The sequence below is a fragment of the Sporosarcina obsidiansis genome, assembly GCF_009651005.1.
GTDB classification, from domain to species: Bacteria; Bacillota; Bacilli; order Bacillales_A; family Planococcaceae; genus Sporosarcina; species Sporosarcina obsidiansis.
In genome coordinates, this window is record NZ_WHVW01000002.1 from 346,030 (window position 1) to 401,919 (window position 55,890).

General features: G+C 40.9%; 58 protein-coding genes, 5 tRNA genes and 1 riboswitch (1 of these 64 only partly in view). Of the genes, 13 read left to right on the top strand and 50 right to left on the bottom strand.

The genetic code is table 11. The features are described from left to right. The 7 genes from GD002_RS03220 to GD002_RS03250 all read right to left on the bottom strand — a co-directional run. Nucleotides 1-219 carry the beginning of an SDR family NAD(P)-dependent oxidoreductase gene (locus tag GD002_RS03220; protein ID WP_153730878.1) on the bottom strand. It extends 567 nt beyond the left edge of the window, so 219 of the gene's 786 nt are visible here — the first part of the coding sequence; its start codon is at nucleotides 217-219; its stop codon lies beyond the left edge, outside the window. Between the two features lie 27 nt (nucleotides 220-246). Then, entirely contained in the window at nucleotides 247-1,521 is a 1,275-nt protein-coding gene (locus GD002_RS03225; protein ID WP_194841452.1) for an MFS transporter, read from the bottom strand. A 159-nt stretch (nucleotides 1,522-1,680) separates the two neighbouring features. Next, a complete protein-coding gene (locus tag GD002_RS03230) occupies nucleotides 1,681-2,850 on the bottom strand; it encodes a dihydrolipoamide acetyltransferase family protein (protein ID WP_153730880.1) in 1,170 nt (389 codons plus the stop codon). A gap of 51 nt (nucleotides 2,851-2,901) precedes the next feature. Beyond that, entirely contained in the window at nucleotides 2,902-3,927 is a 1,026-nt protein-coding gene (locus tag GD002_RS03235) for an alpha-ketoacid dehydrogenase subunit beta (RefSeq protein WP_408020072.1), read from the bottom strand. A 27-nt stretch (nucleotides 3,928-3,954) separates the two neighbouring features. Continuing rightward, the gene (locus GD002_RS03240; protein ID WP_153730882.1) at nucleotides 3,955-4,941 is read right to left on the bottom strand and encodes a thiamine pyrophosphate-dependent dehydrogenase E1 component subunit alpha; all 987 of its coding nucleotides are present in this window, start codon (nucleotides 4,939-4,941) and stop codon (nucleotides 3,955-3,957) included. Between the two features lie 32 nt (nucleotides 4,942-4,973). Further along, the gene (gene lpdA, locus GD002_RS03245) at nucleotides 4,974-6,374 is read right to left on the bottom strand and encodes a dihydrolipoyl dehydrogenase (protein WP_153730883.1); all 1,401 of its coding nucleotides are present in this window, start codon (nucleotides 6,372-6,374) and stop codon (nucleotides 4,974-4,976) included. Nucleotides 6,375-6,387: 13 nt separating this feature from the next. Further along, complete coding sequence (locus GD002_RS03250; RefSeq protein WP_153730958.1) at nucleotides 6,388-7,914, bottom strand: long-chain-fatty-acid--CoA ligase; 1,527 nt, start codon at nucleotides 7,912-7,914, stop codon at nucleotides 6,388-6,390. A gap of 144 nt (nucleotides 7,915-8,058) precedes the next feature. On the opposite strand from GD002_RS03250, the gene GD002_RS03255 reads away from it, so the two are divergent. Next, on the top strand, nucleotides 8,059-8,961 hold the full coding sequence (locus tag GD002_RS03255) for a LysR family transcriptional regulator (protein WP_153730884.1): 903 nt from the start codon (nucleotides 8,059-8,061) through the stop codon (nucleotides 8,959-8,961). Nucleotides 8,962-9,209: 248 nt separating this feature from the next. On the opposite strand, the gene GD002_RS03260 is transcribed toward GD002_RS03255, so the two are convergent. Beyond that, nucleotides 9,210-10,091 carry a LysR substrate-binding domain-containing protein gene (locus GD002_RS03260; RefSeq protein ID WP_153730885.1) on the bottom strand — a complete coding sequence of 294 codons (882 nt, stop codon included), beginning with the start codon at nucleotides 10,089-10,091 and terminating at the stop codon, nucleotides 9,210-9,212. A 181-nt stretch (nucleotides 10,092-10,272) separates the two neighbouring features. Here GD002_RS03260 and GD002_RS03265 point away from each other — a divergent pair, with 181 nt between their 5' ends. Together GD002_RS03265 and GD002_RS03270 are read left to right on the top strand one after the other, a co-directional pair. Next, nucleotides 10,273-10,899, top strand: coding sequence for a chromate transporter (locus GD002_RS03265; protein WP_153730886.1), 627 nt, complete (start codon nucleotides 10,273-10,275; stop codon nucleotides 10,897-10,899). 18 nt (nucleotides 10,900-10,917) lie between these two features. Continuing rightward, nucleotides 10,918-11,460, top strand: a complete 543-nt coding sequence (locus tag GD002_RS03270; RefSeq protein ID WP_153730887.1) for a chromate transporter — start codon at nucleotides 10,918-10,920, stop codon at nucleotides 11,458-11,460. A gap of 364 nt (nucleotides 11,461-11,824) precedes the next feature. On the opposite strand, the gene GD002_RS03275 is transcribed toward GD002_RS03270, so the two are convergent. The 10 genes from GD002_RS03275 to GD002_RS03320 form a co-directional block, all read right to left on the bottom strand. Then, nucleotides 11,825-12,052, bottom strand: coding sequence for a hypothetical protein (locus GD002_RS03275; protein ID WP_153730888.1), 228 nt, complete (start codon nucleotides 12,050-12,052; stop codon nucleotides 11,825-11,827). A gap of 307 nt (nucleotides 12,053-12,359) precedes the next feature. After that, nucleotides 12,360-13,652, bottom strand: a complete 1,293-nt coding sequence (locus GD002_RS03280; protein ID WP_153730889.1) for an FAD-dependent oxidoreductase — start codon at nucleotides 13,650-13,652, stop codon at nucleotides 12,360-12,362. 53 nt (nucleotides 13,653-13,705) lie between these two features. Beyond that, nucleotides 13,706-13,987, bottom strand: coding sequence for a Fe-S cluster assembly protein HesB (locus GD002_RS03285; protein WP_153730890.1), 282 nt, complete (start codon nucleotides 13,985-13,987; stop codon nucleotides 13,706-13,708). A gap of 1 nt (nucleotide 13,988) precedes the next feature. Further along, the gene (gene arsC / locus GD002_RS03290; protein ID WP_153730891.1) at nucleotides 13,989-14,393 is read right to left on the bottom strand and encodes an arsenate reductase (thioredoxin); all 405 of its coding nucleotides are present in this window, start codon (nucleotides 14,391-14,393) and stop codon (nucleotides 13,989-13,991) included. Between the two features lie 42 nt (nucleotides 14,394-14,435). Beyond that, the gene (locus tag GD002_RS03295; protein ID WP_153730892.1) at nucleotides 14,436-15,731 is read right to left on the bottom strand and encodes an arsenic transporter; all 1,296 of its coding nucleotides are present in this window, start codon (nucleotides 15,729-15,731) and stop codon (nucleotides 14,436-14,438) included. A gap of 14 nt (nucleotides 15,732-15,745) precedes the next feature. Beyond that, on the bottom strand, nucleotides 15,746-16,093 hold the full coding sequence (locus GD002_RS03300; protein ID WP_153730893.1) for an ArsR/SmtB family transcription factor: 348 nt from the start codon (nucleotides 16,091-16,093) through the stop codon (nucleotides 15,746-15,748). 199 nt (nucleotides 16,094-16,292) lie between these two features. Further along, complete coding sequence (locus GD002_RS03305) at nucleotides 16,293-17,018, bottom strand: thermonuclease family protein (RefSeq protein ID WP_153730894.1); 726 nt, start codon at nucleotides 17,016-17,018, stop codon at nucleotides 16,293-16,295. Nucleotides 17,019-17,037: 19 nt separating this feature from the next. Beyond that, the gene (locus tag GD002_RS03310) at nucleotides 17,038-17,379 is read right to left on the bottom strand and encodes a fluoride efflux transporter FluC (protein WP_153730895.1); all 342 of its coding nucleotides are present in this window, start codon (nucleotides 17,377-17,379) and stop codon (nucleotides 17,038-17,040) included. Continuing rightward, nucleotides 17,380-17,754, bottom strand: a complete 375-nt coding sequence (locus GD002_RS03315) for a fluoride efflux transporter FluC (protein ID WP_153730896.1) — start codon at nucleotides 17,752-17,754, stop codon at nucleotides 17,380-17,382. A gap of 49 nt (nucleotides 17,755-17,803) precedes the next feature. After that, nucleotides 17,804-18,592 (bottom strand): alpha/beta fold hydrolase, encoded by a 789-nt coding sequence (locus GD002_RS03320; RefSeq protein WP_228548270.1) that lies wholly within the window; start codon nucleotides 18,590-18,592, stop codon nucleotides 17,804-17,806. A gap of 117 nt (nucleotides 18,593-18,709) precedes the next feature. On the opposite strand from GD002_RS03320, the gene GD002_RS03325 reads away from it, so the two are divergent. Beyond that, nucleotides 18,710-19,225 (top strand): gamma carbonic anhydrase, encoded by a 516-nt coding sequence (locus GD002_RS03325; RefSeq protein ID WP_153730898.1) that lies wholly within the window; start codon nucleotides 18,710-18,712, stop codon nucleotides 19,223-19,225. Nucleotides 19,226-19,317: 92 nt separating this feature from the next. Here the strand turns inward: GD002_RS03325 and GD002_RS03330 are convergent, their stop codons facing one another. The 9 genes from GD002_RS03330 to GD002_RS03370 all read right to left on the bottom strand — a co-directional run bounded on the left by GD002_RS03330 (nucleotide 19,318) and on the right by GD002_RS03370 (nucleotide 28,989). Then, on the bottom strand, nucleotides 19,318-19,551 hold the full coding sequence (locus tag GD002_RS03330; protein ID WP_153730899.1) for a hypothetical protein: 234 nt from the start codon (nucleotides 19,549-19,551) through the stop codon (nucleotides 19,318-19,320). 349 nt (nucleotides 19,552-19,900) lie between these two features. Then, nucleotides 19,901-21,298, bottom strand: coding sequence for a sodium:solute symporter family transporter (locus GD002_RS03335; RefSeq protein WP_153730900.1), 1,398 nt, complete (start codon nucleotides 21,296-21,298; stop codon nucleotides 19,901-19,903). A 79-nt stretch (nucleotides 21,299-21,377) separates the two neighbouring features. Continuing rightward, nucleotides 21,378-22,979, bottom strand: coding sequence for an N-acyl-D-amino-acid deacylase family protein (locus GD002_RS03340; protein WP_153730901.1), 1,602 nt, complete (start codon nucleotides 22,977-22,979; stop codon nucleotides 21,378-21,380). Between the two features lie 16 nt (nucleotides 22,980-22,995). Continuing rightward, a complete protein-coding gene (locus GD002_RS03345; protein ID WP_153730902.1) occupies nucleotides 22,996-24,180 on the bottom strand; it encodes a YgeY family selenium metabolism-linked hydrolase in 1,185 nt (394 codons plus the stop codon). 30 nt (nucleotides 24,181-24,210) lie between these two features. Beyond that, nucleotides 24,211-25,440: a diaminopropionate ammonia-lyase gene (gene dpaL / locus GD002_RS03350; protein WP_194841453.1), complete on the bottom strand. Its 1,230-nt coding sequence runs from the start codon at nucleotides 25,438-25,440 to the stop codon at nucleotides 24,211-24,213. Between the two features lie 11 nt (nucleotides 25,441-25,451). Beyond that, nucleotides 25,452-25,829 carry a Rid family detoxifying hydrolase gene (locus GD002_RS03355; RefSeq protein ID WP_153730903.1) on the bottom strand — a complete coding sequence of 126 codons (378 nt, stop codon included), beginning with the start codon at nucleotides 25,827-25,829 and terminating at the stop codon, nucleotides 25,452-25,454. Between the two features lie 194 nt (nucleotides 25,830-26,023). Further along, complete coding sequence (locus GD002_RS03360) at nucleotides 26,024-27,718, bottom strand: sigma-54-dependent Fis family transcriptional regulator (protein WP_194841454.1); 1,695 nt, start codon at nucleotides 27,716-27,718, stop codon at nucleotides 26,024-26,026. Between the two features lie 126 nt (nucleotides 27,719-27,844). Then, complete coding sequence (locus tag GD002_RS03365) at nucleotides 27,845-28,273, bottom strand: hypothetical protein (RefSeq protein ID WP_153730905.1); 429 nt, start codon at nucleotides 28,271-28,273, stop codon at nucleotides 27,845-27,847. Nucleotides 28,274-28,347: 74 nt separating this feature from the next. Next, complete coding sequence (locus tag GD002_RS03370; RefSeq protein WP_153730906.1) at nucleotides 28,348-28,989, bottom strand: metal-dependent hydrolase; 642 nt, start codon at nucleotides 28,987-28,989, stop codon at nucleotides 28,348-28,350. 122 nt (nucleotides 28,990-29,111) lie between these two features. On the opposite strand from GD002_RS03370, the gene GD002_RS03375 reads away from it, so the two are divergent. Further along, nucleotides 29,112-30,824 (top strand): ABC transporter ATP-binding protein, encoded by a 1,713-nt coding sequence (locus GD002_RS03375; protein ID WP_153730907.1) that lies wholly within the window; start codon nucleotides 29,112-29,114, stop codon nucleotides 30,822-30,824. A gap of 41 nt (nucleotides 30,825-30,865) precedes the next feature. On the opposite strand, the gene GD002_RS03380 is transcribed toward GD002_RS03375, so the two are convergent. Next, nucleotides 30,866-31,723 carry a YitT family protein gene (locus GD002_RS03380; protein WP_153730908.1) on the bottom strand — a complete coding sequence of 286 codons (858 nt, stop codon included), beginning with the start codon at nucleotides 31,721-31,723 and terminating at the stop codon, nucleotides 30,866-30,868. Between the two features lie 252 nt (nucleotides 31,724-31,975). Continuing rightward, a complete protein-coding gene (locus GD002_RS03385; protein ID WP_153730909.1) occupies nucleotides 31,976-32,734 on the bottom strand; it encodes an SDR family oxidoreductase in 759 nt (252 codons plus the stop codon). Between the two features lie 175 nt (nucleotides 32,735-32,909). Here GD002_RS03385 and GD002_RS03390 point away from each other — a divergent pair, with 175 nt between their 5' ends. Next, nucleotides 32,910-33,074, top strand: coding sequence for a Fur-regulated basic protein FbpA (locus GD002_RS03390; protein ID WP_153730910.1), 165 nt, complete (start codon nucleotides 32,910-32,912; stop codon nucleotides 33,072-33,074). A 50-nt stretch (nucleotides 33,075-33,124) separates the two neighbouring features. On the opposite strand, the gene GD002_RS03395 is transcribed toward GD002_RS03390, so the two are convergent. From GD002_RS03395 to GD002_RS03405, 3 genes are all read right to left on the bottom strand, one after another. After that, a complete protein-coding gene (locus GD002_RS03395; protein WP_228548272.1) occupies nucleotides 33,125-33,955 on the bottom strand; it encodes an MFS transporter in 831 nt (276 codons plus the stop codon). Beyond that, nucleotides 33,955-34,572: a TetR/AcrR family transcriptional regulator gene (locus GD002_RS03400; RefSeq protein ID WP_153730911.1), complete on the bottom strand. Its 618-nt coding sequence runs from the start codon at nucleotides 34,570-34,572 to the stop codon at nucleotides 33,955-33,957. The genes GD002_RS03395 and GD002_RS03400 overlap by 1 nt, the downstream gene beginning before the upstream one ends. A 484-nt stretch (nucleotides 34,573-35,056) precedes the next feature. Then, entirely contained in the window at nucleotides 35,057-35,290 is a 234-nt protein-coding gene (locus GD002_RS03405; protein WP_153730912.1) for a YkuS family protein, read from the bottom strand. 187 nt (nucleotides 35,291-35,477) lie between these two features. Between GD002_RS03405 and GD002_RS03410 the strand changes: the two genes are divergently transcribed. Continuing rightward, on the top strand, nucleotides 35,478-36,047 hold the full coding sequence (locus GD002_RS03410) for a hypothetical protein (RefSeq protein ID WP_228548280.1): 570 nt from the start codon (nucleotides 35,478-35,480) through the stop codon (nucleotides 36,045-36,047). A gap of 25 nt (nucleotides 36,048-36,072) precedes the next feature. Continuing rightward, nucleotides 36,073-36,492, top strand: coding sequence for a hypothetical protein (locus GD002_RS03415; protein ID WP_228548273.1), 420 nt, complete (start codon nucleotides 36,073-36,075; stop codon nucleotides 36,490-36,492). A gap of 21 nt (nucleotides 36,493-36,513) precedes the next feature. Here GD002_RS03415 and GD002_RS03420 read toward each other — a convergent pair whose 3' ends face one another. Beyond that, a complete protein-coding gene (locus tag GD002_RS03420; protein WP_228548274.1) occupies nucleotides 36,514-37,953 on the bottom strand; it encodes an amidase in 1,440 nt (479 codons plus the stop codon). A 125-nt stretch (nucleotides 37,954-38,078) separates the two neighbouring features. Further along, on the bottom strand, nucleotides 38,079-39,287 hold the full coding sequence (gene metK / locus GD002_RS03425) for a methionine adenosyltransferase (RefSeq protein WP_153730914.1): 1,209 nt from the start codon (nucleotides 39,285-39,287) through the stop codon (nucleotides 38,079-38,081). A 180-nt stretch (nucleotides 39,288-39,467) separates the two neighbouring features. Next, nucleotides 39,468-39,587: riboswitch (SAM riboswitch) on the bottom strand. Between the two features lie 169 nt (nucleotides 39,588-39,756). Between metK and pckA the strand changes: the two genes are divergently transcribed. Beyond that, on the top strand, nucleotides 39,757-41,343 hold the full coding sequence (gene pckA / locus GD002_RS03430) for a phosphoenolpyruvate carboxykinase (ATP) (protein ID WP_153730915.1): 1,587 nt from the start codon (nucleotides 39,757-39,759) through the stop codon (nucleotides 41,341-41,343). 41 nt (nucleotides 41,344-41,384) lie between these two features. On the opposite strand, the gene GD002_RS03435 is transcribed toward pckA, so the two are convergent. The 6 genes from GD002_RS03435 to GD002_RS03460 form a co-directional block, all read right to left on the bottom strand. Further along, the gene (locus tag GD002_RS03435) at nucleotides 41,385-42,179 is read right to left on the bottom strand and encodes an alpha/beta hydrolase family protein (RefSeq protein ID WP_153730916.1); all 795 of its coding nucleotides are present in this window, start codon (nucleotides 42,177-42,179) and stop codon (nucleotides 41,385-41,387) included. Then, nucleotides 42,163-42,630: an NUDIX hydrolase gene (locus tag GD002_RS03440; protein WP_153730917.1), complete on the bottom strand. Its 468-nt coding sequence runs from the start codon at nucleotides 42,628-42,630 to the stop codon at nucleotides 42,163-42,165. Before GD002_RS03440 ends, GD002_RS03435 begins: the two co-directional genes overlap by 17 nt. Before the next feature lie 47 nt (nucleotides 42,631-42,677). Next, the gene (locus GD002_RS03445; RefSeq protein ID WP_194841455.1) at nucleotides 42,678-42,992 is read right to left on the bottom strand and encodes a transposase; all 315 of its coding nucleotides are present in this window, start codon (nucleotides 42,990-42,992) and stop codon (nucleotides 42,678-42,680) included. Between the two features lie 168 nt (nucleotides 42,993-43,160). Beyond that, nucleotides 43,161-44,483 carry an NAD-dependent malic enzyme gene (locus tag GD002_RS03450; RefSeq protein ID WP_153730919.1) on the bottom strand — a complete coding sequence of 441 codons (1,323 nt, stop codon included), beginning with the start codon at nucleotides 44,481-44,483 and terminating at the stop codon, nucleotides 43,161-43,163. 110 nt (nucleotides 44,484-44,593) lie between these two features. Next, nucleotides 44,594-44,776: a putative motility protein gene (locus tag GD002_RS03455; RefSeq protein WP_153730920.1), complete on the bottom strand. Its 183-nt coding sequence runs from the start codon at nucleotides 44,774-44,776 to the stop codon at nucleotides 44,594-44,596. 64 nt (nucleotides 44,777-44,840) lie between these two features. Further along, entirely contained in the window at nucleotides 44,841-45,290 is a 450-nt protein-coding gene (locus GD002_RS03460) for a Dps family protein (protein ID WP_153730921.1), read from the bottom strand. A gap of 95 nt (nucleotides 45,291-45,385) precedes the next feature. Between GD002_RS03460 and yidD the strand changes: the two genes are divergently transcribed. Both yidD and GD002_RS03470 read left to right on the top strand, forming a co-directional pair. Further along, on the top strand, nucleotides 45,386-45,610 hold the full coding sequence (gene yidD / locus GD002_RS03465) for a membrane protein insertion efficiency factor YidD (protein ID WP_153730922.1): 225 nt from the start codon (nucleotides 45,386-45,388) through the stop codon (nucleotides 45,608-45,610). Between the two features lie 118 nt (nucleotides 45,611-45,728). Further along, the gene (locus tag GD002_RS03470) at nucleotides 45,729-46,721 is read left to right on the top strand and encodes a metal ABC transporter solute-binding protein, Zn/Mn family (RefSeq protein WP_153730923.1); all 993 of its coding nucleotides are present in this window, start codon (nucleotides 45,729-45,731) and stop codon (nucleotides 46,719-46,721) included. Between the two features lie 25 nt (nucleotides 46,722-46,746). Here GD002_RS03470 and GD002_RS03475 read toward each other — a convergent pair whose 3' ends face one another. From GD002_RS03475 to GD002_RS03495, 5 genes are all read right to left on the bottom strand, one after another. Next, nucleotides 46,747-48,186 carry an o-succinylbenzoate--CoA ligase gene (locus GD002_RS03475; RefSeq protein ID WP_194841456.1) on the bottom strand — a complete coding sequence of 480 codons (1,440 nt, stop codon included), beginning with the start codon at nucleotides 48,184-48,186 and terminating at the stop codon, nucleotides 46,747-46,749. Nucleotides 48,187-48,256: 70 nt separating this feature from the next. Next, nucleotides 48,257-49,075 (bottom strand): 1,4-dihydroxy-2-naphthoyl-CoA synthase, encoded by an 819-nt coding sequence (gene menB, locus GD002_RS03480; RefSeq protein ID WP_153730924.1) that lies wholly within the window; start codon nucleotides 49,073-49,075, stop codon nucleotides 48,257-48,259. Between the two features lie 18 nt (nucleotides 49,076-49,093). Next, nucleotides 49,094-49,918, bottom strand: coding sequence for a 2-succinyl-6-hydroxy-2,4-cyclohexadiene-1-carboxylate synthase (gene menH / locus GD002_RS03485; RefSeq protein WP_228548275.1), 825 nt, complete (start codon nucleotides 49,916-49,918; stop codon nucleotides 49,094-49,096). Continuing rightward, nucleotides 49,908-51,629 (bottom strand): 2-succinyl-5-enolpyruvyl-6-hydroxy-3-cyclohexene-1-carboxylic-acid synthase, encoded by a 1,722-nt coding sequence (gene menD / locus GD002_RS03490; RefSeq protein WP_153730926.1) that lies wholly within the window; start codon nucleotides 51,627-51,629, stop codon nucleotides 49,908-49,910. Before menD ends, menH begins: the two co-directional genes overlap by 11 nt. Next, nucleotides 51,622-52,998, bottom strand: a complete 1,377-nt coding sequence (locus GD002_RS03495) for an isochorismate synthase (protein ID WP_153730927.1) — start codon at nucleotides 52,996-52,998, stop codon at nucleotides 51,622-51,624. Before GD002_RS03495 ends, menD begins: the two co-directional genes overlap by 8 nt. Nucleotides 52,999-53,230: 232 nt before the next feature. Between GD002_RS03495 and GD002_RS03500 the strand changes: the two genes are divergently transcribed. Both GD002_RS03500 and GD002_RS03505 read left to right on the top strand, forming a co-directional pair. After that, nucleotides 53,231-54,142, top strand: a complete 912-nt coding sequence (locus GD002_RS03500; protein ID WP_153730928.1) for a 1,4-dihydroxy-2-naphthoate polyprenyltransferase — start codon at nucleotides 53,231-53,233, stop codon at nucleotides 54,140-54,142. 49 nt (nucleotides 54,143-54,191) lie between these two features. Next, nucleotides 54,192-55,037 carry a TraR/DksA C4-type zinc finger protein gene (locus tag GD002_RS03505; protein WP_228548276.1) on the top strand — a complete coding sequence of 282 codons (846 nt, stop codon included), beginning with the start codon at nucleotides 54,192-54,194 and terminating at the stop codon, nucleotides 55,035-55,037. A gap of 361 nt (nucleotides 55,038-55,398) precedes the next feature. Here the strand turns inward: GD002_RS03505 and GD002_RS03510 are convergent. The 5 genes from GD002_RS03510 to GD002_RS03530 all read right to left on the bottom strand — a co-directional run bounded on the left by GD002_RS03510 (nucleotide 55,399) and on the right by GD002_RS03530 (nucleotide 55,812). Further along, nucleotides 55,399-55,470, bottom strand: a tRNA-Glu gene (locus GD002_RS03510). 8 nt (nucleotides 55,471-55,478) lie between these two features. Further along, nucleotides 55,479-55,569, bottom strand: a tRNA-Ser gene (locus GD002_RS03515). A gap of 8 nt (nucleotides 55,570-55,577) precedes the next feature. Beyond that, a tRNA-Asn gene (locus GD002_RS03520) sits at nucleotides 55,578-55,652 on the bottom strand. Between the two features lies 1 nt (nucleotide 55,653). Next, nucleotides 55,654-55,730, bottom strand: a tRNA-Ile gene (locus GD002_RS03525). A gap of 8 nt (nucleotides 55,731-55,738) precedes the next feature. Next, nucleotides 55,739-55,812, bottom strand: a tRNA-Gly gene (locus tag GD002_RS03530). Nucleotides 55,813-55,890: the final 78 nt, after the last annotated feature.

The window sequence follows — 55,890 nt, forward strand, 5'->3', positions numbered from 1 at the left end:
TTTCTCTGCAGCTTGGTCCATCAAAGACTGGACTTCATGTTCCTTGGAAACGTCAGCTTGAACATATAAACCTCCAACTTCCCTAGCTAACTCTGTTTGATCATTCAGATCTGCAATCACAACTTTTGCCCCTGCCTGGCTGAAACGTTGAACTGCAGCAAGACCAATACCGGAACCTCCTCCAGTAATGACAGCAACCTTTCCTTCGAGAGAAAACATACATTCACACTCCATTTCTTTCTATTTTTATATTGAATCCTCTGTCCAAAGCGATATATTCATACTTTCTTTTTTACTCCTTATCGGCACATCAGGCTTTACGAAAGCTACAAAAAGACAACCAAATACGACTAACAAGACAACCGAAAACTGTAAGGAGTAACTAAACCCTAATGATTCGTTAGATCCTGCCATTTGAATCAGATAGCCTGTTACAAGTGGTCCTATAACTCCAGCCAAATTTTGAAATGAAGTACCTAAACTTGCCATAAAACCTCTTCGTTCCGGTAGTAAATGCATCATAATTTGTGGTTGAATCGTTAGAAAAGAAACGATGAAACTCCCTACCAAAGCTAATGCAATAATGTTCCAAACAATAGAATGAACAAGGGTAATAGATAACAGCAACAGGGCCGATAATAGCATCGCAGTTCCACCAACATACACACGGGCTTTTCGATAGCTTCTATATTTCCCATATAATTTATCTGATGCAAAGGAAATCCCGATTCCCCCCAGACCAGAAAATATACCAATTCCAGCTAACACATAACTCATTTGCATTTCTGTAAAATGCCATGTTTTAATGATGTAGCTTGGTAGAAAAACAGCATTCCAAACGACTATCCAAAAACAAGCGAATGAAGCGAGCATTGTAAAAATACTACTTGGTGACAGTACATAAGGAGATACTTCGGACCATTTCATTTTTCCGACCACAGCTACCTGTTCATTTGGGCTCATATTATGCTGGGGTTTTTCCCGACCTAGCCATATCCATAAAAGGAACCAAATCAAACTTAGAACGCCCATAAAAGCGAATGCCGTCCGCCATCCACCGTTCACCATTATAAATACAATAACCGGAGCCATCATCAACGCCCCAAAAGTAGAACCCAGGTTCACGATAGCGATCGCTGTACCACGTGATTCCGGTGGGAACCATTTACTCAAATGACTAAAGGCTATTGGTGCAAATGGTCCTTCGAATATCCCTAATGCAATTCGATACAAAACGAGGAGAGGTAGTCCCGCAATAGCAAATGCACCCAATTGCAAAATTGTCCAAGCCATTAAGAGAATAGCTAGCATTACCTTTGTTCCTACCCGATCGGAAATGGCCGCCCCAATCACTCCAGCAATAGAGAAAAACCAAAAAAAGCTACTGCCGACTAATCCCCATTCTGAATAGTCCAGACTAAATTCCTCCATGATGGACACCGCAGCAAAACCAGTCACAGATTTATCCGTGTAGTTAATCAAAAAACCAAAAAATAAAAAAGCAAGTATCCCCCAACGCAAGTCAATCACCTCTCCTCGCAATTTATAAATCTCAGTATGTTTATTACTCCCACTCCTCTGTTTAAACTGTATAAACAGAGGTGGGAATAAGTAAATACACAGTTCAAAATAATCAGTTATTAGAGTTCCTAGCTAAGTGTAAGATTGATTTGGAAAACCCTATACCAAACTTTCTGGTTTGCCTAGACGTTCAACTACCGTTTTTAGAAAACGAGCTGCCAAAGCGCCGTCAATTAGTTGATGGTCAAAGGTCAAACTAAGCGGCAATCGCTGTTTTTGAACAATTCCTTGATCCTCCAAGACCAGATGGGGTTCAATTTGTCCGACTCCTAAAATTGCAACTTCCGGTGGATTTAATATAGGCGTGAAAAATTGAATGCCCATTGACCCAAGATTCGTTATTGTAAAGGTGCTTCCCATTAATTCATTGCTTTTTGACGTTTGAGCTTGGGCTTTGGACGTGACTTGATTAAATGCATCATTCAATTCACTTAAGGTCATTCCCTCCGCATGTTTAATGGATGGAACCAACAGCCCTCTCTCAGTTTCTACGGCCACTCCAATATGCACATACTTAAACAGAGTAATTTTATCTTCTTCAAAACGAGCATTCAGATGTGGATGTTCTTGCAAAGCCAGAGTTGCAGCGCGAAGGATCCACGAATTCCAGTTAACTTCAGGAGCCAATTGCTTTCTGCGGGCAGATAGTTCCGTGACATCCGCCCACGTCGTTTCTGTCAATTGCGCAGTTTGCTGCAAGCTTTGTTTCATTCGCTTGGCAATTGTACGCCGCATTGGACTGACTTCTATGACCTCAAAGTCTTCACTCTTATCTTGAGATACAATAGCCACAGACCGTTCAGCTTCATCCCTTAAATCTTGCTCCGTGATTCGCCCCCCAGGTCCAGTCCCTTCTGTAGAAGATAAATCTACATTTAACTGCTGAGCTAACCGTCGTACATAAGGAGAGGCTGGAATAAATGCCCCTCCCTTATCGACAGATTGAGCAGGTTGCGAACTGGTCTCTCCAGTGGATGCCGTTGTGTCCGTAGAAAGATCGATAACCTTCTTTTCAATTGCTTGGCCACCTTGTTCAGTACTACTAATCTTGGCTAACAAATCACCCACAGAAACGACTGCCCCTCGTTCTTGATACACCTTCTCGAGCTGCCCGCTAGCAGGCGCTTCAATTTCAAATACGACTTTTTCCGTTTGAATTTCTACTAAAACTTCTCCTTTTTCCACAGAGGAACCTTCCTGTTTATGCCAAAACATAACCACACTCTCAGGTTGATTCTCCATCGTCTCAGGCAGCAGCAACTCGACCATCACCCATTCCCCCTTACACGTAAAATTGATTTTATCGATTGAACTTGTCTATCACTTCAGCACTTTAGCATTCATCATATCCATCACTTCAGTATAGATATCTTCCGGACCTGGTAAGATAAAGTCCTCTAAAGAACGACTAAATGGAATTGGAACATCTCGAATTGCAATCCTGCGAACAGGGTCAGCTAAATCGTAAAATGCTTCTTCTACCACCAATGCTGCAATTTCAGCTGTTAACCCGCAAGTAAGATAATCTTCATCTACAACGACAAGGCGGTGTGTTTTTCTTACCGACTCAATAATCGTATCCTTATCTATAGGTGCAATGGATCGTAAATCAATAACTTCCGCATCAATTCCTTGCGCTGCCAACTTTTCAGCGGCTTCCAAGGCATAATGCATCGTCATTTGAATGCCGACAATCGTTACATCCTTTCCTTCTCGAACAACCTTAGCTTTGTCCAAGGGAACCGTATAGGATTCTTCAGGTACATGTCCAATATTGGCGGGAATTTGCTTAAATCCAGCTACTCCTTGCAACAGCTTGTGATACAAAAACACAACAGGATTATCCTCACGAATAGCCGATATCATCATGCCTTTTAAATCATGCGGTGTAGAAGGAGCAACGACCTTTAATCCCGGGATGTGGGCAAATGTTCCATAGTGTGTTTGAGAGTGTTGGGCTGCATCAGAAATCCCACCGCCCACCGATGCTTTTAGAACCATAGGGAGCTTCACGTTACCACCCGACATGTATTGAATTTTAGCCATTTGATTGGAAATTTGGTCCATACAAACGCCAATAAAATCGACAAACATCAATTCTGCGATAGGACGCATGCCCTCAGCTGCTGCTCCAACTGCCGCTCCTACGATAGCCGTTTCAGAAATCGGCGTATCGATGACGCGCTCTGGTCCAAATTCCTGGAACAATCCCGGCGTCGCACCAAATATCCCTCCAAACATCCCGATATCTTCTCCTAGTAAAAAAACATTTTCATCTCGCTTCATTTCTAAGCTAACCGCTTCTGCCATCGCTTTACTGCCCGTTAATAATCGTCGTTCTCCCATTTTCATCAAAACCCCTTTCATGATTAATTAGTTAAATACGTCTTCAAGCGCGGTTTCAAGTGCAGGATCTGCACTATTTCTTGCAAAATCAAAAGCTTGATGTACCAGTTGTCGTGCTTCGCCTTCCATTTCAGCAATTTCTACCTCACTCGCTACTCCTTCTTGTAGTAAATGAGCCTTCATAAGAGGAATTGGATCTTTTTCTCTATTTTTCTGAAGTTCATTAGGATCACGGTATTCATCTGTATCTCCAACAAAATGGCCTAAATAGCGATACGTTTCAATTTCAATAATCGTGGGGCCTTCACCTCGTTTTGCCCGTTCAATGGCTTCTTGGGAAGCATGGTACATTTCAATAGGGTCATTATCTTTGACCAATACACCTGGAATCCCGTAAGCAACTGCGCGCTCGGCATTGGAAGCAACAGATGTCGATGCTGCTTTTGATACGGATATCCCATAGTTGTTGTCTTCGATCACAACGACCAATGGTAGTTTCCATAATGCCGCCATGTTCAATGACTCATGAAAAGCGCCGGAATTGACAGCTCCTTCTCCAATGAATACGACTGTTACCCAATCTTTTTTCTTCATTTTACTGGACAATGCTGCACCGACAGCTTGAGGTAAGCCCGCTCCAACAATTCCTCCGCAAGAAAATTTAACAGCCGGATCAAATAAATGCATGTGACCGCCTTTACCCTTTCCTAACCCTGTGATTTTCCCATAAATCTCGGCTGTCATTCTATTGAGATCTACTCCCTTAGCGATTGCATGGTGATGCGGTCGATGTGGAGAATTCACGATATCCTCCTCACGTAAATGGGCGCAGATGCCTACAGCGGCGGGCTCTTGACCTGCAGATAAATGCATTTCTCCAGGTATAGGACCCGCAGCCAAATCAAATCCAGGTAGTTTCCCTTCAAAATAAGCTTGATACAACGTTTCTTCATAATGCCTACTCTTATACATCGTTTTATACATCCACTTTAATTGCTCTACAGGTACTGTCAAAATTGCTCTCCTCTTTTCTGATTGTTTTTTTGTTACCTGACACCTATACGGGGCGGCCAGTGAATCTCCTGACCATCAACAGCTAGGGCAGCTTCACCCATCGCTTCACTTACAGTCGGATGTGGATGAATCGTCGTTATGAACTCATTCACAGTTATTTGGCTATTAATCGCTAGAGAGGCTTCGGCAATCAAATCCGTAGCACGCGGTCCTACGATATGAACACCGAGAATTTCTCCCCATTCAGCCCCAACGATCATCTTGACGAAGCCATTTTCATCACTTTCAATGATGGATTTCCCATTCGCAGCTAAAGAAAATACTCCGGTCTTATAAGCAATTTTTCTTTCCTGAGCTTGCTCTTCAGTCAGTCCCACCGTTGCGATTTCTGGCTTCGTATAAACACAAGATGGAATCACATCTCGATTATAAGTAGGCGTATGCCCTAAAACATGTTCCACTGCTGCAATCCCTTGGGCTGAAGCAGCATGGGCAAGCATAATTTGCCCATTACAATCACCAACCGCATAGACTCCCGGAATGTTTGTTTCAAAATGTTCATTTACTAATACTGCACTACGCTCCATATTAACTCCAAGTTTTTCTAAACCTAGATTACTAGTCTTTGGAGAACGGCCTACAGCCACCAATACGTAATCACTTTTCAATATGGATACAGATCCATCCACAATAATACTTGTAAGTAATACATCTCCGTCTTGCTGTACCCCAGTCAACTGCGCCCCGGTCAACCAAGTAACCCCTTGGCTACTGAGTTCTTTTCGAAGAGTTGACGTAACCTCTTTATCCATCAGCGGCAAAATTGTTGGCATTTTTTCTACGACTGTCACTTTCGTACCCAAAGCCTGATATAAAGCTGCAAACTCCACTCCAATCACGCCACCTCCGATAATGACCATAGAAGAAGGGACTTGCGGAAGATCTAGCGCCTCTGTGCTATCAATCACACCTGGCAGGTCACTACCTTGAAATACATGTTTTGCCGGTTCTGATCCTACGGCAACTATTACAGCATCAGCAGAAAGCGCTTTCAATTCATTGCCTTGAATCCGGACGGTTTTCGCATCAAGCAATTCTGCTCTGCCTCGATGAACCGTGACCTGATTCGCTTTAAGCAACCCAGTCGTTCCTTGTACCAACCGTTGAACAACGGACGCCTTCCTATCCATCAGTGCAGACCAATCCACACGAATATGTTCTGCTACCAAACCAAGACTCCCTCCCCTCTTAACCGCTTGAAATAATTCAGCAGTATGTAGAAGGGTCTTCGTCGGAATACACCCCGTATTTAGACAGGTTCCTCCCAATTGGTCCATTTCAATTAAATGAACCTCTGCTCCAAGTTGAGCCGCCCGAATGGCAGCAACATAACCACCAGGTCCTCCACCTATGATTACAATTTTTTTGCTCACTTACTAATCTCCTTTACATTTCAATTTTTTCTTTTTCACCATCCGTAGTTCTCAAAGCTCTCCGTAGGATTTTCCCTGTACTGTTTCTAGGCATTTCCGCCACGAATTCTACTTCCTTAGGTAGCTTATACTTTGCTAGATGATCACTACAGAACCTGATCATTTCTTTTTCTGTAAGCGCTTCTTCTTTTTTCACAACATACGCCTTTACTCTCTCCCCATATGCTGGATCTGCAACACCAATAACTGCCGCCTCCCTCACAAGTGGATGCTGATAGAGTACTTCTTCAACTTCCCTTGGATAGACATTGTATCCGCCAACTAGAATTATGTCCTTTTTCCGATCAACGATATAGATATAGCCTTCTTCGTCTTTCTTAGCCAAATCTCCAGTGAAAAGCCATCCCTCTTTCAGTGTCATCCTTGTCTCTTCTGGCATTCCCAAATAGCCCATCATTACATTAGGACCTTGTACAATGAGTTCCCCCACCTCACCAGCTGGTACTTCCCTTCCATCTGGATCAACCACTTTGTTTTTTACATTAGGAATATCCACTCCAACCGAACCAGGCTTTTGAGTTCCCCTTAAAGGATTAAAACTGGTAACAGGAGCCGCTTCGGAGAGGCCATATCCCTCTAGAATCGAAACTTGATACTTACTTTCAAACTGTTGGAGAAGTGCCAGTGGTATGGAGTCTCCGCCAGAAGCACATACGCGGATAGATGCAAACTCATTCGCTGTTGCCTCTAGTTGAAGCATGAAATTATACATTGTTGGCACTCCAACAAATATGGTTGCTTTTTCTTCTTGAATAATGTTAACTACGTGAGTAGGACTGAAGTGTGGAACAAGCAATATGGTTGAACCACTTGCAATAGGTGCATTGAGACAAACTGTCAAACTTAATACATGAAACATAGGCAAAACGGTAAGCATCCGATCCTTGTTTGTTAATTCTAGAAGCTCACTAACCGCTTCAGCATTTGACGCTAGATTGCGATGTGATAGCATAGCACCTTTTGGCTTACCAGTTGTCCCAGATGTATATAAAATAACGGCTAGGTCATCTTGTACAATAGAAGTTTTATCGCCTGAGTTATCACTTTGTTGCATGAATTGCTCCCAACTTGTTTCTGTTTCTGCTGGTTGCGTGTACACAACTAAGTTTAAGCTTCCTACTCTTTTTTTCACCGCTGTCAAAATAGGCTCCATAGCAGAATGGGCAATGATAGCCTTCGTTTCGCTATCAGATAGAATATATTCGAGTTCTCCCAATGTATAGGTAGGATTAATAGGTACCGCTACAGCACCCCGCCGCAGAATTCCATAGAAGGCTATCACAAACTCAGGTCTGTTCCCTACTAATACAGCAACCGTATCTCCTTTGTTAATCCCTTGAGAAGCTAATCCAGCTGCAAAACACTCTACTTTTTGATCAAGTTCCTTATAGGTTATAGCCATTCCCTCACATATCAGTGCAGTTTGCTCGGGAACTCTTAAAGTACTGTTTCTTAAATTTTCATCCAAATTCCAATTCATCAATAAGATCTACTCCTTTTCATAAGTAATATTTTGAAGATAAAGAATTAATTGAATTAACTATATATCTAATCTATACTTAAGTAAATTTAGAGTTGTTTAAGTTTTTCTTAATTTTTATTAAAGTAAAAAGGAGTGATATAGATGAACATAGAACAATTAACCTATATAGTTGAGGTGGCAAGGACTAGATCTATAACTTTAGCCTCGGAAAATTTACATGTATCTATCTCCGCAATCAGCCAGTCTATCTCAAATTTAGAAAGCGAGTTTGGAACAAAACTATTTACTCGTTCTCGCCAGGGTTCATTACTTACATACAAAGGTAAAAAAATCGTTGAAATGGCTCACGATATATTGATTAGACTTGAAAAACTAAGAGAAGAAGCGCAAGCCGATACCACATTAATTCAAACAAAATTAAAAATAGCTACAGTTCCAGGTTTTATATCACATTTGATCACACCACTGTATGCTTTAAACATTCCATATCCAAACGTGAAATTCGAGTTCATTGAACAAGGAACAGGTGGTGTTATTACCAATGTCCAACAGCACAAAGTAGACTTAGGCTTAATCTGCCTTTATGGAAGTTTGCTTCAAGAAAGTAACGATTTTATCTTCCACCCAATTATAGAAGGACAAGTTAAAGTGTATGTCAATAAAAACTCTTTATTAGCATACAAAAAAACGGTAACTCCCCAAGACTTACTTGATCAAAATCTGGTCTGTTATGATGGTGAGCATATCAATTGGTTTGTTGATGATTTTTTTTCTAAATATGGACCGATGAATATTCTATTTAGTTCTAACCAAACTGAAGGAATCATAAAAGCTGTTTTGGAAGGGGTAGCCATTTCTTTTGCTTCTGACTTTTCTTATGAAAATCATCCGCAAGTACTTAATGGAAATATCATCTCTCTAGAGATAATCGAGAATGATGCAGTAAAAGTAACCGCAGGGTGGATCATCTCTAAGACGAAACATTTTTCAGAAAGTGCTAACATTTTTGTGGAATATCTAAAATCTGAATTTAGAATAGAATAATTCCCTACTCTAAAATACCTATTGATAGTAAACCCACCTGGATGAATTCCCCTTCAGTTTTTAATTTGAGCTTGTACCTACAAGTAGTAGACAACGAAAAACAGCCGTTTTTAGCGGCTGTTCAGTTTTTTAATTGCTTCAATCTCTACGTATTATTGCTTAACAGTTAATTGAGTCAACAACATGATTTTTCCCCTTATACTTTCCTACTACTTTTTACTGTTAAAAGTAGAGCAGAAATGTATCATCTATTCATTAATAAACTCAACAAAACTCGAAATACTCGTCCTCATAAAGCGCTGTTTCTTTTTCACAAGCCATAAATCCCTCATCATCATAATCCCTTGCAGTTTCACTTCATGTAGAAATCCTTGCTCTATTTCTCTTGCTACGGTTAATCTAGGTAGAATACTTATACCTAGCCCCGCTTCTACCGCACTTTTGATCGCTTGTGTACTACTAATTTCCATATAGTTTTCGATTGTATCTAACACCCCATATTCCCGTAGTGTTTTCTCTACAATGAGCCGTGTACCTGAAATGGATTCACGCCAAATCATTCGTTCGTTTGCCAATTCTTCAATTTGGATTTCCTCTCGATTCTTCCATGGGTGATCTGGTGAACATACAAGGACTAATTCATCTTCAGCAAATTTCTCCACAATAAATGGCTTTGACTCTACAATTCCTTCTACTAAAGCTACATCTATCACATCATTCGTTAAATCCTCTAAAATACTTGGTGTATTTTTAATGGTTAACATTACTTTTATTTCTGGTTTTTGTTTTTTGAATCGTCCCAATAAACTTGGTAGTAAATACTCACCGATCGTTACAGAAGCACCCACTCTAAGGCTCGCATTCCCCTCACCTATTGCCTGCTGAATGACTTCTTTAGAACGGTTAAAGTCGTTGATAATTGCCTTTGCATAGGGATATAGCATTCTTCCTGTTTCAGTTACCGTCATTTTCCCTTCCGTTCTGTCAAATAACAATGCTCCATAAAAGTTTTCGATTTGGCGAATCTGTCTCGTGACAGCAGGTTGCGATACGAAACTTAGTCTCGCTGCCTGGCTTATACTCCCTTCATCCACTACTAAACAAAATAATTTCAGGCTTGTTATATTCATGATTATGACCTCCAACATTCTTTATATAAATAGTAGGGAATGACAATCGTTTATACCTTATGCATTCATTGCATTTTACCTTTTCCTTTTCTACTGCTAAGTTTAATAGATAGACATCATGATTACTAGCCGAGAAAAGCAAACTGACTAGGCAGTGGTAAGCAGAAGGAGAGAATACAACATGAACAAACATTGGAAAACACTTCTTCAAGTGTTTTGGACTTTTTTTAAAATTGGACCGGTAACATTTGGGGGAGGCTTTGCGATGATTCCTTTGATTGAAAAAGAAATAGTAGATAAGAGAAAGTGGTTACAAAAGGATGATGTTTCCGATGTCTTTGCATTAGCTCAATCTGTACCAGGGGCCATCGCCATTAATTCCGCAACATTTATCGGACATCGAATAGCTGGCGTAAAGGGCGCCATCGCGGCGATGCTTGGCATATCCTTACCAACGTTTTTAATTGTTTTATCATTAGGGATCACCTACTTATTCATCCAAGATAGTCCTAAAATCGAGGCAGCATTCGTATCCATTCGGGCATCTATCGTCGCTATAATCATTTATGCGGCAATCAAAGTAGGAAAATCCGCGATTATTGATAAATCGACATTGGGCATATTGGTTATTGGAACCGCTGCGCTGTTCTTTATTCATCCGCTATTTATGATCCTATTCGGTGGTGTACACGGGAGTATTTTGATTGTTATTAAAAAGAAACTAGGTTATAAAATTGCGTATGAGAAAAGTAATAAAAAAGATTCCAACGAAGACGGAAACGATTTTTTCATGGGTGCTGGAATCTAAGAAGTAGAGGTGAACATCATGCTATTATGGGAACTATTTAAGTCTTTCTTTTTCATTGGTGCTGTATCGTTTGGAGGGGGATATGCGATGATTCCGGTAATAGAAGCCGAGGTATCCAAAAATGAATGGATGACGATACAACAATTTACAGATATCATCGCCATTGCAGGTATGGCCCCTGGTCCAATTGCCGCTAATAGTGCGATTCTTGTTGGCTATTCAACAGCGGGGATAACGGGAGCTGTCGTGGCTGCTCTCGGTATTTTGCTCCCCTCCGTCCTAATCGTTCTACTTGTAGCAACCTTTTTCAGGAAATTAAATCATTATCCAGTTGTTAAATCCATTTTTTACGGGCTTAGGCCGATTGTCATGAGCTTGATCATCTATGCTGCATTAAAGTTTGCGTTGTCAAACAACCTCATTTCTCTGCATATTTCCTGGTATACCAGTAGCTTACTCGTAATCTTTGGCCTGTCATTACTTGCCTTACTAAAATTTAATTGGCATCCTATTTATGTCATCATACTGTCTGGATTAGTGGGTGTTACGCTTTATTCATAAGAGGACCCTCTAATCCATTTGTTTTTCTCCATGCCAGTACTCATCACGTAACACATCCGCTAAGATTTCAGTTGTGCGATGTAGTTCCTCGACTGTATTGTCGACATCACCAAATGCCTTGGTGAAAATAGAACATTAGTAAAGTTTCTATGACGAGTACAGTCATGAAAAATTATGTGAGTAGTGCTAAAAATGCACCATATGATCGATAGAATAAGTTTATAAGGGGTTTCAGATTAGTTATGATCACTTATGGAGTTTTATGAACGATAGCGATCGAATCTAACACGTAATTAAAGAGGTTGCCTGAGAAAAGTCATGATTTATGACTTTCAGGTCAACCTCTGCCTACATGTGGTGAATACTATTCGCTATCTCTTCGCTCTATATACCTGTTGTATGCGTCTTGCACTTTATCCGTTTTCGGCGAAACTTTTGACAGTCTTTTACTAATGTCATTGAGCAAATATAATCCTCTAAATAAACAGCCTGTCACTATGCCGAAAGCAATGAGGCCGCCAAGTATCGGGTCCATCATCAGCAATAGAAACCCTAATAATGTGGCTAGAAAAATGGACAAAGCTAAATACATGCTCTTTCCCCTTTCGCATTTAAGAATATTTCCGTTGTTTTATTCTCGTTCATTATGTACATACCATATATTGCAAATCAATAGTTTACATACTACAGTAATAATTGATGAGGTTCATTATGTACATTTTTAAAATTTGTATATGATTATTCATACGCTCTGCAGCAAATATACCAAATTCACACTTCACATTATATCATCTCAAACATCTGTTTCCGAAATAAGGGGTAGGGCTCTGTAATTTGCAGAGCGCCCTACCCCTTATTATATTTAGTAACGTTAGTTCCTAGTTGAACACGGTTTCTCTTTAACAGCAACCACCTGCGCCACTATGGCAAACACCCGTCTCAGGTAACTGTAGTTGCACATTTTCTGCAGCCTCTCGATCTCCTGCTAAAAAAGCTACTACTGAACGGACTTGCTCGTAGCCAGTTGCCATTAAAAATGTAGGTGCGCGACCATAAGATTTCGAACCGACAATATAAAAGTTCTCCTCAGGCTGTCTCAACTCTTTCTCACCATGTGCTGGCACGCTGCCACAGCTATGTTCATTGGGGTCAATTAAAGACGCAATTGCAGGCACAGCTTCTGTTACAGCCTCTCTTTCGTAACGTATTTCTCGTTGAATATCAAATTCTGGACGATTGCCTGTATTGACGATTATGCGATCAAACGGCTTCAACATTTTCTCTTCAGATTTTAAGACAACGCCTTTTTGTTCATGAATGCCTGTGATTATAAAAGGTGTTTCAACTTGTATTTGGCCATTTCGAACATATTCTGATATACGAAGGCCCAACTCACCACGTGCAGCGAGCTCATCATTTGATCCCCCACCGAATGCATCTTCTACTCGTTTTTTACGCAATATCCATGTAATTGATGTTTCAGGATACTTCTGTTTTAACGTTACTAAATTGAGCAGTGAGTTAATTGCTGAGTGTCCACCACCTACAACAGCTATTTTTTTATTTGCATATAGTTCCTCATTCTCTCCAATGTTGGGAATATGGTAATCGATGATTGACGCTAACTCTTTTTCAGTTTGCAACCAAACACCATTACTCATTGCTGGGTTTGGGTTCCCCCAAGTTCCCGTAGCGTCAATTACAGCTTTGGCTTTCATCTCTTTTAGACCATTTGGCGTTTCTACATATAACAGAAACGGTTGCAATGAACGACTTGATGATTTCATACGATCTAACCCGCCACGTGTAATTGAAATGACTTCATGTTTTGTATGGATATTTGGTGCCAACACTTCAGATAAAGGAAGCAAATAATCTTCCACTAATTCTTTTCCGGTTGGTATTTTTTCTCCTTGAGGAGCTTGCCAATCTGTATTTACTAATAGTCTTTTACCTGCTTCATCCATGTTATATTGCCAAGGTGAAAAAAGTGTCACATGCTCCCATGTCCGTACATTCGCTGAGATTTCCCCTTTTTCTAATACAAAGAATGATATCCCTCGTTCTTTTAAATGTGCTGCAGCCGCCAAACCGATTGGACCAGCACCAATGACAGCAACCGGTAAATCCTGCTCACAACAACCTGTGCTTGGGTTACAGCAAGTTGATTGTTGAATAATTTTCAGTTCCATCAAAAAACTCCTCTATTTTTGTTTTCCGTTATGGTAATTACTCATAAGGAGAATTAGCACTTCATTGGTGTGTAGCCAAGTAACACTAGACCCAGTTCTCCATTCTCTTTTTCAGCATGGAACGTCACTTTCTCAAGCGTTGAACTTATTTGTTTATCAATCACAAAAGAAAGGCCGTCTATTTCTATGATTTCATCTTCTTGTGTAGGTTCTACAATCTCTACACCAATAGAAGTTCCACAACAACTTTGCATACCATAAAAACGGATGATGTTATTTTTTCGCCCTACTAATACTTGCGTTAAATATTCTTTACCTTCAGGTGATATATTCATTTTATTTTCCTTCCTTGGCAAACTGTTGTATGCGTTCACCAATTTCATCTCGCACACGCTGGAACTCTACCCAAACTTCTTCTCCAGTCCCAGTTGCTTTTGCCGGGTCATCAAAGCCCCAATGTTCACGAGGAATTGATGGAGGTGTCATAGGACATTTATCGGCAGCATCTCCACAAAGTGTCACGACAAGATCGGCATTGTTCAGAATCGTTGGATCGATCGTATCTGATGTCTGATTAGTAATATCAATACCTACCTCTTCCATCGCCTTAATTGCCCTTGGATTTACCCCGTGTGCTTCAATTCCTGCACTACATACATCCCATTCCTCACTTAGAATTTTTCTACCCCAACCTTCCGCCATCTGGCTCCTACATGAGTTTCCTGTACACAGAAAGTACAATTTTTTTTTTCGTCATCACTATATTCCTCATTCCTAATTAATTTAGATAATCAATAACCATACATACAATCCAACCAATGTTATAAATAGTGTAGGGATCGTCAAGATAATTCCAACCTTAAAGTATGATCCCCAACCGATTTTCACACCTTTTTGAGAAAGAACATGTAACCACAACAAAGTAGCTAATGATCCAATGGGTGTGATTTTCGGTCCAAGATCAGAACCGATGACATTTGCATAAATAAGAGCCTCACGAATTGTGCCTGTCGTATTGGTCTCTGCAATGGCCAACGCATCTATCATAACTGTTGGCATATTATTCATAATCGATGACAAAAAGGCAGCTATAAAGCCCATTGAGATGGTCGCAACAAAAAGACCTTGATCGGCTGCAACTTGAATAACATCTGCCAATACACTTGTTAAACCGACATTTTTCAATCCATAAACGACTACGTACATACCAATTGAAAAGAATACAATTGCCCAAGGCGCACCTTTCAACACTTGCTTAGTTTGCACAGCAGCACTTCTATTCGCCATAAACAAGAAAAATATGGCTACGATTCCTGCAATAATGGAGACAGGTATCTCCAAGAATTCGCTCGAAAAATAACCGACAAGTAGTATGCCTAAGACAACCCAAGTTAACCTAAACATCTTCAAGTCTTTTATCGCGTCTTTTGGTTGTTTTAAATCAGATACATGATAGTGGCCCGGAATACTTTTACGAAAGAATAAGTACAGAACACTAATACTTGCAACTAAAGCAAACAAATTCGGAACGATCATCCTAGATGCATATTCAACAAAACCAATTCCAAAAAAGTCTGCAGAAACGATGTTAACTAGATTGCTAACAACCAAAGGCAATGAAGTCGTGTCTGCAATGAACCCACTCGCAATAATAAAAGGGAAAATCATTTTTTCACTGAAATTCAAATTCCTGACCATCGCAAGAACAATCGGAGTCAGGATCAACGCAGCTCCATCATTTGCAAATAAAGCAGCAACAATAGCACCGAGAATGCTAACGTAAATGAACATTCGGATACCACTGCCTTTGGCTAAACGTGCCATATGTAAAGCAGCCCACTCAAAGAATCCTATCTCATCCAGAATTAATGAAATGATAATGATGGCGATGAATGCCAGTGTTGCATTCCATACAATTCCTGTCACGTCTATAACGTCACCAAAATCAACTACACCAAATAATAATGCAATTATGGCGCCGATACATGCAGTCCAACCTATTGATAGATTTTTCGGCTGCCAAATAACGAAAACTAACGTAATAACAAAAATCACAAACGCAGTAATAGTTGTAACCACTCAACTTTTCCTCCCTAACTACATGAGATACGCAAACCTTGTTTCTCTAACTCGTTAATCAATTTATCCTGTTCAGGCAAGTGGTCCAGAACACTTTTAATGAGTTTATAATCTTCATGCTCCGTATTGATCGAATAAAAAATCCATTGTCCCCTCCGTTCTTCTTTTACTAACTCAATATCTCTTAACTTTCGTAGATGCTGACTAATCGCTGGTTGACTCATTTTAAATATCTCTACAAATTCACATACACAACACTCATGTGACGCGAGCAATTTCATCATAGTTAAACGAGTCTTATCGCCTAGCAATTTTAGAAGTTGTGTAGCTCGCTGCAAATCAACAGTTTCATTTGTATTCATATCGCACATCGCACTCTCCTTTTTTACATCATATAATTATATGCTTATATAAGCAACTACTGTATTCGTTATTTCTTATTTACTTTTCCTTTGTCTCCTTACTAACTCTCCATAACGAAATAGAGGGACTTCTCTTAGAAAGAAGTCCCTCTACCTATTTGCTCGTAAGCTCTCTCATTTAAAGAAACACTACATTTTATTATTCACAAGCTCTTCCATCCTGATTCCGATCTAGATGTTTAGCGTAAGCGGAATGACCTTTCGTAACACCCTCGGGATATACTTCGCGAAGTTCAGTACAGTTTTTAAAACTTTCCACTTTGCCTGACACAGGATTCACCTCATCGACTGAATGCTTATCGCTATCGAAACCACGGTCTGTTGCATAGTCCTCTAGTGTCCATATTCCGATTCCTGCTTTTTTTGCTTGCTGTTGCGCTTGTTCAAATTCATCCAAATAGCGAGTATTTGGCGGATAAACGTAAGCCACTCTCGCCAAGCCTTCTTTCAACAATTGCTCTTGCACACTCTTTCCATCTATGTATATATACGCTAGCAATCTGCCGTATTTATCGTATTTTTCACCGATATCAAATTCGATTTCTAGCTGACCTTTTTGCAATAGCTCTTGATTACGCACTTTTGCTTCCTGCCCAAAAGGCTGCTTTCCAAGTCGCGGATGATTCGTTTCAGGCGTATCGATTAATAAATATCGTACATTCTGTTCTTTACCTTCATACAGTATTTTAATCGTATCTCCATCAATCGTCTTAACTAATTCGACCGGGATCAATCCATCCCGACTCGGTTCTTTTTTCTGTTCTCCCATTAATTCAGGAAAGTAGACCGCTGCAATCGCGACCACAACTGCGATCAGAAAGGAACTGATCCACTTTTTCCCTGCGTTCTTTTTCTTTGTACTCATTTAGTCGAAATCCTCTTTTCTACAGACTGTACCCAAAATACGCCAAGCCTATACCCAAGCCAAACGTCAGCATAGTATAGACCGCTGCACGGCCTTTATGACCTTCTATCCAATACGTCCAAATTTCTTTCATTAAAGTAGAATATGTCGTCAATGCACCCGCCACGCCAGTTGCCCAAAATAATGTCCACGGTATTGCCAATTCCATCCCAACGATCCATCCAATGAAAAAGCTTCCGACACTATTGACAAGCAGCGTTCCAAACGGTAGGATACTGCGATTCAGGCGACGGGATAATTCAAAGCGTAACATTGTCCCGAGAAACCCGCCACAGCCGACCGCGACCATATGCCACATCATTCAGCAACTCACCTTCCTTGCCAATAAAAACCCGAACGCTGCCATAATGAGACCTCCGAGTAAACTACCGAAAACATAGCTACCTGCCAACCCTATCAAGCCTTCATCGAGCAACTGGATCGTTTCTATACTTACGGCTGAAAACGTAGTAAATGCACCGAGAAATCCCACCGTAACAACATTTACCACAAAAGGTTGTAGCTTTCCACCAAGCCTTGCCCATTCTACAAGAAAACAAAGTAACAGTGTTCCGACTATATTCACCGCAAACGTAGCGAAAGGAAAGGTACCGCTGACTATAAATAACTGACCAACCAGTAGACGGACCATTGCACCGCATGCACCTGCAATGCCTATGTATAACCTTTCTCTCATGTTCTCACGCTCCAAACATCGCCTAGCTCAGTTTCTCAGTTCTTCACGATCATTCAATAATATACCCTAATGATCGGAGCACATTATTCATGAAAGAGTGCGTATATAAATAAACCTCTTCGCGTTCAGACTCTTGCACAATATCATGCTGAAGATCTTTCCAACGTTTATATTGAAGCTCTGATAAATTTTGCGCCTGCACCCACTTACGAGAATAAGTAGGATCTGTAATTTGATCCGCTTCTCCCGTATGCAGTAATAGCGGAACATCCTGTATGGCTCCATCCATTTGCATAACCGACTTTAAGAGTATTTGCAGTTCACGGTACCACCCAGCTGTAATGAGTGGAACGTATAAAGGGTCTTCTTCATACTGCTCCAAAAATTCTGGATTACGAGACAACAAAGAAGGCTTAATCTCGTGGTTTAACTTCATCGAATGTGCTAACTTCGTCAATACTTTCGCAAGCAGTGGCGGATGATATTCCAAATGAAGCCAAGGAGACGTACAAATCACTCCCGCACACTCTACTTGCTCCGTCTGCAATAATCGCAAAAGGAACGTTGCACCTAACCCATGTCCATACAAAAACAATGGTAAGTGGTCGTCCAAACCTGTTTGTATCAATTGTTTAATAAAACGACGATATACTTTAAATGTTTCCGAATGAACGGCTACTCCCTCTTTTCCATGTCCCGGTAAATCGCCCGTTACTACATGGAAGCCATCATTCCTCAACCTCTGAATGAGCCAAGCATACCGACGATGATGCTCATATGCACTATGGACAATCACAACCACAGCTTTCGGTTGACCATCCGCTTCCCATTTCCACATGGACATCACTCCTCATCTAGCTGTCTTTCTATATGGAATGCCCTAATTTTGTTTCGGAAAAACCAAATGTTTGTTACGATAAATTATACATGATTTTTTGGAAAAGAGGAGATTTGATTGATTTATCCATACGAAGGAAAAATTCCAGTTATCGATCCATCTGTCTATATCGCAGATTTTGTAACCATTTCGGGAGATGTCACGATCGGACCGGAATCATCTATCTGGTTCAATACAGTCATTCGAGGTGATGTATCCCCGACTATCATCGGCCGTAAAGTAAACATTCAGGATTTCTGTTGTCTGCATCAAAGTCCGAAATTCCCACTCATTTTAGAAGACAATGTGACAATCGGACATAAAGTGATGCTACATAGTTGTACGATCAAAAAAGGTGCGCTTGTCGGAATGGGTGCTACCGTTCTAGATGGAGCCGAAGTTGGGGAGGGAGCATTTATCGGTGCAGGAAGCTTAGTAACACCAGGCAAAAAGATTCCGCCAAACACATTGGCACTGGGTTCCCCTGCACGGGTAGTTCGTGAATTGACTGATGAAGACCGTGCCGATATGACACGGATTGTGAATGAATATGCACGAAAAGGACAACTATATAAAGCTTTACAAGATGATTAACGACAAGAGCACCTGATCCTTTATGGAGCGGGTGCTTATTTTAAGATTACATTCAGTTTCTTCGACATCCTAGGCGTAGCAACATCTGCGATTTACATAGACTTCACTTGCTCCCCTATCCACAAATGGATCCCATGAGTCGGTAGCTCACCTTTATTAGACACATACCTCACTGCGAGATCATAATCTGAATCCGGCATATTATCTGCTGATGGCTGTTTGACCGCAGTCGTAATCGCTTGTTTACACACTGCGAGAACCTGCTCTTTATTAAAAGTTTGGAAATAGTTTTCATTGATTCCACCCATGTTTTGAAAATGTGACATCTTTATTTCCTGTATAGGTTCATCTAACAATGTCATTCTTTCACCGGCAAGGGTGCAGCCTGCAATACTACTAAGTAGATAGCAGAATAAACAAGCTTTTTGTCAGCTTCAATTTGGGAAACTCCTATCTGTTCTTATGAATATACCGTACTACTATGAATGCCTATCATGCGAGAATGTTTCTTTACGATTGCTTTTCTTACTTTTAGAACGATCATTACTTACTATCCGATTCAAAACTTTAAATAATTGATTCTATATATTTTCTGCATTACCTTACCCACTTCATTTTCTTGAAGTATTACAAAAAAATTCGACCACTTCTCCAAAAGGAAATGGTCGATTTACTTTATTCTTTTGGATAGGCAGTTGGCGCAATATCAGCCCCACGCCGTAATTCGATTTGGTTTACAATTAAGAAAGTGATCAAACTGGCTGTACTCCCCATGATTACTGCCATAATATTAAACGGGTTCTCTAGTATCTCCCAAGTGACACCTACAATTGTACCAACAATTATAGAAGCAAGCCCAGCATTTTTTGTAACTCTTTCGACTAGTAATCCGAGTAAGTACGCTGCGAAAGGCCCTGTAGAACGAATGGTAAATGCGAAAACAAGTAGTGGAATTATTTGTTGACTGAAAAGAGAAATTCCAATTGCTCCCACACCAGTAATTATAACAATCAAGCGAGATGCTTTTAATTCCGCTGCATCTTGTAGCTCTTTTTTAAATAAATTTCCGTGAACATCTTTAATATAGACAGATGCAACCGCAAGTAAATTTCCAGAAGCACTAGACAATGTAGCTGATATGACGCCTGAAAGAAGTATTCCGGCTATGACAGGAGGTAATAACTCTACTGAAACTGTGGCAAGGGCGCTATTCTCTTCGATATTAGGGAATGCTGCTAATGCGATTAATCCGAGTACTGCTGGAATAAAGGCATATAATGTCATAAGCACACCACACATTACGGAACCCCAAATCGCAGTTTTTTCGTCTTTTGCAGCGTAGTATCGCTGAACTGCTTCTTGACCAGTGGAAAAAGTCATAAAATATAAAACGATAAACCCTAGAATAGTTCCCCAACCAATCTTAGTAAACCCTAACTGCTCTTTTGGAAGTTGGCTAATAACATGCTCCATCCCCCCAGCGTTCGATAAAGCAAAAGGCACTGCAATGGCAAATCCGATGACAATAATAAAGAACTGAACAAAATCAGTTAATGTAACACTCCACATTCCACCTAGAAATGTATAGAAGACAACTACAGTACCAGAGATTAGGATAGCTAGCTTCAAATCAAAACCAGTCAATACATGCACTATGGAAGCGGTTGCAGTAATTTGTACAGCAGTTAATGCAGATGATGCAACCAGTGAAAGTATACTCGCTATCAGTTGACTTGTTTTCCCGTATCGTCTACCAATTACTTCAGGTACCGTAGTGGCCAAAGCTCTTCTCATATATGGAGCAACAAAGGATACTAGAACGATGGCTATACCAGCAGAAACCACATACCATCCCGCTGAGAGTCCCCATTCACCATATGCTTTTGATGCGACCCCAACAGAACTTCCACCACCAATTTCTGTTGCTGCCAAAGTTCCGGCAAGCATGATAGGACCCAATCTTCTTCCTGCCAAATGATAGTCTGCACTATCTTTAATTTTTGTTTTCGCATAAAAGCCAATTCCAATCATTGCCAACATATAGACGATTATAATACTCCAAATAATTGTCATATCTATCCCCCTGTCATATGCTTACGATATAGAGAAGTTTCTCAGCATGACTTTAACATGCTGAGAGACTTCTGCTTGATCAGTTCTTATTTAAATATTCACGAGTAAAGACCTTACCAGAAGGCGTACGATAAGCATGTTCCCCTTCAATGACCACGTCACCGTTTACAATTACATAATCGATTCCAATATTAAATTGACGTGGATTTTCAAATGTGGCTTGATCTATGATCGTATCTGGATCAAAAATGACGATATCTGCAGCCATGCCTTCTCTCAAAATTCCTCGATCTTGTAATCCAATAATCCTGGCAGGCTGAGAAGTCATGCGACGAATCATTTCTTCTAGTGTGGTAACTTTTTCTTCACGGACATATTTTCCAAGAATACGTGGGAACGATCCATATGCTCGAGGATGCGGCTCTCCACCGAGTAATCCATCTGATCCTACTGTTCCTGCAGGATGAGCTACTATACGCTTGACAGATTCTTCATTCATTACAAAGTCGATCATTCCTACACCATTTTTTTCGTGTAGAATTAAATCTAGGGCAGTATCCGCTTCATTTTTCCCATCAATCGCTGCAATCTCCGTAACTGTTTTTCCAACACAGTACCTTTTTTCATCAGAGTCTACGGATGTAATGATAATTCCGTCCCATCCAGCCCACTTGGACATACTATCCCATCCTTTAAGAGCGGATTTCATTTCCGATTTCATTTTTTCACGTAAGGATTCATCTTCTAGTCGTTTTAGCATTTCTTCCGTTCCACCGTCGTGTGCCCAAGGTGGCAAAATCGCACTGAACATCGTACTTCCCGCAATATACGGGTATTGATCAAAAGTTACTTCTAGGCCATCTTCACGTGCTTTATCTATTTTTTCAAGAACTTGTTCTGTTTTATGCCAATTATCTTTCCCACAGTTTTTCAAGTGAGAGAAGTGTAAATGCGCTCCACATCTTTTCATCATGGCAATAAGTTCGTCCATTGACTCCAAGATTTCATCACCTTCGCTCCGTTGATGAATGACTAATGGAGCACCGTATTCTGCCAACACCTCACAAAGTGCTTCTAGCTCTTTCATTTCTGCAAAGCAACAAGGTAAATAAATTAAGCCTGTGGAGAGTCCTACCGCCCCTTCGTCTAAACATCTACGCAATACGACGACCATTTGCTTAATTTCATCATCTGTAGCTGGACGATTAGCCAGTCCCATTACTTCCATTCGAATATTCCCATGTGGTGCTAAAACAGCTAAGTTATAGCTTGGATTATTTCTTTTGATCTTTTGGATATAATCTCCAACCGTTTCCCAATCCCATTCAATAGGAGGCGTACCGTTAAGACCCGCTAAGTTTTTCTGCCAAGTGGATACATATTCTGGGGGAAGGGGAGCTGCCGCAATACCATCCTGACCCAATAAATCTGTCGTAATCCCTTGTCGTACTTTCGCTTCAATCAATGGCTCGTCTAGGATCACGAGGTCTGAGTGTGTATGCATATCAATAAATCCTGGAGACACGACGTGATGGTTCGCGTCAATTACTTTTTTAGCTTCTTGAGAAGTTAGTAATCCAATCGCTTCGATCTTCCCGTCTGTTACTGCGATATCTGCGTAGTACCAAGGTGAACCCGTTCCATCAACAATTCGGCCATTTTTAATTAGTAGATCGTACATGTACATTCCCCTTCTCTTATAAGTTTGCTAGTGTATCAATGATTGATATATATCCAATAACGGCTTTTTCAAGTTGTTCGATTTCAATGTATTCATTATCGATATGAGCTAATTTTTCTAAAGATGGACCAAAACCGACCGTAGGAATATTTGCTTCACCGGCAAAATGACTACCGTTTGTACAAAATGAATAATGCGAGATTGCCGTTTCAGGTAAGACATTTTTTAGGTTTTGAAACGTTTTTTGAATAAATGGCTCATTTTCATCGTATAACCAGGCAGGAAAAAAACGTTCTGCTTCAATAATAGTCCCTGTATAACAGCTCTCGTTACCACTTGAAAAAGATACTTCAGCTTGCAGTTCTGGATCCTCTTTCATAGACTCATTGATTATTTCCTGAATGGGTTCCAGTACACTTTCACGAGTTTCATTAACCAATAGTCTACGATCGAATGTCACACTTGCACGTGAAGGGATGACAGATGCACCGGGATAAGGAGAAGAAATAATGTCTGTTAATTCTAAAATTCCTTTACCTAAAATTGGATGTTTCGTAATCTCTACGTTTTGTATTTTTGAAAGTAAAGTAACCATTTTAGTAACCGCGTTTATTCCAGCTTCCGGATTAGATGAGTGAGCTGGTTTTCCGAAAGTTTCAAGTAAGATTTCTGCTCTACCACGCTGACCGTTATTCAGTTGTAAATTTGTAGCTTCCCCAATTACGACATAATCGGGATTAAATTGAGCAGTTACGTTTCGAGTAGCTACTCCTTCGAAACATTCTTCGTGTACACTACAAGAGACGACAATCTTACCCGGAAAATTCTTGTTGCGATCTGATGCATAATACGAAGCAGCTAGCAGCATTGCGCTGACTGCACCTTTCATATCTGATGTGCCGCGACCAAACACTTTTCCATCACGAACACTTCCACTAAAAGGATGCTCATTCCAATTACTCTCTTGAACTGGTACTGTGTCGATATGACCATCTAACAAAACTGTCGGCCCCTCTTCACTACCGTTGATAATAGCTGCTACGTTTCCTAATTCGTCTATTTTTACTTCATCAAATCCAATTTTTTCTGCATAATGTTTAATAAAATTTGCTACTTTTTGCTCCTCGCCTGATAGACTCGGAATTTTAACGAGTGAACTACATAGTTGTACCACTTCTTCAGCACGTTCTTTTGCTAACATTTTCTTATCTCCCTTCATGATGCGTACTATTTATTGAACGGGTAAAAACCCATCCCAAACAATTTTCCGGTAGTTTTCTTCGTCTGTATCGCCTTCAGTATTAATTACTAAAATACGAGCATCCTCGTGTAACTCAAGATCGACAGTTATCGAATGTTCTCTCATAAACTTTCTTAAATAATAGACAGCTCCCAAAGTAACGGAACCAGATTCCCCTGACACGATCGATGGATCTCCTTTTAAAGGATTTCCGTAGACACGCATTCCAACTGTTGAAATCGCGTCATCGCAAGATAACACTCCACTGGCGTAACTTCTCAATAACTTAAATGCCTCCGTATTGGGTTCTCCGCAAGCCAAGCCCGCCATTTCTGTGGCCATGGCTCCTCCCACAAATTGTCGTTCCCCCTTTTCAGTAATGAAAGATTGATAGAAGCAATCCGCTTGATCTGGTTCTACAATGACAATTTTCGGTGCTTGTTCTCCGTAAACTCGTAAGAAATAACCGGCTATTCCTGCTGCGAATGAACCAACGCCAGCTTGTAAAAAAAGATGAGTGGGTGGTTGCTCAGATGTTTGATTCCATTGTTCAACAATTTCTAAAGCCATAGCAGAATAGCCTTGCATGATCCAGAGCGGTATTTCATCATAGCCTTCCCATGCGGTGTCTTGTACCATGACCCAACCGTTTTTTTCAGCAAGTCTGGCACAAATTCTAACCGTATCATCGTAATTCACATCTTGTATTTCGGCCAAAGCACCTTCATTCCGAATGGCCTGTAAGCGTTGAGAAGAAGAACCTTTGGGCATATAGATGACTGATTTAAAACCTAATTCTCTTGCTGCCCATGCAACACCCCTCCCATGATTTCCATCAGTTGCTGAAATAAAAGTTACATCACCTAACCTTTGCTTTACGGAAGGATCTCGCAACTTATCAAACGATAAATCCTCAATCTCTTCACCTAATTGATTTGCAATATACTTCGCGATTGCATAAATACCACCTAATACTTTGAACGCATTTAGTCCGAAACGTTGAGACTCATCCTTCGCTTGAATCATAGAAACACCTAGATGATTGGCTAAGTTGGATAGACTGTAGAGTGGTGTATGTGTATATGAGGGATGCGTTTGTTGAAACTTTAAAATGTTTTGGACCTGCTCAATATTGAAATTTTGTAAATCTTCCTCGAACACTTCACTGTTTTTGAATTTATTTTTCACCCATTTAATGAATTGTTTATCTTTTAATGTCACGTTAATGCCCCCTATTCTTTAGCAACAATGGCTTCAATTTCAATTAATGCTCCTTTTGGAAGAGCGCTTACTTCTACACAACTTCTTGCAGGACGATGAATTGAAAAGTATGAAGAATAAATAGAATTTACTATTTCAAAATCATTCATCGAAGTCAAATAGATCGTTGTTTTGACTACATTGTGTAGTGAGACACCTTGATCTTCTAAAAACAACTTGATATTTGTTAACACTTGTTCCGTTTGTCCCGCTATGTTTGAATTAACTAATTGGTTTGTTTCCGGTTTAATTGGCAGCATTCCGGATAAGTAGATGAGACCTGAATGTTCGATGGCTTGTGAATACGGACCAACTGCTGCTGGCGTAAACTTACTTGATAATGCAATCATTTGTGAGTTCCCTCCTTTGCTTATTACTAATGCAAGTTCTATGCCAACTTTAAAAACATTGAATTATAAGTAAATAGCAAGTATTGCACTTATTATTTTAGTAGATAAAAGTATCATAATGAGATTTGAACGAGCAGTTATATAGTAAAATTCATTACTAGGTCTGAAAAACACAAAAAAGTATCACAATGATACTAGATCTCATTGTGATACTTTTTTAATTTTCTAAACAATGTAGCCCGACTTATCCCGAGTAAAGACGCTGCATCTTCAATATTTTGTTTGTTCTTTTTCACGTATTCAATGGCTTTTTCAATATGTTCTTTTTCCATCTTTTCTAAAGAATAGATAGTCGGGCGCACTTCCGTAAGCGTTGCTATATCTAATTTACGTTCAATTAGCGTTCCGGCATTTTCCATAGTAATATACCCATTTTGAATAAAGTTAAATAAATACTCGATAAAGTTCTTTAATTCTCGAACATTTCCTTTCCAACGATATTGAAGCATTACGTCCATTACCTCTTTATTGAATCCTTGAACATTCGCGTTAAATAACTCATTGTATTCCCGTATAAAATAATCGCATAAAGATCGTACATCCTCGGGTCGACTACGCAAGGGAGGAATCATCATGGGTATGACATTAAGTCGAAAATATAAATCCTCGCGGAAAAGACCTTCTCCTATTAATTCACTGAGTTCTCGATTTGTTGCAGCGATGATCCGAACATCTATAGGAATTACTTTATTGCCACCTACCCGTTCAATTTCATTTTCCTGCAAAACCCGTAGAAGCTTAACTTGTAAGTGTAAAGGCATTTCACCAATTTCGTCTAAAAAAATTGTACCTCCGTTTGCTAATTCAAATTTACCTACTTTGCCAATAGCACTAGCGCCTGTAAACGCACCTTTTTCATATCCAAATAATTCACTTTCAAGCAAATTTTCTGGGATAGCCCCGCAATTTACTGCGATGAACATGTTATCTTTACGTTTACTTACTTGATGAATAGCCTGTGCAAATACCTCTTTTCCCGTTCCGCTCTCCCCTTGAATGAGTATAGTAGATTTAGATTGTGATGCTTTAAATGCATATGCTTTCACTTCATTAATTTGTTTACTAGAGCCCACAATATGTTGAAGCGATTTCATTTGTTCTTCGCTAGCTCTCTCAGCAATACCTTGAATGGTTTCTACATCTTGTAAAGTTAGTAATATTTCTTTTGACTGATTTTTGCTAAATATGACCTTTTTAGTTACAATAAGTGCTTTTTGAAATAACTGGTGATGGAGTTCAAATGTCTGATTTTCCACACTCTCTTCATCTAAAACTCTTTCAATAAATTTTTTCACATGAAGGGGCAGTAGCTTTTGATCAGTAATACCTAATATATTTTTGGCTTGTTCATTCATTTCAATTATACGTGCATTTTGATCTGTGATTAACACTCCTTCTTGCACAAGATCTAACATCTTCATCATTTTTTTATTATGCATTTCTAACTCTTCCACCATATAATATTGATCTAATTTACTAGCCAGAAGATCAGCCATGCGATCTAAAAATGTGAGTATCCCTTCAATATTTTCAAATAAACGAGCTTGCTGGGCTTGATTAAAAGCTAATAAGCCGATCACACCCACTACTTCTCCATGAATTATGATGGGAACTCCAATCTCCCCCATCTCTATACAGTCTTGAAAAAACTTGCAACTCTCACATATCTCTTCATATCCTGGGTTTTTTATAATGATGGGCTGTTGTTTTTGAAACACTTCTTTGTAGACAAGATCCCCTTCTAACCGTTTCAATATGTCTACCTGCATTTCTCCCGTACAGGCAATACGAATAAATTCATGGTTAACTATTTCAACTTCAATTTTCAAGACGGCCGCTGTCGCTTCTGCGATACTTTGTACGATTGATTGAATATCCATCAAATTCATTTCTCATCTACCACCCTGTTTAGACTCTCTTCTGTATTTGGCATGTTTTATTCCCTCTCGAATCACTCAATCCCAATCATTAAAAATCAAATCACTCAGACAGTTAGGTTGCCAATAGCGAATTTGCTCTATTTCATCTGGCAGTAAACTAGCTTGCTGGGCTTCTTTCAGAGAAACTGATTGACCCGCTTCGTCTTTCGACAGCACAGAATACCCAGCTGCCTGAAACACTGCTTTCATTACAGGCAGGTCAATAACAGTGTACTGAAGCTCCTGTTTTGTCGCAAACGCAACAATAGGATAATGCGCGTTCAACAAAATGTACACACCGTTGTCTAGAATTGCCGAATGAAAATTCATTGGGTACTCAGCCTTGACTACGTTTGTGACCTGTTCGCCTATTTCCCGGGCGGCATGATAAACTACTCGGATAAAGTCAGTTGCATCCGTTAAAGGTAACTGATATCCAAATCCAGTAATCCCTGCTTTCAACATCACTGTCTCACCTTTCTTGCCTGTAGGTTTATCCTAGCTATGTACTTGAAGGTTCGGCGCGGTCCCTCCTTGCTTCAGAACACCCGATTCCACAGTGGAGCGAACGGCTTCACGCCTCTACGATTCATTGGAAGAATCTTCATGTCGGCAACTATATGACTGGCATAACCAGCCAGCCCTGCCACAAAAACTCCGGTCATTGGCCACTGTAGCAGCAAATAATGTAAAATGAAGGCGTAAAAAACGATGCCGACTATAGAATGCGTATAAGATCGGTGTGGAAGAAATGATGCAATGACGATATAACTTCCCGCAAGTATAATGCCAGTCGAATTATGTAAATATAAACCAAACACCACAACGAAAATTCCGGTCAGTGTTAATAGCCGTCTTTGTGTAATGACTTGTGATAAAACTACTAGCACTGCCCCCGCAATTCCATATGTCAAATCGGATGTCTGGTATCCTCTTTGTAAGGATAAATACACCATAACTATGAGCATGGCCAATCCCAAAAAACGTAAGACCATCTGACTTACCTTTTTCGATAGCGTGACTCGATTTGTTGCCAGACCATTTGTATCAAGATCTGGCACAAGTGCTGACGCTCCCCCTACTGCTGTACATATTAGCACTGTCGTCAGCTCAGGCTGTGTTTGATAGCCAACAGCCGCTCCAATTGCAGCGCCTATAACTAAATGTGAAGTCCCTCTCATTTGGATAAATCCTCTCTGTCTCTAAATTCTAAGTTGTCGTAGACTTGCACTCTTCTTCCCTAGGTGATTTCTTCCTTCACTTCTTATATACTGATACGAGATCGAAAGAAAGGAATTATCCTATGATTACACAATTTTTCTCTTACTACAAGCCACACCGGCGCTTGTTCCTCATTGATTTTTTTAGCGCAATTGTAGTAGCGCTGCTAGAGCTTGCTTTTCCATTAGCAGTCCAATGGTTCATTGACGTGTTGCTTCCTTCACACGACTGGGGACAAATCGTTACAGTCAGCTTTTTATTACTATTCATTTATTTACTAAGCACGTTTTTACACTACATTGTCAGTTATTTAGGACATAAACTAGGGATCAATATCGAAACCGACATGCGGCGGGAACTTTTCGAACATGTCCAACGACAGTCATTCCGATTTTTTGACAATACAAAAACAGGACATGTCATGACTCGGATCACGACCGATTTATTTGATATCGGAGAACTGGCTCACCATGGTCCAGAAGATGCGTTTATTGCGATCATGACCATTTTGGGCGCATTCGGCTTAATGTATACGATTAATCCTGAACTGGCACTCATCGCAATCGTTATGGTGCCTCTGCTCGCTGTGGTGGTCACGTATTGTAATAAAAAAATGAACGCTGCTTGGCATAAGATGTATCAGAATATCGCGGACGTCAACGGCAGAGTGGAAGATTCCGTTTCAGGTTCTCGCGTCGTCAAATCTTTCACTAATGAAGAGTTTGAACTGCGTCGCTTCCAAAAGGATAATTATCATTTCCGAACTGCCAAACTAGTCGCTTACAAAGTGATGGCGTGGGCTACTTCTTCTATGTATATGCTCACTCGTCTCGTCACACTCGTTATCCTAGTCGTCGGCGCCTGGTTCACTATGAACAATAAATTGAGCGCTGGTGAACTGGTCAGCTTCATTTTATTCAGTAATATTTTGATCAAACCGATCGATAAAATAAGCGCCCTGTTGGAATTGTATCCAAAAGGGATGGCAGGATTTGGACGATTTCGTGAGTTGATCAATCAAGCACCTGAGATTAACGACGCGGCCGATGCAATTGAAGTAGAGCATTTACAAGGAAATATCCGACTGTCAAACGTTACCTTTGGCTATGAAGCGGAAAAGCCCGTCTTGCGAAATATCGACTTAACAATTCAAGCTGGACAAACGGTTGCATTCGTTGGTCCATCGGGTGCAGGGAAAACCACTATTTGTTCACTTATTCCGAGGTTTTACGAGGTCAATGAAGGGATGATTACCATTGATGGTCTCGATATTCGGCAGATGACGCAGAAATCATTGCGCAGCCAAATCGGTATCGTTCAGCAAGATGTATTTTTATTTACAGGAACGATTCGAGAAAATATTGCATATGGAAAATTAGATGCGACGGATGAGGAAATCTTTGAAGCTGCTCATAAGGCGCACCTTGCCGATTTGATTGACAGCATGCCAAATGGCTATGAGACGCAAATTGGAGAAAGAGGATTAAAACTTTCAGGTGGTCAGAAACAACGGTTGGCTATTGCCAGGATGTTCTTGAAGAACCCGCCTATTCTTATTCTTGATGAAGCAACTTCTGCGCTTGATACCGAGACGGAACGTATTATACAAAGATCACTAGAAGAACTGTCTGAAAATCGTACTACACTCGTTATCGCTCATCGATTGACGACCATACGCAATGCTAATCGGGTCATCGTGATGACAGAGGACGGAATCGAAGAACAGGGCACGTACGAAGAACTCTTACGCAGAGAAGGAACGTTTGCCAGATTACATATGGCAAATCAATCGTAACACAAAAACCAAGCAGTCAATGCTGCTTGGTTTTTTAGTCGTTACGAAAGCGTCTCTCCCTCTTTTCTAAAGAAGCCAAAGATCCCGACAGTCTGAACAATATTGGTGAATGCATGTGGATCAGTTTCATTGATAATCCGTTCTAAGTCATACAATTCATAACGTGTGATGACGACATATAGCATATTTTTATCTTCTTTGGAATACGCGCCTCTTGCCGGCAAAATCGTGATGCCTCGGACCATTTTCTGATGGATTGCTTGCTGTAGATCATCCGCTTGCTTCGTGATAATCATCGCGGTGACTTTTTCATGACGCGTATGGATCATATCAATAACGGAAGTCGTCACGTATAAAGCAACTATCGTGTATAATGCATTTTCGGGCTCATAAAGAAGCCCTGCAAATGCTATAATAACTCCGTTAAGAAGCAAGAAATAAACACCGATTGGCTTATCCTGCATACGTGATAAAATCATGGCAACGATATCCATTCCACCTGTTGATGCACCTAACTTTAGTGAAATACCGACACCCACACCTGCCAAGACACCGCCAAACACGGCGTTCAGAAGTATATCATCGGACATCGAACGCACAGGTAACAACTCTAAAAATAACGTAGCACATGCAACAGACACCATACTATAAATGGTGAAACCCTTACCTACTTTAAACCACCCAAGGATAAAAACAGGAATATTAAAAAGAAGCAAAAGGATACCGGTGCTGATCGTAATATCCAAGTGATCTGTTAAGACACTCGATACTAACTGGGCCGCACCTGAAAAACCACTCGCATATACATTGGCACTGATTAGAAAGAAATTTAGCGATAACGCTACGAGGAATGAACCAAAGATGACAACAGCAATCCGTTTCGCTTCTATAAAAAACATAGCGACCTCCTATGATAGGTTACATTTTTACACACGAAATTGATTATAGCCATTCTTTCCACACAATGGTACCCCTAAACCTTAAAATTCTTATAGAGTTACAACACCACTTATATTTTCCGACACATGATAGTCAATACTGACACGTACACTATCTATTCACATTCGATCATAACTACACAACCGCTACTAACTGTCCAACTCCACGAAAAAAAGCAGCCCGACTCGCTTCGGCTGCTCTTCCTAATCAAACTAGTAAGCCATCCAACCACCATCTGCTGTAATGACGGTTCCGTTGACGTACTTTGCATCATCAGAAGCAAGAAACAATGCAACTGTCGCAATCTCTTCTGGATCTCCATTACGTGGATTATTATTGGCACCTGACATGACGCGCTCCATACCAAATGGATCAGGAGCATTCATCGTTGAACCAATATTGGTATTGATACCACCTGGCGCGATGGCATTACAGCGGATTCCTTTTTCAGCGTATTGGAACGCAACGTTTTTCGTGATACCCACGACACCATGTTTAGACGCAGTATAGGCAACACCCGCACGAGAACCAAATAGACCAGCTGCTGACGTGATATTAACGATGACTCCTGATTGTTTTTCTAAGAAAATAGATACTGCTGTTCGCATCATGCGCATCTGACTTGTCAAATTGACAGAAATCACTCGATCCCACAGTTCGTCTGTTATTTCTCCAACTGGTACAAAATTATCCATAATACCAGCATTGTTGACGATGATGTCTACTGTGCCGAAGTGCTTTATCCCTTGCTCAAAAAGACTTTGAATTTCTTCCTCTTTACTCACATTCGCTTCAACAGCTATTGCTTGTCCGCCAGCTTGTGTAATTTCATCAGCTGCTGAAGACGCTGCATCCCCGTTAAGGTCACAAATTACCACCTTGGCCCCCTCGTCTGCATACAACTTTGCAATCGACTTTCCTACTCCCGAAGCTGCTCCAGTTACAATGGCTACTTTTCCTTCCAATTTCAAACAACCACTCCTTTTCCATTATGTTATCTACATTATAATGGTAAATCATCCTCAACTCTACTAAATCACATCTAAACTTTACCAAAATTCTATATTTTCTTACTTCCTTGTATGTTGTTTAATGAACCTGAAAAATGGCTATAGTTAGGAAGGGAATCAAGGAGGATATCGTAAGATGAAGACAACAGAAAACATTGTAGAAACGAAACGAGATGAATTGATTGAAGAACTTGTTTCGAATGGGGTATTTAAAATCGATGGCAAGCAACTATATGAACTGCCACTGCGATCATTAATGCAAGAATCCGAAACATTTGACACTATTGAAACACAAATTTGACTCAAAAAAGAGACATTACCTTCAATTGGTGATGTCTCTTTTTCATTTATTCATACTTCATTACTAGAAGTTCTCACTTTTCCAAAAAACCAATACAGAAGCATCAAACATACTGCCGTTAGTAATGCGATTCCAATAAAAGAATATTGAAATCGAATGGTCGGATAACCTGCCAAACGAGCAATAAAATCCAAAACAAGTGGTGAACTGAACTGCCCTACGTAGATTAAACTGGAAATAGCTGCGATTACCCGATCACTCTGTAAAGGATTTACTAAACTTAGCGCCTTCACGTTGATAACTGGAAATACAATTCCCTGGTCTAATCCAATCATGCAGGTGCAGGCTAAAATTACAGGTATTGAATGGCTCATCGATAACCCTACAAACGCGATTCCCATTACAAGTAAACTGACAGGCATAATAAAAGATTTCAACGTGTCCTGCAGTCGAATTAACGTTAAACTAATGATCATCCCACCAACTGTTGTAAAAGATATAACTGTACTGGCCATCTCCGAACCACCTAAATTACTAAATGCAGAATTAAACCCCATCATCTTCACTTGTTCTCTGCCATGAAAATTGTCACTAATTAATGTGATGGCAAGCGGCATGACCAATCCGACACCGGCTATCACGTAGATTGCCAAACCAATCATCACAATCGACCGTTTTGGAATTTTTGTTGTCAAGTAACTAGACACAAAAGTAAATGGAATAATAATGAGAGACGGTGCTGTTAAAATCAGCTTGATCAATACCGGGTCCGCGTCCGGGAAATTAGCCGCAATCAATCCAAGAGCCGGAGAAATCGCTGCACCTGCCATAACAGTCGCCATCGCAATCGAAATGATTGTTGGTTTTAGCATTCGATTCATCAGCTGTCCCCCTGTTGTGTGTAAGGTTTTAGCTGACGCAGTACTTTATCGACGGACAGTTTAATAGGCTCTGTTTTACGGGCATTCGTCAACAGTAATCCATGAACCAACGATAAATGATAGATCGCCAATTCTTCAGGATCTCCTTCAATAAACTCTCCTACTTGCTGTCCCTCTTCGATAATCTTCGCGATTAGATCGACCATCAAATGATATTTCTCCACAATTTCCTGTTTTACTTGTTGCGGTAAGAGATCGGAATACAAGGCTTGTAGGATCAGGATATGCCGATAGACCCCTTCTTTCAATGAACCTGAATGCGTAACTCCTGTTAGCCATACCAATTGCTTAAGTGGACTTTCAGATTCGTCTTTCGCCTTATTGATCGTGTCTATGATCGTTTCCAATAACTCTATTATGACAGAGACATACAGTTCTTCTTTGGTTTTAAAATAGTGATAAAACAATCCATGAATAAGTTCAGCTTTCCCCGTAATCTCACTAATTTTCGTCGCGGCATAACCTTTCATGCCAAATAATTCAATGGCCGTATCTTTCAATTGTTGCTTTCGAATATCACGTATTTCCTTAAAGTTTTCACTCGTTCGTGGAGACATAAAATATAATTCAACTCATTCTTTTATTGATTGACTAACAAGTCAACGTTGAACAGTGTACTGCTAATAAACTAATCTTATCAAGACGTAAAAAAAACGGCTCCTCCTAGAGGAACCGGCAGACTGTAGACAAAAGAAAGGAAGTGGGCAGGGTACCGTTGATCTACGTTCCAGGTGGACGCGTTCCGGAGGGCGTGGCTTGAGCCGCTTCCCTCGCTTTGCTCAGTCCAGGGTCTCAAGACACACGCTGATCCTCCCGGAGTCGCCACCCTCCACTACGATCAACTAGCGTAATTCATTGATTTTTTAAGTAGTTCGTTTCTCTTCAGCTTATAAAACAGAAGCGAGTGTTAAGTTTTTATTATAGAACAACGTTAGCATGCTAATCCTATTGAAAATTAAAGATTGTGAGCCGTTTTTTTAGATTTTTTGTGTTTGTCTACAAGCTGACGGCTCCTCTTAGAGGAACCGGATAAATCTTAAGTTAACGATGTAGTCTTTTCTCAACATCATCGACAATATCTTGTACTGAGTTGCCTTCAATGCTGACGATTGGAAAGTCAAACTGATCAACGTTGACATCGCTCAGTGCTCTGACGACGCCCATGTCATAGCCTTTCAAATTTTCATCACTTTCAAACATCTGCACATCATGTCCTTTTTCCTCTAATGCTTGTTTTACATCATCAAATGGTTTTTCAACTGCGATTTTCGCCATTTTCTATTCCTCCTCCAAATTTGTTTCACTCCGCTCATATTAGGTATTTTCCCTAGATTAATAAAAATAAACTCGTTTTCATATACCAAACAACCAAGTGCTTTTACTCTGAGATTCAAAAAAGAGAAAGAGGGTATTCTATAGTTACATAATTTCATTTATAAGGAGAGAACCCCGCTTGTTTGGTATGAAGGACCTTCTCGGGCTGGTCATTTCAGCCTTCATCATATTACCGGTTGTCATTTTTCTACGTGAAGCCGGATACTTTATTGCTAGTGGATTATTTGGGGTGAAGAACCCTCGGCTCACGGTCGGCTCGGGTCCGCGTTTTTTTAAATTTTGGTTTTTGGATGTCCGGAAGTATTACCATGTGTATAGTTGGTTCTCCTTTGATTCTATAAAATCTAAAAGCAATTTTGCTTATATATGTATTTATTCCGGCCCCATCCTCATTAATCTCTTCGTTGCCGTCGTAATCAATGCCTTGCTTGCAAATGGCTACTTTGAGGAGTATAAGACATTCTGGAACCGTTTTATCTTTTATGCCTTTTATTATGTATTATTCGACGCCGTTCCCATGATCACCGTCAACGGCAAACCCAATAACGGAATGGTGATTTATGAACTTCTGCGCTATGGCAAACGGGTCGACTACAATAAAGAACCGATGATCCCCGGTACAACAGAAGTGGAAAAAGAGTACCAGGAAGAGATAAAAGTGATCGAGCAAGTGAAGGAAAAAGTACAGAAGAAGTGAACAGCATGGCGAAAGGAGATTGTCGATGAAACAGTTTAGAATCCTACTACTAACCGGAGTCATTGCGGGAATTGTACTGGCCCTCTATCTGAAGGTCATTCAACTGCTCACTGGCAATCAAGCCTATATATTACTCTTTAATTTTGATTATGTTCCTGTAATCCAAGACTGGGAGCCGCAGCTTCTTATAGGCTATTTATTTCATTTTCTCACATGTATCGCAAGTGCAGTCGTCCTATTTTATTTGCTACGGTTTGTTCATTTGGAATTTCGGATCTGGCCTTATGTTCTGGTCTACACAGTTGGCGGAGGCATCCTATTCTCATTGACAGGGCTCTCTGATCAACCTCCAGCCATCACGGATGGCGCTGCCTGGTTCTATTGGACAATGGCTCACGCAGTATTCGGTCTGATCGTCGGAAGCCTGATCAAACACTGGAAATGAAAAGAATCTAAACATACAGGGTCAGATGAAAGAAGGAATTACTCTAGTGTAGCCTTTATATTCTTCTTCAAGCCTAGCACCTAATCTAAACAAAGCGGCTTCATTGCCAATGTTGCTCACTAATTGCACTCCGATCGGCATTCCATCTCGATCCGTCCCAATTGGAATCGTCAATGCAGGCAGACCCCACACATTGGCATAGGCGACATATGGAATATATTGCGTGTACGTTTTCCTTATGGAGAATAACTCTTTATACACTTTTCCATGCAAAAGAGCAGCCGAGTGATAGATAGGCAGGACTAGAATCCGTTCATTCAAGTAATGATCCAGTTCTGCATCGCCTTTCTCGATGATAGATTCGATATCATTTATCTTGGATTCAGATGGTTTAAATAAAGAAGCGCCTATCAACGCCCAGGACAGATACCGATGCAGTTCGGTTTGTTTACCCAACTTGTCAAATAAAAATTCACGTAGCGGCTGGGCGGGACGAGTGCCGAACGCCTCTGCTGCTGCCCCGCTCGCACCATCAATGGACATGATCTCTTGCCAAAGCGTCGCAGTCTCTTGAAAATAAGGTGGAATTTCCTGTGAGACAGGGAAGTCAGTTGATAAGAAATCCTTTATTGTGTCTAAAAAACCTTTTGTTTCTTTTGAAAGCGGTAAATTCATTTTAGACAAGAAAGTCATGGTGAAAGTAGTTACATCTTTTTCCATCGGTGCTTCATTTGCAATAATGGAGTAAATTAATTCTGCATCCCGCACAGATTTCGTCATCGGGCCAATTCCGAGCATGCGTTGCTGTAAAGGATGTTCTTCTGCAGGATAACTGCCATTCGATGAAACTTGGGCATTACCTGATTTAAAACCGATCACTCCATTGAAATGACTGGGAAAACGAATAGAACCGCCAATATCTGAACCAATTCCGGCAGCTGCTGCTCCCAACGCAATACATGCACCCTCTCCACCGCTTGAACCGCCTACTGTCTTAGCAAGATCGCGTGGATTGTTTGTACGGCCGTACAGTGCATTATCGGTCTCCTGACAAAAACAGAGAGCAGGTGTATTGGTTTTACCGATAATGATCGCTCCTTCTGCTTTTAGCCGCTGAACAATTTCCGCATCTGTAGCTAACACGTTTCCTTGACGATACGGCAAACCACCTGTCGTCTGCATACCTACTACATCGAACGACTCTTTCATACTGATGGGTACACCGAATAATTTACCTTCAGGATTTCTCCTTCTTCTTTCCCTATCTGCCTGATTTGCTTCATCTATAGCTTCCGAAAACCGATTTTCTACTAAAAAGTTCACAGCTGGATTAGTAGCTTTGCAATGCGCGATAAATGTTTCCGTTGCTTGACTTGAAGTTACGTTCCCCTTATCCAGTTCTGCTTTCAACTGCGTTGCATCCATATCGAGTATAGCAGCGTCTTGTCGTAATGAGTTCATTACTCACCCTCCCAATTTCTGAATGTTCTTCACATTATCATATACTATAATTCTTTTACATTCCACGAAATGAAAAATGGCGGAAAGAAGGATGTAATTCCTTCTTTCCGCCATACTAAATAGGATTATTTAATACCATTTTTACTTGCTAATTCTTTTAATGCTTCTACTTTATCGGTCTGCTCCCAAGGCAATTCGATATCAGTACGACCAAAATGACCATATGCAGCCGTTTGTTGGTAAATAGGACGACGTAGATCAAGCATCTTGATGATCCCTGCTGGTCGCAAGTCAAATAGTTCTCTAACGAACTCTACTAAGTGTGCTTCAGACAAACGACCTGTATCAAATGTATTGATCGAGATCGAAACCGGACTCGCTACACCAATCGCGTAGGCAAGTTGAACTTCGCAGTGCTCTGCTAATCCCGCTGCCACGATATTTTTCGCTACATAGCGAGCAGCATAAGACGCTGAACGATCAACCTTCGTTGCATCTTTACCAGAAAACGCACCGCCACCGTGGCGAGAATACCCACCATACGTATCCACAATGATTTTCCGTCCAGTCAATCCAGCATCCCCTTGAGGACCCCCTACAACAAAACTTCCTGTAGGATTAATGAAGTATTTTGTCTGATCATCCAATAGACTTTCAGGTACCACTGCACCGATGACAACTTCTTTAATATCCTTCTCAATTTGTTCTAGTGTCGCTTCTGGATGATGCTGAGTCGAAATAACAATTGTATCAATACGCACAGGTTTGTTGTTTTCATCATACTCTACTGTTACTTGCGTTTTGCCGTCAGGACGTAAATACGGAATGATCTCTTCCTTACGAGCTTGCGCAAGACGTCGTGCCAGTTTATGAGAAAGACTAATTGGCAACGGCATTAATTCAGGTGTTTCATTACAAGCATAGCCAAACATTAATCCTTGGTCCCCTGCTCCAATGGCATCTAGTTCTTCATCTGACATATTTCCTTCACGCGCTTCCAATGCCACGTTGACACTAGCAGCAATTTCCGGTGATTGTTCATCAATCGAGGTCAAAACAGCAGACGTCTCATAATCAAAGCCATATTTTGCACGAGTATAGCCAATTTCTTTTACTGTATCACGGACTACTTTTGGAATATCTACGTACGTAGTAGTTGTGATCTCACCCATTACTAAAACGAGACCTGTTGTAATACTTGTTTCACAAGCCACCCGAGCATTTGGATCTTCCTTTAATATAGCATCTAAAATTGCATCTGAAATTTGGTCGCACATCTTGTCAGGATGGCCTTCAGTGACTGATTCTGATGTAAACAGTCGACGATTTGTCATTTTATTTCCCCCTATTGTAAGCAGCATGATACGGTACTCTCATAAGTCCCTGGTAAAGTTCCACGCCTGAACCGACGTCAATCATATACCATAAGGATTCAGGGCTAGACAATATAAAAAGCCTTCTACTCATATTCAATCCATGAGTAAAAGGCATGATTTCACGCGCAGCACCTTTCACTCTTATCGTCCAAGGAATTTAACCTTGCTTCAGGTTTGGCACCTTCGCGCAAGACAGCCGTCTTTTGCAGGTTGCCGGGTTTCACAGGGCCTGTACCCTCCACCAACTCGGGATAAGAGTATCCGTTCATGTCACATAGTATAAAAAAGTTTTGATTTTGTCAAATTTTTTATACCAAATCACTTGAGTTTTTAATTAGTATAGATTATTATTCTTAATGTGTTATACTATTTACGAATTAAGATGTTCTACTCAAATAAACGACTACGCAAAGGACGGTATGAAATTATGATATCTGCAAAAATTGATGATAGCCTAAAAAGTCTTCTGACTGGAAGCAATGTAACAATACAAGCGTCTGTGCCAGAATTAATTGAAAAAGCAACTGCGAATGGTGAAGCTGAACTATCAGCAGACGGCGCGTTGACAGCACGCACAGGTAAATATACAGGACGCTCTCCGAAAGATAAATTTATCGTCGAAGATGCAGTATCTAAAGACAAAGTGGACTGGGGAAGTGTGAACCGTCCGATCTCTTCTGACGTATTTGAATCATTATACACGAAAGTCATCGATCATTTGAAACAAAAAGATGAACTATTTGTTTTCAAAGGGTTCGCTGGCGCCGATAAAGACTCCCAGCTTTCTATTCAAGTCATCAATGAATTAGCTTGGCAAAACTTGTTTGTTCACCAATTATTCATCCGTCCTACTGCAGAAGAGCTTCAATCGCACGAATCGCAATTCACGATCTTGGCTGCCCCTTCATTTAAAGCGGATCCAGAAGTGGATGGCACAAATTCAGAGACATTTATCATTGTGTCACTCGAAAAGCGAATTGTCTTAATTGGTGGAACGGAATATGCTGGAGAAATGAAAAAATCTATTTTCTCTGTAATGAACTTCTTGCTACCTGAACAAAATATCTTGTCTATGCACTGTTCTGCAAACGTTGGAGAAGAAGGCGATGTTGCACTATTCTTCGGACTTTCAGGAACAGGTAAAACGACACTTTCTGCGGATGCTAATCGCAAGCTAATCGGTGACGATGAGCATGGCTGGTCTGATAATGGTGTGTTCAACATCGAAGGTGGATGTTACGCGAAGTGCATTAACCTTTCTAAAGAAAAAGAGCCAGAAATCTTTGGTGCGATTCGTTTCGGTTCAGTTCTAGAAAACGTGGTATTGGATGGAGAAACACGCATTGCAGATTACGATGATAATTCATTAACTGAAAATACACGTGCGGCATACCCGATCGAAAATATAGAAAACATTGTGACACCATCGGTTGCAGGACATCCTAAAAACATCATCTTCTTAACAGCTGATGCTTCTGGAGTGTTACCTCCTATCTCGATTTTATCTAAGGAACAAGCAATGTACCACTTCTTGAGTGGCTTTACATCTAAGCTTGCAGGAACTGAGCGCGGTATTACAGTTCCGGAACCTACATTCTCTACATGCTTTGGTTCACCTTTCTTGCCACTTCCTGCTGCGACATACGCGGAAATGCTTGGTAAGAAAATCGACGAACACGGTGCGAAAGTCTTCCTTGTCAACACGGGCTGGACTGGTGGAGTTTATGGCGTTGGTAAACGCATGAACTTAGGCCACACACGTACTATGGTTCGAGCAGCAATTGCAGGAAAATTAGATAATGTAGAGACGAAAAAGAATGAAATTTTTGGTTTGGAAATGCCTCTTGAAATCGAAGGTGTACCTAGTGAGGTACTACACCCACGCTATGCATGGGCTAATCCTGAAGAATATGATGCAGAAGCAAAGCGTCTTGCATCAGCGTTCCGTGAGAACTTTAAGAAGTTTGACCATGTTTCAGAAGACATCGCTATAAAAGGCGGTCCTATCGCTTAACTCACATGTAAAAGCCTTGCAGTTTCAACTGCAAGGCTTTTTTAATTCTGTCGTTTCATCCAATCTACTGCATCTTTTACGAGCTGCCTGTTCATTTTTGGTGGGATATAATGAGTGAACCCCTCTAAATACCACGTTTCGTATTCTTTATTTGCGTCACGGAGCGCATTTTCGAACAGAAGCGCTTGCTCAAATGAAACATTCGTATCCATTGTCCCATGGATGATCAAAACTGGAATGTTGATATCCTGAATACGAAATAACGCTGTCCGCTCACGGTATGCATCCGGGTGATTGTTTGGCGTGCCTCCAATGACCCGTTTCATCATCCGTCGCATATCCTGCCGTTCCTTGTACGTAAACACAATGTCAGACACACCTGCCCAGGTCACCATTGAGGTCAGATCTTCTCGCAAAATCGCTGTCCATAATGCCATAATTCCTCCTCGGGAAAATGAAAATAGGTGAATTCGATCCGAATTGACTGTAGGTTGTTGTTTTAATACTTCGACACCCGCCACTGCGTCATTACGATCGTCTCCTCCAAATTCATCCTTTCCTTCTCCCCCTCGATTGCCACGATAATAAGGAGCAAATACGACTACACCATGAGATGCAAATTGCGCAATTCGAGCAGGCCGGACCATGCCGACATGTTGGATTCCTCCACGTAAATACAGCAAACCATCATAACGACCAGCAGCCTTTGGAGATGCTAACATTCCTTTCACCTGTAAGCCATCTGAAACATACGTTACTTCTTCCAGTCGTACATTTGGGTTTGGTGAAGGATAGTCTTTGCGCTTCACGATATCTCCATTAGTGTGTAAGAGCATTCGCTTCCACCCACTTCCTTAGCTCCCCCATCCCCTTATCTTTCATATGGAAGCTGAGTTCTTTACAAGTATCTAGCTCAGCATCTGTCATCCATATGATACCTTCTGTTTCCATTAAGTTGTAATCTGTTTCTATATGGACGACCTCTCCTGTGAATACTTGTTTACAGAAAGGCGGATCAGTAAAGACAACATACTCCGCAAATGGTTGTACATTTTCAATCACCACACCCGTTTCTTCCATCGTTTCCCGGATAGCTGCTTGTCTAATTGATTCGCCTGGCTCTGCCTTTCCACCTGGAAATTCGATTCCCCGTATCCGATGTTTTGTCAATAGCCACCGATCTAAATGCTTGATGACGACAAGAACATGGCGGGCTTCGATATCGTGTTGATTTGGTCCGAATGAAAGTTCAACATTGGCCCCATTTAAGTCTTCAAATTTCAACATATAGCTCACGTCCTTTCCTATAGTGTAGCGGAAAGGTGCGCGATGAATCAACGAAAGAAAGGCAACTTTTCAATAAAGCGTTTAGAATCCTCATCTGTATATTCATGAATCAAGGCATATACTTTCATCATTCGACGGTCAATATCATGGTTGTCCCGATCATAATGGTACTGAATATAAGGTAAGTGGGCACGTAAGAAGTTTCGAAATTCCAAGTGGTCGATTTGGGTAAATAATTGCTCAAAAATGGGGAAAGCTTCTTTTGTAACTTCTATTTTATATTCCCACGGTGATGCGTAAGGGTCGCCTGAAACTTGCTGGTGGGCGACTGATACATACATAGTATACGTTTGCTCGCTCATAACCATCCTACTTTCTTTTTTCGTAGCATGGCTTGATTTTATTAAATTATCCATTTTATAAAAAGGTAGACCGGTGCCGTATGTATTTGTGTGTGAATGATGAAAAAACAAGTGACAAAAACTACTAACGTCACTTGTTTTTATTACACAATTATTTAGATCATACGATTATTTACCTTGTTCTTCATAGACGACTCTCTCCACGGCCAATGCAACATTCATATGAACATTTGGATCTAGTGGATGAGGTACTAAGTCATCACGTTTTGTGCTTTCTACGATCGCGAGAGCTGCTGCGATGAGCATTGGATAGGTGATGGCTTTTGCATTTGCGTTCAGCGCACCACGGAAGATACCTGGGAATCCAAGAACATTATTGACTAAGCGCCCGTCTGCTGCATACGCTGCACCCGCCTCCAATGCTACGTCAGGTTGAATTTCCGCATTTGGATTCGATAAAGCCAAAATAATTTGCCCTTTGCGAACCATCTCTGGTTTAATCAAGTTCGCTACGCCTGTGGTTGCAATGACAATATCACAAGTCTGCATAATCTCTTCCATTGAATCGACAACGGTTCCACCAAACTTCGCCAGCATGTCCTGAGCTTTCGGATTTGGATCTGTACCCTTCATTTCTTGCACACCATAGGCCATAAACATCCTACTGATCGCGAGACCTGCCGCACCTAAACCGATCTGTCCTACTTTTGAATTGGATAGATCGACACCGACATGCTTGCATGCAGTCAGTGCAGCCGCTAATGCAACAACTGCCGTACCATGCTGATCATCATGCATCACAGGGATCGGAAGTTCATTTTTCAGACGTTCTTCGATTTCAAAACAATGTGGAGATCCAATATCCTCTAATAAGATAGCGCCAAATCCTTGGTGAATATGTTTTACGGTTTTTACCACTTCATCAGGATCGCTCGTATCTAATAAAATAGGAATTCCACTAATGCCGACAAATTGATCAAACAGCACAGCTTTTCCTTCCATCACCGGCATGCCCGCGACTGGACCTATGTTACCTAAACCTAAAATGGCGGTTCCATCCGTTACGATGGCCACTGTATTCGAAATACCAGTAAAGTAATTCGCTTGCTCTGGATCTTCCTGAATCGTTTTACAAACATTCGCAACGCCTGGTGTATACACTCTCCGTAAATCTGCGAGCGAGCGAATTTCGAGACTAGCTTTCATATGAATTTTTCCACCTTCATGCGCTTGAAGGACATCATCCGTCACAGCATGAACTTTAATACCGCCTTTTAAATTTTCAATTGCTTCCACAATTTGCGCTAAGTGGTCCTTATCATTGCATTGCAGCGCAATTTCTCTGATGGTGGATACCGTCCCTACTTTGATGGTCTGGATATCGCCGATGTCGCCGCTCAATTGCCCAATTGCCATCGTCACTTTCCCTAAATTACCAGGTTTAGAAGGCGTTTCGATAATTAAATTGCGTAAATATTGGCCTTGTGCCATAGTCCCTCTACCTCCTACTCATTATATATTCTCCACAGTTCTTCTGTTTGATTCCATCACTAACAAGAAAAAACACACATCTCCAATCATACGAGATGTGTGTTTCGCAATCAAGCCTTGATATCTACGGACGCCCCTTTATGAGGGTGCGGCGCAACAGGCTGGCTGTCCAAATTATTCAGCATTTCAGCCACAGCAGAAGTTTCCATTGAAAGAGCCTTGGTCATTACACTCATTTGAACGGTTGATTGCAAGCTTCTCAACTGACTGGACATTATTGAATTGATATCCATTTCGTTCACTCCTTCCTACTATTCACTTCTTACTATCGGCTGTTTTCACGCGGAATGAAGTGTTTCACTCATTTGTTTCGCCTAAAAATGCATTCAGCATCCATTGATGTTTCTCGATGCTCTGATAAATCGCATTCAGTATATCTTCTGTCATATCATCTTTATCTTTCGCTGCAAGGTCCATTCCTTTTTTAAGTGACTTCATAATTTTATCAAAATCATCTACTAATGCTTGTACCATATCGTTTGCTTTTTCCGTGCCTTTTGCTTCATCCACTACAGAACTTTGCAAATGCTCTTGTAAAGTAGCAGTCGGCTCGCCGCCTAACGTCAATATACGTTCTGCAATTTCATCCATATGTTCTGTTGCTTCGTTATATAACTCTTCAAATTTTGCATGCAGTGTAAAAAATTGATTTCCTTTTACATACCAATGAAAATTATGCAGTTTTGCATACATGACCGACCAGGTAGATACTTGCTTGTTCAACTCTTGAATTAGTTCCTTAGACATAAAAAAACACTCCTCTAATCGATTTTAAGCTTCTCTCTGTTAATTTACCACTTGAGTCGGTAAACTAAACCTAATAAATCGAAAGGTGATTTTATATGCTAAAAAAAATCTTATTACAACTAATTCGTTTTTACCAAAAATTCATTTCACCTTTGTCTCCGCCATCTTGCCGTTTTTATCCCACTTGCTCCCATTATGGAGTGGAGGCGATTGAAACACACGGTGCCATAAAAGGCAGCTGGCTTGCTGTAAAGAGAATTTTAAAATGTCATCCTTTTCATAAAGGTGGGTATGATCCAGTACCCCATAAAAAACTTTAACATAAAGTAAGGTACATATTTTGCAATCAAGGTTGCATTCACAAAAAGAATCTTGTATGATGAGTAACAGTTATCTAAATAGTAATCATTCCTATTAACATGATGGAGGCTTTTATTGATGAAAAATCGTTTAGTACTAGTAACTGTTGCTATTCTGCTTATTTTGAGTGGATGCACCAACAAAAAAGTGGAGGAAAAAGAAACCCCAACATCCGATCAATTACTTATTTACACAACAGTCTATCCTCTGCAATATTTTACAGAGCGTATTGGCGGGGAGTTTGTGGACGTCCAATCCATTTATCCACCCGGAACAGATGAGCATGTGTTCGAACCAACTCAAAAAGATATGATGTCACTTGCAAAAGCAGATTTGTTCTTTTATATCGGACTTGGTTTAGAAGGATTCGTTCAGAAAACCGAAAAAACCTTACAGAATGAAAATGTACGACTTGTATCCATCGCGGATGATATAGACCCAGAAGAATTGGAGCCTGGGCATTCTCATGAAGGGGAAGCTCACGAAGAGGAAGGCCATGATACTGAACATGAAGAAGAGAACCATGATGGACATGACCATGATTCCACAGTCGACCCGCATGTTTGGATCTCGCCTTATATAAGTACTTTGCTTGCTGAGAAAATTAAAGAAGAGTTATCTGTTGAACTCCCAGAACATGCAGATCAATTCCAAAAAAACTTCGAAACTCTTTATGATGAATTAGAAGGATTGGATCGTCAATTTAAAACAATGGCAGACGCAGCACCCAATAAAACCTTCTTTGTTTCTCATGATGCATTTGGCTATTTAGCTAAAACATATGGATTACAACAACTTGCAGTCTCCGGCTTGGATTCGCAAAATGAGCCTTCTCAAAAACAACTAGCAGAACTAGTCCATGAGGCAAAAGAGAAAAAGATTCATTATATTTTATTTGAACAAAATGTAAGTTCAAAACTAGCAGAAGTCATTCAGAAGGAAATTGGTGCTGAAACAATGACTTTGCATAATTTAAGTGTATTGACAGAAGAAGATCTCGATAACAAAGAAGATTATTTTTCGCTAATGGAACATAATTTACAAGTATTAGAGAAAGCATTAAGCAACTAACAGTGGAATTTATTCCACTGTTTTTTTATAACCACTTTTTCAATTCGAATCTCATCAATTTATTGGATGCATTGCGTGGTAATTGATCTACAAATCGGATTTCTTTCGGTAGTTTATAGCGAGCCAAATTCTGCTGACAAAATTGGATTAACTCATGCTCTGTGACAGATGAGCTAACGACAAACGCTACAGGCACTTGTCCCCATTGCTCATCCACTCTCCCGCATACACCTGCTTCCTTGACAGCTGGATGCGCTAGCAAGACGTTTTCGATCTCTGCAGGGTAAATATTTTCACCGCCTGAAATAATTAGATCTGCCCTACGATCCACAATGAATAAATATCCCTCTTCATCTAAATAGCCTGCATCTCCTGTCGCGAGCCAGCCATCTGCGGTTAGCGGTGACCGGGCGCTTTGACTACCGACATAGCCAGGGGTCACATGGGGACCTTTTATCAACACTTCTCCTATCTCACCTGCCTGAGTGGTGTCTTTAATCGCGATCTGATTAAAAAATAACGGCTTGCCGGCAGAACCTAATTTGCGGGTTGCATCTGCTTTCCCTAAAGTTGCCGTTTGTGAACAGGTTTCCGTCATGCCATACGTTTGGAGAATTGGTAAATCACACGCTTTCGCCCGTTCTAGATAATCTAGCGGAACCGGACCGCCACCAACTAACATCGTGCGGAATGCAGAATGAGCTTTCATATTATTCGATTTCATAACATTAACTATTTGATCCAATGTCAGTGCGACGACTGACATTGCCGTGACATGTCCCGATGCAATTTGCTCAGCGGCTTCTTTCGCATCAAATTTTTCGTACAGACGCATCTCCATCCCATAAATGACAGAACGAATGACAATCGACAGTCCACTAATATGAAATAAAGGCATCATACAAAGCCAAGAATCTTTATCAGTTAACCCTAGATTTAATGCAGAAGCTACTGCACTTGACGTATGGTTGCCAGCGGTCTGACGCACGCCTTTAGGGACTCCTGTAGTGCCTGATGTGTACATAATGGAAAGTGTCTGATCTTCCGTCCATTGTTCTAGTACTTTGAATTCTTTTTGAGCTGCCTGATGAATTTTTGAATAGGATAGACATTGGACACCTTGTAATCTTGGGAATTGACCAATTCGATCATCTACAATTACAAGTTCAGCCTCCGCGTCTTTCACTTGCCAGTTCAACTCTTGGTCAGTAAGCCGATTGTTTAGACAGACAACCTCCGCACTCAATAACCAACACGCATGGATAAATAACACGGTCTCTTCATTGGAATGACTCAGTAAAGCGACTCTGTCACCCGATTTTATGCCGAAACCATGAAGTTGCTGCGCAATTTTAAGAGATGCTTCGTATAAATCACGAAATGTCCATTCCCCTTCACTTCCTACTAATGCTGAAAGCTCTGGTGTTAACCTCGCACGTTGTTGTAGCCAATTAGGAATCATCATAATGTGTGGTAACCTCCATTAAGATATGATGTAATGAAAAAGCTGCCCTTTTAGGCAGCTTTCAATATTTTTATGGAAAACGTGGGAATTGATCAAAGTCCGGTTTGCGTTTTTCTTTAAATGCATCGCGGCCTTCTTTTGCTTCATCCGTTGTGTAATAAAGGAGCGTAGCGTCACCAGCGAACTGCTGAAGTCCTGCTAATCCATCGGTATCCGCATTCATCGCAGCTTTCAAGAAGCGAAGAGCAGTTGGACTCTTACTAAGCATTTCCTCACACCATTGAACGGTTTCGTCTTCTAATTGTTCATAAGGTACTACTGTATTCACAAGACCCATGTCCAGTGCTTCCTGTGCATCGTATTGACGGCACAAATACCAAATTTCACGAGCTTTCTTATGTCCGATAATACGCGCTAAATAGCCGGAACCATAACCTGCATCGAATGAACCTACAGTAGGTCCTGTCTGTCCGAAACGTGCATTGTCAGCAGCAATCGTCAAATCACAAACGACATGCAGCACATGCCCCCCACCGATTGCATAACCTGCTACCATCGCGACAACAGGTTTCGGAATGACACGAATTAAACGTTGCAAATCCAAGACGTTCAATCGAGGAATTTCGTCATCGCCTACATACCCACCGTGTCCTCGTACAGACTGGTCGCCTCCTGAACAGAATGCCTTCTCACCTTCACCAGTTAACACGATGACACCAATTCGGTTGTCATCTCTTGCCCGTGAAAATGCATCGATCATTTCTGAAACTGTTTTCGGTCTAAATGCATTTCGAACTTCAGGACGGTTAATCGTAATTTTTGCAATGCCATTGTACATTTCATATTTAATATCATCATATGTACGGAGCGTTTCCCATTGACGGGTCATATTATTTCCTCCTCATCTTCACAATGTTTTCAAATACCTCTCTATCATTGTAGCAAATTGCCGCGGTTTTTCCACATGAATTGCATGTCCCGCGTCTTTTATCGATTCATGCAGTACATTTGGAAATAATCGCTTCATTTCCCGGGCAATATTTTCGAATTTCTCGTCTTCGCTACCAGTTAGAAGTAATACAGGAAACTTTAATCTCTCTAGCTCATCCCAGAATGACGGTTGACTCCCTGTTCCTATCCCTCTCAGGCTGTTTGCCAAGCCTATTGGATTCTGCTTTAAACGTTCGTTTCGCACGGCCAACTGTCGCTCGGTCGAAAGCCGTTTCTGCGAACGAAATAGCGGAATCTCTTGCCAAAAGTCGACAAATTTCTCAATCCCATCATTTTCTATTCGATCTGCTAATTTTGTATCCGCCTGACAGCGCACATTTCGTTCGTGCTCCGTCCGCAAACCAGGTGAACTGCTTTCTAGTAGTAAGCCTTTGATTCGCTCGGGATACGTAGCTGCATAGCCAAGCGCCACACGGCCACCCATCGAATATCCTAACAGCAGAGGTTTTTTAAGCTGTAATACTTGAAACAAATGATGCAAATCTGCAATTTGTTCATCCATTCGATAGCGATCAGGGGCGAGAGGTGACTCTGTTTTTCCATGTCCAATCAGATCGACAGCAATGACGTAATATTGTTTGGAGAGTGTATGTGCCACTTCATGCCACGTTTTCGTAGAGCCTGTAAACCCATGCAAAAGTACAATAGTAGGTAAATGCTTTTCTCCTCTGCGTTCTACATATGTGCGAACTCCTCTAATATCAAACACTTCAGCCTTCAATGTTCTCCACCCTTTTTGCAATTTCCCGCCAAAGAGCTCGATGTGCGTCCACATTGTCCTCGCGATTGGTAAAAACTTCGATCATACGCAGTGCAGATACTTTTTTCGCCTGTAATGTCGTTTCAAACGCATCTATTGTAGAGACGGCATCGTACTGAGCTTCATACATTGCAGCAATATGATCGAACGTTAGATTCGTTGGCGTACCGAATAACTGTTCATAATGACTTTCTACAGAGGCCTGCGGTAAGTACGAAAAAATCCCTCCACCATTATTATTAATGAGGATGATGGTCAAGTTCGTTTCCTGTAGACGTGAAATGATTAAACCATTCAGATCATGTAAAAACGCTAAATCACCAATTAATAAATATGTATGTCTCTTCCGACCTTCTTGAATGCCAAGAGCTGTGGATACTACCCCATCAATTCCATTCGTCCCACGATTGCAAAACAACTCAATATCTTTTGTTGTTTTTAGGAAAAAAGTATCCAAATCACGAATTGGCATACTACTGCTGCATACAATATCCGTTTCATTTGGTAGATGAGCAATAAATTGACGTACGAAATGTCCTTCATCACCGCTAAATTGCATATCTTCTCTCAACACTTCACTAGAAAGGTCGTTCGCTTGTATCCAATGATTTGCATAGTGTGACCTTTTCTGATTAATCTCCATAGCCTTCCAAACACTCGATGACGTAGCTTGTATATGATGTGTAGTCAGGCCAAGCGGATCTCGATAGTTCGGTGCTTCATCTACCACGATATACTTTGCTGGATACGACCTCTTTAAGAACAACGTTAAAGGCTTTGAAATAGGCTGTGGACCAAAGCGAATGACACAATCAGGCTGTACGTCCTGACTGAACGCTTCACTTTTTAACAAAGCATCATATTGATCGATACATAAATCAATACAATCCGATGGAACTTCGGAACGTAGATTAGATAGTGGATCACATAAAACCGGCCATTGAAGCGACTTAGCAAATTTCCAAAACATCTCTTTTTGCAAAGTAGGCGGCTGTTCTCCGATGACCAAAATACCTCGTTGTGAATCGGTAATGACTTGCTGCAACAGAGTTTTTATTTCCTGAGATAAAGTGACGTCACCTATTACTTGTTGCTGAAATCTATTAACCGGCATCTGTGCGTCTAAATCAATTAAAAGAGGTTCCCTAAACGGCACGTTCAGATGGACAGGTCCCTGTGGAGCAGTCTTGGCAACTGAAAGAAGCCGTACTGCCCGTTGTTCCATATAGTCTAGAATTTCCACTCGATTTTCCGGTACAGGAAAATCTACACTTTCTTTGACGTGCTCTCCAAACATACGAATCTGATCAATTGCTTGCGGTGCACCAACCTCACGTAGTTCGTGCGGACGGTCTGCTGTAATGACAATAAGCGGCAGCCGAGCATAATATGCTTCTGTAATCGCAGGATGATAGTTAGATGCCGCAGTTCCTGATGTACATAGCAGCACAACAGGCTGACCCGTAGCTTTTACTAAACCCAATGCATAATAGGCTGCAGAACGCTCATCGGTATGAATGTAAGTTTGCATGTAATCAGATTCAGAAAATGCATAAGCAAGTGGAGTCGATCTTGAACCAGGACTGATAACAGCTCGATTAGCTCCTTGTCTCACCAATGTGTCAGTTAAGCGTAGGACATAGCTCGTCAAACCAGAACGGTGATTACTCATGTAAACTTCCTCCAAGTGCACGCAATACAGGGCGAAACTTTACCCACGTTTCATCATATTCCTCTACTGGTGTAGAATCTGCTACGATTCCACCCCCTGCATACAAATAGGCATCTTTTCCAGTTAACAAGCCACATCGAATCGCGACAGCAAACTCCCCATTCCCCGCAGCATCCGTCCAACCAATCGGCCCAGCATAAAATCCTCTGTCCATTTGCTCCTCTTCTCGGATGATCTCCAGCGCTTTCTTCCGAGGAACTCCTCCAAGGGCTGGTGTCGGATGAAGAGCTTCCACTAAACGGAAAATATCTTTTCCTTTTGCTAATTCACCTTCCACCGGTGTAAATAAATGCTGAATGTCGCGTACCTTTAAAAGTTTAGGTGTTTTGTTGACTCGCAAAGATGAACAGAATTCAGAAAAGACCTGGGTAATCATATCTACTACATATTGATGCTCTTCCCTATTTTTCTTATCGCGCAGCAATTGTTCGCCAAGCTGTTGATCTTCCAAAGCTGTTTTACCTCGCTCAATGGAACCTGCCACACAAGCTGAATAAGCATGTCCTTTCGAAATTTCAACTAAACGTTCAGGGGTGGCACCAAAAAACATATCTTCCCCAATTTGCAAGCCGAAATGATAGCTCGCTTGTTGTTCATTCGTAATGGCATGTAGAGCTGTTGCTTTTTGAAATTCCTCTTCAAAAGTCAGTTTGATTTTGCGAGCAATGACTACTTTCTCTGCAATCTGCTCTTTAATCTGCGAAGTAACTTGCTCGACAGCGTTCATATAACGATCCGTTGCTACTTCTGTTTGTGTGGCGATAGAAGGCTTTCTAGAGACCCTGAACTCCTCCACTTGCGCAATATGAATTAAGCGATCACGTTCTTGACGTAACGCCTCAAACTTGGCAGCCGTCTCTGGCTCGTCCGTCAGATAATTAATCGAGACATATGTCTTCCCATTTTCAATTTTCAATTGAAATAAAGGTACAGTAAAATAGGCGGCAGGAAAAGCACTCCATTCGCTATCTTTCCGTGTTGCTGGATCAAACGAGAATCCACCAAATAATACGGGCTCCATATCTTTTTCCTCTTTGATCAATCTTTCGCATAATGCTTTCCATTGTGCTGAAATTGATTGAAAACGTTGCGTGTCAGCTGTTAGTACGGTCGCCTGTCCTATCCCCACAAGCTTCACCGTTTTATCTGCATTCTGCCAAAAAAAGCGATGATCGCTGTAATATAAACGACCCGCTTCAAAAAAAGCTAACGGACAAAGCGTTTCCACTTCGATTGTTTCCGTGAAAAACCGAGCATCCGTCCCTGCAACCGAAACCTTTTTCGCTCGATCTGTCAATTTCCGATTCATCGTACTCTCTCCTAACTATCGTTCAAGATGTTTTCGACAATTTCCGTTCAACCATATTACGGTTGAACTATAAGTACCTCTATTCTATCACATCGTGTGCATTACTTAATATGATAATGTCTTCCTGTTCTCTAGGTCTTTCAACAAATGCATTCAGTTATTCATTCATCATACCTTACCGATTATTTTTGTTGTATAATAGCAAGTGATGACTATATAAGGAGGATTACACGTGCAACACACTATAGAATCCACTACTGGTTGGCGAGTATGGTGGCAACTAACAAGACCTCATACACTGACCGCAGCATTTGCACCCGTCTTTTTAGGAACTATGATCTCGCTGCAATACGGGTCTCTACACATTCCGCTATTTTTAGCTATGCTGACAGCCAGTCTCTTTTTGCAGATGGCTACGAATATGTTCAATGAATACTACGATTTTAAACGAGGACTTGATGATGAACATTCCATTGGTATTGGTGGTACGATAGTCCGCAATGGTGTCAAACCAAGAACAGTATTAAACTTGGCGTTACTTTTATACGCCCTGTCCGTCCTCATCGGAATCTATATCTGCATGGAAACTTCCTGGCTTCTTGCTGCAGTGGGATCCGTAGCCATGTTAATCGGCTATTTATATACTGGAGGACCGTATCCAATCGCCTATACACCTTTTGGAGAATTAGTTTCAGGATTTGTCATGGGCATGCTGTTAATCTTAATTGCCTTTTACATTCAGACAGGAACAGTCACGGGAAATGCGATTTTACTTTCTGTCCCCAGTATGCTCCTAGTAGCAGCGATCATGATGGCAAACAACATACGAGACATTGAGGGGGATACAAAGGGCGGACGGAAAACGTTGGCGATCCTCGTTGGCCGTTCAAATGCGATTACAATCTTATCCATGTTCTTCATTATCTCGTACGTTTGGATTATCGCTCTACTATTGACTGGACATGTCTCTCCATGGGCTTTGTTAGTATTGCTAAGCATTCCAAAACCGCTACATGCGATTAAGACGTTTCGGAAGTTCGAACAACCCACTCAAGTGATGCCGGCTATGAAGAACACAGGAGTGACCAATACACTGTTTGGCTTGCTTCTAGGAATCGGTATTTTAATCGCACATTTCATCTGAATAAATAGTAATTAGAACGTCTACACTGCAAAATGTAGGCGTTTTTTTATTGGAAAGGTTTACGTTTCCTAAGAAACAGGGAATGAATGAAGTAATAAAGCTTTCCTTGACTTTATTCCACATTCAAGAAAGCCATATAGAAAGGGTTGTGAATGAATTGCTCAATACAAAACAAATACAACATTTAGAAAAAGAACTCCGTGATATGGAAGAGCGTCTATCTGAAACAGAAGAAGAAACTGAAGTTGTAGCATCTGCACAAGAAGAAGTCGGTGAGTTATCTATGTACGATAATCATCCGGCGGATATGGGCACTGAGTTGTATGAACGTGAAAAAGATATGGCTCTGAATACGCATGCAGAGGACGAGCTAGAAAAAGTTCGATATGCACTCGAGTCCATACAAGAAGGTACTTATGGTAAATGTGAAGTGTGTGGGAAAGAGATTCCTTACGAGCGGTTAGAAGCGATTCCTTACACCACATTGTGTATTGATGATGCTGAAAAATCTATTCCGGAAGACCGTCCAGTTGAAGATGACATATTAATTATGGCAAAGCCAAATTCATTTGCTGAACGAAGGAACGGTGAAGCTCGGGACTTCGAAGACAGCTTTCAAGAAATCGCAAAGTCAGGAACCTCTGAAACACCATCTGATTTTTCCGGCAATGAAAACCGAGACTATGATGATCTATACGATATAGAAGATGTAGACGGTGTAGAAGAAGTAGAGGAGTTTGCAGCAACAGATATCTCAGGAGAACCTGCTGGTTTCCTACAAAATGAAGAATCAGAAGTATATAAAGAAGAATTAGACGAAGTAGGGCTTGAATCACCACTTGGTAATATCCCATACCATAAAGGTGACAGCTATGTAAATGATCATGAAAAGTAAGACTTGAGAGGGATATTCACGCAGTTCCTATTAGAAGTGAGGAAAAACGAGTCGTTTTCCTCACTTCTTTTTCAGCTCAAATATAAAGTAACTTTAGTCATAGAACACTGACTTGCTCTATAAGTGAGTGGATAATTGTGGTTACCCAAGTTTATCTAAGTTTTATTAGAGTCGCTTGATTGGCTTCGTAATATGAGATTATAGAGAGACTAGTTAAATACAGAGGTGAAAGGTTTCTAATACCATCCTTAATTGACATGCTTATTTATCGACAGATTAGTAGTACACGTATTTTATATACCATTCTATAATATAAAAAGAGGAACTACACAAATAAATGTGTAGTTCCTCTTTTCTTGTATGACCCCTACGGGATTCGAACCCGTGTTACCGCCGTGAAAGGGCGGTGTCTTAACCGCTTGACCAAGGGGCCAATATTTATGGCGGAGAAGGAGGGATTCGAACCCTCGCGCCGCTTTCGCGACCTACACCCTTAGCAGGGGCGCCTCTTGAGCCACTTGAGTACTTCCCCATAAAAATTGGCTCCGCAGGTAGGACTCGAACCTACGACCGATCGGTTAACAGCCGATTGCTCTACCACTGAGCTACTGCGGAATGGTGGGCCTAAGTGGACTCGAACCACCGACCTCACGCTTATCAGGCGTGCGCTCTAACCAGCTGAGCTATAGGCCCATAATGAATGGAGCGGGTGAAGGGAATCGAACCCTCATCATCAGCTTGGAAGGCTGAGGTTTTACCACTAAACTACACCCGCGTAAATGGTGGCTCAGGACGGAATCGAACCGCCGACACAAGGATTTTCAGTCCTTTGCTCTACCGACTGAGCTACTGA

What these genes read in the sequence shown, in the direction of transcription:
- GD002_RS03305 (WP_153730894.1), bottom strand. Translation starts at nt 17,018, where the DNA reads ATGAGTACAAAGAAAAAGAACGCAGGGAAAAAGTGGATCAGTTCCTTT.
- GD002_RS03320 (WP_228548270.1), bottom strand. Translation starts at nt 18,592, where the DNA reads ATGTGGAAATGGGAAGCGGATGGTCAACCGAAAGCTGTGGTTGTGATT.
- GD002_RS03235 (WP_408020072.1), bottom strand. Translation starts at nt 3,927, where the DNA reads ATGGGAGAACGACGATTATTAACGGGCAGTAAAGCGATGGCAGAAGCG.
- GD002_RS03420 (WP_228548274.1), bottom strand. Translation starts at nt 37,953, where the DNA reads ATGAACTCATTACGACAAGACGCTGCTATACTCGATATGGATGCAACG.
- GD002_RS03415 (WP_228548273.1), top strand. Translation starts at nt 36,073, where the DNA reads ATGAAACAGTTTAGAATCCTACTACTAACCGGAGTCATTGCGGGAATT.
- GD002_RS03395 (WP_228548272.1), bottom strand. Translation starts at nt 33,955, where the DNA reads ATGAATCGAATGCTAAAACCAACAATCATTTCGATTGCGATGGCGACT.
- GD002_RS03365 (WP_153730905.1), bottom strand. Translation starts at nt 28,273, where the DNA reads ATGTTGAAAGCAGGGATTACTGGATTTGGATATCAGTTACCTTTAACG.
- GD002_RS03230 (WP_153730880.1), bottom strand. Translation starts at nt 2,850, where the DNA reads ATGGTCGAGTTGCTGCTGCCTGAGACGATGGAGAATCAACCTGAGAGT.
- GD002_RS03270 (WP_153730887.1), top strand. Translation starts at nt 10,918, where the DNA reads ATGCTATTATGGGAACTATTTAAGTCTTTCTTTTTCATTGGTGCTGTA.
- GD002_RS03315 (WP_153730896.1), bottom strand. Translation starts at nt 17,754, where the DNA reads ATGAGAGAAAGGTTATACATAGGCATTGCAGGTGCATGCGGTGCAATG.
- menB (WP_153730924.1), bottom strand. Translation starts at nt 49,075, where the DNA reads ATGACCCGTCAATGGGAAACGCTCCGTACATATGATGATATTAAATAT.
- menD (WP_153730926.1), bottom strand. Translation starts at nt 51,629, where the DNA reads ATGAGTAATCACCGTTCTGGTTTGACGAGCTATGTCCTACGCTTAACT.
- GD002_RS03330 (WP_153730899.1), bottom strand. Translation starts at nt 19,551, where the DNA reads ATGTCACATTTTCAAAACATGGGTGGAATCAATGAAAACTATTTCCAA.
- GD002_RS03435 (WP_153730916.1), bottom strand. Translation starts at nt 42,179, where the DNA reads ATGCTCTTACACACTAATGGAGATATCGTGAAGCGCAAAGACTATCCT.
- GD002_RS03355 (WP_153730903.1), bottom strand. Translation starts at nt 25,829, where the DNA reads ATGATTGCATTATCAAGTAAGTTTACGCCAGCAGCAGTTGGTCCGTAT.
- metK (WP_153730914.1), bottom strand. Translation starts at nt 39,287, where the DNA reads ATGACAAATCGTCGACTGTTTACATCAGAATCAGTCACTGAAGGCCAT.
- yidD (WP_153730922.1), top strand. Translation starts at nt 45,386, where the DNA reads ATGCTAAAAAAAATCTTATTACAACTAATTCGTTTTTACCAAAAATTC.
- GD002_RS03390 (WP_153730910.1), top strand. Translation starts at nt 32,910, where the DNA reads ATGAAGACAACAGAAAACATTGTAGAAACGAAACGAGATGAATTGATT.
- GD002_RS03470 (WP_153730923.1), top strand. Translation starts at nt 45,729, where the DNA reads ATGAAAAATCGTTTAGTACTAGTAACTGTTGCTATTCTGCTTATTTTG.
- GD002_RS03335 (WP_153730900.1), bottom strand. Translation starts at nt 21,298, where the DNA reads ATGACAATTATTTGGAGTATTATAATCGTCTATATGTTGGCAATGATT.
- GD002_RS03370 (WP_153730906.1), bottom strand. Translation starts at nt 28,989, where the DNA reads ATGAGAGGGACTTCACATTTAGTTATAGGCGCTGCAATTGGAGCGGCT.
- GD002_RS03260 (WP_153730885.1), bottom strand. Translation starts at nt 10,091, where the DNA reads ATGAATATAACAAGCCTGAAATTATTTTGTTTAGTAGTGGATGAAGGG.
- GD002_RS03410 (WP_228548280.1), top strand. Translation starts at nt 35,478, where the DNA reads ATGAAGGACCTTCTCGGGCTGGTCATTTCAGCCTTCATCATATTACCG.
- GD002_RS03405 (WP_153730912.1), bottom strand. Translation starts at nt 35,290, where the DNA reads ATGGCGAAAATCGCAGTTGAAAAACCATTTGATGATGTAAAACAAGCA.
- GD002_RS03400 (WP_153730911.1), bottom strand. Translation starts at nt 34,572, where the DNA reads ATGTCTCCACGAACGAGTGAAAACTTTAAGGAAATACGTGATATTCGA.
- GD002_RS03255 (WP_153730884.1), top strand. Translation starts at nt 8,059, where the DNA reads ATGAACATAGAACAATTAACCTATATAGTTGAGGTGGCAAGGACTAGA.
- GD002_RS03345 (WP_153730902.1), bottom strand. Translation starts at nt 24,180, where the DNA reads ATGTTAGCAAAAGAACGTGCTGAAGAAGTGGTACAACTATGTAGTTCA.
- GD002_RS03450 (WP_153730919.1), bottom strand. Translation starts at nt 44,483, where the DNA reads ATGGCACAAGGCCAATATTTACGCAATTTAATTATCGAAACGCCTTCT.
- GD002_RS03460 (WP_153730921.1), bottom strand. Translation starts at nt 45,290, where the DNA reads ATGTCTAAGGAACTAATTCAAGAGTTGAACAAGCAAGTATCTACCTGG.
- GD002_RS03380 (WP_153730908.1), bottom strand. Translation starts at nt 31,723, where the DNA reads ATGTTTTTTATAGAAGCGAAACGGATTGCTGTTGTCATCTTTGGTTCA.
- GD002_RS03310 (WP_153730895.1), bottom strand. Translation starts at nt 17,379, where the DNA reads ATGATGTGGCATATGGTCGCGGTCGGCTGTGGCGGGTTTCTCGGGACA.
- GD002_RS03445 (WP_194841455.1), bottom strand. Translation starts at nt 42,992, where the DNA reads ATGAGCGAGCAAACGTATACTATGTATGTATCAGTCGCCCACCAGCAA.
- GD002_RS03280 (WP_153730889.1), bottom strand. Translation starts at nt 13,652, where the DNA reads ATGGAACTGAAAATTATTCAACAATCAACTTGCTGTAACCCAAGCACA.
- GD002_RS03440 (WP_153730917.1), bottom strand. Translation starts at nt 42,630, where the DNA reads ATGTTGAAATTTGAAGACTTAAATGGGGCCAATGTTGAACTTTCATTC.
- GD002_RS03455 (WP_153730920.1), bottom strand. Translation starts at nt 44,776, where the DNA reads ATGGATATCAATTCAATAATGTCCAGTCAGTTGAGAAGCTTGCAATCA.
- GD002_RS03375 (WP_153730907.1), top strand. Translation starts at nt 29,112, where the DNA reads ATGATTACACAATTTTTCTCTTACTACAAGCCACACCGGCGCTTGTTC.
- GD002_RS03250 (WP_153730958.1), bottom strand. Translation starts at nt 7,914, where the DNA reads ATGAATTGGAATTTGGATGAAAATTTAAGAAACAGTACTTTAAGAGTT.
- GD002_RS03285 (WP_153730890.1), bottom strand. Translation starts at nt 13,987, where the DNA reads ATGAATATATCACCTGAAGGTAAAGAATATTTAACGCAAGTATTAGTA.
- GD002_RS03475 (WP_194841456.1), bottom strand. Translation starts at nt 48,186, where the DNA reads ATGATGATTCCTAATTGGCTACAACAACGTGCGAGGTTAACACCAGAG.
- GD002_RS03495 (WP_153730927.1), bottom strand. Translation starts at nt 52,998, where the DNA reads ATGAATCGGAAATTGACAGATCGAGCGAAAAAGGTTTCGGTTGCAGGG.
- GD002_RS03265 (WP_153730886.1), top strand. Translation starts at nt 10,273, where the DNA reads ATGAACAAACATTGGAAAACACTTCTTCAAGTGTTTTGGACTTTTTTT.
- GD002_RS03275 (WP_153730888.1), bottom strand. Translation starts at nt 12,052, where the DNA reads ATGTATTTAGCTTTGTCCATTTTTCTAGCCACATTATTAGGGTTTCTA.
- pckA (WP_153730915.1), top strand. Translation starts at nt 39,757, where the DNA reads ATGATATCTGCAAAAATTGATGATAGCCTAAAAAGTCTTCTGACTGGA.
- GD002_RS03300 (WP_153730893.1), bottom strand. Translation starts at nt 16,093, where the DNA reads ATGAATACAAATGAAACTGTTGATTTGCAGCGAGCTACACAACTTCTA.
- GD002_RS03340 (WP_153730901.1), bottom strand. Translation starts at nt 22,979, where the DNA reads ATGTACGATCTACTAATTAAAAATGGCCGAATTGTTGATGGAACGGGT.